Annotated in this window: 57 protein-coding genes (2 of these 57 running past the window's edge); 45 read left to right on the top strand and 12 right to left on the bottom strand. The window is 63.3% G+C overall.

What is annotated here, in order from left to right:
- The 16 genes from rpsE to AC4FWB_RS01605 form a co-directional block, all read left to right on the top strand.
- On the top strand, nucleotides 1–75 hold the final stretch of the coding sequence (gene rpsE, locus AC4FWB_RS01680; RefSeq protein WP_491024055.1) for a 30S ribosomal protein S5. 495 nt of this gene lie to the left of the window's left edge; 75 of the gene's 570 nt are visible here — the last part of the coding sequence; the start codon falls outside the window, past its left edge; it ends in the stop codon at nucleotides 73–75.
- Between the two features lie 25 nt (nucleotides 76–100).
- The gene (gene rpmD, locus AC4FWB_RS01675; RefSeq protein ID WP_292436369.1) at nucleotides 101–298 is read left to right on the top strand and encodes a 50S ribosomal protein L30; all 198 of its coding nucleotides are present in this window, start codon (nucleotides 101–103) and stop codon (nucleotides 296–298) included.
- A 22-nt stretch (nucleotides 299–320) separates the two neighbouring features.
- Entirely contained in the window at nucleotides 321–794 is a 474-nt protein-coding gene (gene rplO / locus AC4FWB_RS01670) for a 50S ribosomal protein L15 (RefSeq protein ID WP_491024054.1), read from the top strand.
- Nucleotides 795–985: 191 nt separating this feature from the next.
- Entirely contained in the window at nucleotides 986–2326 is a 1341-nt protein-coding gene (gene secY, locus AC4FWB_RS01665; RefSeq protein WP_491024053.1) for a preprotein translocase subunit SecY, read from the top strand.
- Entirely contained in the window at nucleotides 2323–2913 is a 591-nt protein-coding gene (locus AC4FWB_RS01660) for an adenylate kinase (protein ID WP_491024052.1), read from the top strand. The genes secY and AC4FWB_RS01660 overlap by 4 nt, the downstream gene beginning before the upstream one ends.
- A gap of 207 nt (nucleotides 2914–3120) precedes the next feature.
- Nucleotides 3121–3489, top strand: a complete 369-nt coding sequence (rpsM, locus tag AC4FWB_RS01655) for a 30S ribosomal protein S13 (protein ID WP_027170351.1) — start codon at nucleotides 3121–3123, stop codon at nucleotides 3487–3489.
- A 125-nt stretch (nucleotides 3490–3614) separates the two neighbouring features.
- Complete coding sequence (gene rpsK / locus AC4FWB_RS01650; protein WP_006205444.1) at nucleotides 3615–4004, top strand: 30S ribosomal protein S11; 390 nt, start codon at nucleotides 3615–3617, stop codon at nucleotides 4002–4004.
- 100 nt (nucleotides 4005–4104) lie between these two features.
- Complete coding sequence (locus AC4FWB_RS01645) at nucleotides 4105–5115, top strand: DNA-directed RNA polymerase subunit alpha (RefSeq protein WP_126094101.1); 1011 nt, start codon at nucleotides 4105–4107, stop codon at nucleotides 5113–5115.
- Between the two features lie 104 nt (nucleotides 5116–5219).
- Entirely contained in the window at nucleotides 5220–5651 is a 432-nt protein-coding gene (gene rplQ, locus AC4FWB_RS01640; protein WP_491024051.1) for a 50S ribosomal protein L17, read from the top strand.
- A 189-nt stretch (nucleotides 5652–5840) separates the two neighbouring features.
- Complete coding sequence (locus tag AC4FWB_RS01635; protein ID WP_491024050.1) at nucleotides 5841–7334, top strand: DegQ family serine endoprotease; 1494 nt, start codon at nucleotides 5841–5843, stop codon at nucleotides 7332–7334.
- A gap of 47 nt (nucleotides 7335–7381) precedes the next feature.
- Nucleotides 7382–8689 (top strand): replication-associated recombination protein A, encoded by a 1308-nt coding sequence (locus tag AC4FWB_RS01630; protein WP_491024049.1) that lies wholly within the window; start codon nucleotides 7382–7384, stop codon nucleotides 8687–8689.
- Nucleotides 8690–8843: 154 nt separating this feature from the next.
- Nucleotides 8844–9674: an aspartyl/asparaginyl beta-hydroxylase domain-containing protein gene (locus tag AC4FWB_RS01625; protein ID WP_491024048.1), complete on the top strand. Its 831-nt coding sequence runs from the start codon at nucleotides 8844–8846 to the stop codon at nucleotides 9672–9674.
- Between the two features lie 124 nt (nucleotides 9675–9798).
- Complete coding sequence (locus AC4FWB_RS01620; protein ID WP_491024047.1) at nucleotides 9799–10785, top strand: RluA family pseudouridine synthase; 987 nt, start codon at nucleotides 9799–9801, stop codon at nucleotides 10783–10785.
- A gap of 41 nt (nucleotides 10786–10826) precedes the next feature.
- The gene (locus AC4FWB_RS01615; protein WP_491024330.1) at nucleotides 10827–11702 is read left to right on the top strand and encodes a DMT family transporter; all 876 of its coding nucleotides are present in this window, start codon (nucleotides 10827–10829) and stop codon (nucleotides 11700–11702) included.
- 10 nt (nucleotides 11703–11712) lie between these two features.
- Nucleotides 11713–12504 carry an ATP12 family chaperone protein gene (locus AC4FWB_RS01610; protein WP_491024046.1) on the top strand — a complete coding sequence of 264 codons (792 nt, stop codon included), beginning with the start codon at nucleotides 11713–11715 and terminating at the stop codon, nucleotides 12502–12504.
- A 285-nt stretch (nucleotides 12505–12789) separates the two neighbouring features.
- Nucleotides 12790–14679 carry an MFS transporter gene (locus AC4FWB_RS01605; RefSeq protein ID WP_491024045.1) on the top strand — a complete coding sequence of 630 codons (1890 nt, stop codon included), beginning with the start codon at nucleotides 12790–12792 and terminating at the stop codon, nucleotides 14677–14679.
- A gap of 80 nt (nucleotides 14680–14759) precedes the next feature.
- Here AC4FWB_RS01605 and AC4FWB_RS01600 read toward each other — a convergent pair whose 3' ends face one another.
- On the bottom strand, nucleotides 14760–14954 hold the full coding sequence (locus AC4FWB_RS01600; RefSeq protein WP_491024044.1) for a DUF2735 domain-containing protein: 195 nt from the start codon (nucleotides 14952–14954) through the stop codon (nucleotides 14760–14762).
- 310 nt (nucleotides 14955–15264) lie between these two features.
- Here AC4FWB_RS01600 and AC4FWB_RS01595 point away from each other — a divergent pair, with 310 nt between their 5' ends.
- Entirely contained in the window at nucleotides 15265–16305 is a 1041-nt protein-coding gene (locus tag AC4FWB_RS01595) for a glutamine synthetase beta-grasp domain-containing protein (RefSeq protein ID WP_491024043.1), read from the top strand.
- Between the two features lie 262 nt (nucleotides 16306–16567).
- On the opposite strand, the gene glnA is transcribed toward AC4FWB_RS01595, so the two are convergent.
- Nucleotides 16568–17977 (bottom strand): type I glutamate--ammonia ligase, encoded by a 1410-nt coding sequence (gene glnA / locus AC4FWB_RS01590; RefSeq protein ID WP_491024042.1) that lies wholly within the window; start codon nucleotides 17975–17977, stop codon nucleotides 16568–16570.
- 60 nt (nucleotides 17978–18037) lie between these two features.
- A complete protein-coding gene (locus tag AC4FWB_RS01585) occupies nucleotides 18038–18376 on the bottom strand; it encodes a P-II family nitrogen regulator (RefSeq protein ID WP_203278201.1) in 339 nt (112 codons plus the stop codon).
- Between the two features lie 346 nt (nucleotides 18377–18722).
- Here AC4FWB_RS01585 and AC4FWB_RS01580 point away from each other — a divergent pair, with 346 nt between their 5' ends.
- The gene (locus AC4FWB_RS01580) at nucleotides 18723–20249 is read left to right on the top strand and encodes an NAD(P)H-hydrate dehydratase (RefSeq protein WP_491024041.1); all 1527 of its coding nucleotides are present in this window, start codon (nucleotides 18723–18725) and stop codon (nucleotides 20247–20249) included.
- Nucleotides 20246–22252 carry a hypothetical protein gene (locus AC4FWB_RS01575; RefSeq protein ID WP_491024040.1) on the top strand — a complete coding sequence of 669 codons (2007 nt, stop codon included), beginning with the start codon at nucleotides 20246–20248 and terminating at the stop codon, nucleotides 22250–22252. Before AC4FWB_RS01580 ends, AC4FWB_RS01575 begins: the two co-directional genes overlap by 4 nt.
- Nucleotides 22253–22257: 5 nt before the next feature.
- Here the strand turns inward: AC4FWB_RS01575 and waaF are convergent, their stop codons facing one another.
- The 3 genes from waaF to AC4FWB_RS01560 all read right to left on the bottom strand — a co-directional run bounded on the left by waaF (nucleotide 22258) and on the right by AC4FWB_RS01560 (nucleotide 25940).
- Nucleotides 22258–23322, bottom strand: a complete 1065-nt coding sequence (gene waaF / locus AC4FWB_RS01570) for a lipopolysaccharide heptosyltransferase II (protein ID WP_491024039.1) — start codon at nucleotides 23320–23322, stop codon at nucleotides 22258–22260.
- A 12-nt stretch (nucleotides 23323–23334) separates the two neighbouring features.
- Nucleotides 23335–24111, bottom strand: coding sequence for a glycosyltransferase (locus tag AC4FWB_RS01565; protein WP_491024038.1), 777 nt, complete (start codon nucleotides 24109–24111; stop codon nucleotides 23335–23337).
- 296 nt (nucleotides 24112–24407) lie between these two features.
- Complete coding sequence (locus tag AC4FWB_RS01560; RefSeq protein ID WP_491024037.1) at nucleotides 24408–25940, bottom strand: acyl-CoA carboxylase subunit beta; 1533 nt, start codon at nucleotides 25938–25940, stop codon at nucleotides 24408–24410.
- Between the two features lie 404 nt (nucleotides 25941–26344).
- Between AC4FWB_RS01560 and AC4FWB_RS01555 the strand changes: the two genes are divergently transcribed.
- A complete protein-coding gene (locus tag AC4FWB_RS01555; RefSeq protein ID WP_491024036.1) occupies nucleotides 26345–27787 on the top strand; it encodes a DEAD/DEAH box helicase in 1443 nt (480 codons plus the stop codon).
- A gap of 65 nt (nucleotides 27788–27852) precedes the next feature.
- On the opposite strand, the gene AC4FWB_RS01550 is transcribed toward AC4FWB_RS01555, so the two are convergent.
- Together AC4FWB_RS01550 and AC4FWB_RS01545 are read right to left on the bottom strand one after the other, a co-directional pair.
- On the bottom strand, nucleotides 27853–28842 hold the full coding sequence (locus tag AC4FWB_RS01550; RefSeq protein WP_491024035.1) for an alpha/beta hydrolase: 990 nt from the start codon (nucleotides 28840–28842) through the stop codon (nucleotides 27853–27855).
- A 69-nt stretch (nucleotides 28843–28911) separates the two neighbouring features.
- Nucleotides 28912–29760 (bottom strand): SDR family oxidoreductase, encoded by an 849-nt coding sequence (locus AC4FWB_RS01545; RefSeq protein ID WP_491024034.1) that lies wholly within the window; start codon nucleotides 29758–29760, stop codon nucleotides 28912–28914.
- Between the two features lie 192 nt (nucleotides 29761–29952).
- Between AC4FWB_RS01545 and AC4FWB_RS01540 the strand changes: the two genes are divergently transcribed.
- Genes AC4FWB_RS01540 through AC4FWB_RS01525 form a run of 4 tightly spaced genes read left to right on the top strand, consistent with a single transcriptional unit; the run spans nucleotide 29953 to nucleotide 33198 of the window.
- Nucleotides 29953–30987: a cysteine synthase A gene (locus AC4FWB_RS01540; protein WP_491024033.1), complete on the top strand. Its 1035-nt coding sequence runs from the start codon at nucleotides 29953–29955 to the stop codon at nucleotides 30985–30987.
- Complete coding sequence (locus AC4FWB_RS01535; RefSeq protein WP_491024032.1) at nucleotides 30987–31730, top strand: alanyl-tRNA editing protein; 744 nt, start codon at nucleotides 30987–30989, stop codon at nucleotides 31728–31730. The genes AC4FWB_RS01540 and AC4FWB_RS01535 overlap by 1 nt, the downstream gene beginning before the upstream one ends.
- Before the next feature lie 47 nt (nucleotides 31731–31777).
- The gene (gene sseA / locus AC4FWB_RS01530; protein ID WP_491024031.1) at nucleotides 31778–32629 is read left to right on the top strand and encodes a 3-mercaptopyruvate sulfurtransferase; all 852 of its coding nucleotides are present in this window, start codon (nucleotides 31778–31780) and stop codon (nucleotides 32627–32629) included.
- Between the two features lie 5 nt (nucleotides 32630–32634).
- Entirely contained in the window at nucleotides 32635–33198 is a 564-nt protein-coding gene (locus tag AC4FWB_RS01525; protein WP_491024030.1) for a GNAT family N-acetyltransferase, read from the top strand.
- A 55-nt stretch (nucleotides 33199–33253) separates the two neighbouring features.
- On the opposite strand, the gene AC4FWB_RS01520 is transcribed toward AC4FWB_RS01525, so the two are convergent.
- Entirely contained in the window at nucleotides 33254–33664 is a 411-nt protein-coding gene (locus tag AC4FWB_RS01520) for a GFA family protein (RefSeq protein ID WP_491024029.1), read from the bottom strand.
- A 267-nt stretch (nucleotides 33665–33931) separates the two neighbouring features.
- Here AC4FWB_RS01520 and AC4FWB_RS01515 point away from each other — a divergent pair, with 267 nt between their 5' ends.
- Nucleotides 33932–34489: an OmpA family protein gene (locus AC4FWB_RS01515; protein ID WP_491024028.1), complete on the top strand. Its 558-nt coding sequence runs from the start codon at nucleotides 33932–33934 to the stop codon at nucleotides 34487–34489.
- 155 nt (nucleotides 34490–34644) lie between these two features.
- A complete protein-coding gene (locus AC4FWB_RS01510) occupies nucleotides 34645–35112 on the top strand; it encodes a DUF1203 domain-containing protein (protein WP_491024027.1) in 468 nt (155 codons plus the stop codon).
- A gap of 479 nt (nucleotides 35113–35591) precedes the next feature.
- Here AC4FWB_RS01510 and ald read toward each other — a convergent pair whose 3' ends face one another.
- Nucleotides 35592–36707, bottom strand: a complete 1116-nt coding sequence (gene ald / locus AC4FWB_RS01505) for an alanine dehydrogenase (protein ID WP_491024026.1) — start codon at nucleotides 36705–36707, stop codon at nucleotides 35592–35594.
- 212 nt (nucleotides 36708–36919) lie between these two features.
- Between ald and AC4FWB_RS01500 the strand changes: the two genes are divergently transcribed.
- A complete protein-coding gene (locus tag AC4FWB_RS01500; protein ID WP_059188527.1) occupies nucleotides 36920–37393 on the top strand; it encodes an Lrp/AsnC family transcriptional regulator in 474 nt (157 codons plus the stop codon).
- 3 nt (nucleotides 37394–37396) lie between these two features.
- Here AC4FWB_RS01500 and AC4FWB_RS01495 read toward each other — a convergent pair whose 3' ends face one another.
- On the bottom strand, nucleotides 37397–38059 hold the full coding sequence (locus tag AC4FWB_RS01495; protein ID WP_491024025.1) for a 5-formyltetrahydrofolate cyclo-ligase: 663 nt from the start codon (nucleotides 38057–38059) through the stop codon (nucleotides 37397–37399).
- Between the two features lie 163 nt (nucleotides 38060–38222).
- Between AC4FWB_RS01495 and AC4FWB_RS01490 the strand changes: the two genes are divergently transcribed.
- From AC4FWB_RS01490 to kdsA, 6 genes are all read left to right on the top strand, one after another.
- On the top strand, nucleotides 38223–39488 hold the full coding sequence (locus AC4FWB_RS01490) for an NAD(P)/FAD-dependent oxidoreductase (protein ID WP_491024024.1): 1266 nt from the start codon (nucleotides 38223–38225) through the stop codon (nucleotides 39486–39488).
- Nucleotides 39489–39619: 131 nt separating this feature from the next.
- On the top strand, nucleotides 39620–41593 hold the full coding sequence (locus tag AC4FWB_RS01485) for a bifunctional 2',3'-cyclic-nucleotide 2'-phosphodiesterase/3'-nucleotidase (protein WP_491024023.1): 1974 nt from the start codon (nucleotides 39620–39622) through the stop codon (nucleotides 41591–41593).
- Between the two features lie 196 nt (nucleotides 41594–41789).
- Nucleotides 41790–41924, top strand: a complete 135-nt coding sequence (locus AC4FWB_RS01480; protein ID WP_292301437.1) for a hypothetical protein — start codon at nucleotides 41790–41792, stop codon at nucleotides 41922–41924.
- A 92-nt stretch (nucleotides 41925–42016) separates the two neighbouring features.
- Nucleotides 42017–42307, top strand: coding sequence for a Dabb family protein (locus tag AC4FWB_RS01475; protein WP_491024022.1), 291 nt, complete (start codon nucleotides 42017–42019; stop codon nucleotides 42305–42307).
- Nucleotides 42308–42381: 74 nt separating this feature from the next.
- Complete coding sequence (locus AC4FWB_RS01470; RefSeq protein WP_491024021.1) at nucleotides 42382–43257, top strand: VOC family protein; 876 nt, start codon at nucleotides 42382–42384, stop codon at nucleotides 43255–43257.
- Nucleotides 43254–44099, top strand: a complete 846-nt coding sequence (kdsA, locus tag AC4FWB_RS01465) for a 3-deoxy-8-phosphooctulonate synthase (protein WP_491024020.1) — start codon at nucleotides 43254–43256, stop codon at nucleotides 44097–44099. Before AC4FWB_RS01470 ends, kdsA begins: the two co-directional genes overlap by 4 nt.
- A 114-nt stretch (nucleotides 44100–44213) precedes the next feature.
- Here the strand turns inward: kdsA and AC4FWB_RS01460 are convergent, their stop codons facing one another.
- Nucleotides 44214–44960, bottom strand: a complete 747-nt coding sequence (locus AC4FWB_RS01460) for a hypothetical protein (RefSeq protein WP_491024019.1) — start codon at nucleotides 44958–44960, stop codon at nucleotides 44214–44216.
- 77 nt (nucleotides 44961–45037) lie between these two features.
- Between AC4FWB_RS01460 and AC4FWB_RS01455 the strand changes: the two genes are divergently transcribed.
- The 12 genes from AC4FWB_RS01455 to AC4FWB_RS01400 form a co-directional block, all read left to right on the top strand.
- Complete coding sequence (locus AC4FWB_RS01455; RefSeq protein ID WP_491024018.1) at nucleotides 45038–45241, top strand: dodecin family protein; 204 nt, start codon at nucleotides 45038–45040, stop codon at nucleotides 45239–45241.
- 492 nt (nucleotides 45242–45733) lie between these two features.
- A complete protein-coding gene (gene eno, locus AC4FWB_RS01450; RefSeq protein ID WP_491024017.1) occupies nucleotides 45734–47008 on the top strand; it encodes a phosphopyruvate hydratase in 1275 nt (424 codons plus the stop codon).
- Between the two features lie 156 nt (nucleotides 47009–47164).
- Nucleotides 47165–47488, top strand: coding sequence for an FtsB family cell division protein (locus AC4FWB_RS01445; RefSeq protein WP_491024016.1), 324 nt, complete (start codon nucleotides 47165–47167; stop codon nucleotides 47486–47488).
- Between the two features lie 175 nt (nucleotides 47489–47663).
- Nucleotides 47664–48710: a pyruvate dehydrogenase (acetyl-transferring) E1 component subunit alpha gene (gene pdhA / locus AC4FWB_RS01440; RefSeq protein WP_491024015.1), complete on the top strand. Its 1047-nt coding sequence runs from the start codon at nucleotides 47664–47666 to the stop codon at nucleotides 48708–48710.
- Nucleotides 48711–48724: 14 nt separating this feature from the next.
- Nucleotides 48725–50116 carry a pyruvate dehydrogenase complex E1 component subunit beta gene (locus tag AC4FWB_RS01435; RefSeq protein ID WP_491024014.1) on the top strand — a complete coding sequence of 464 codons (1392 nt, stop codon included), beginning with the start codon at nucleotides 48725–48727 and terminating at the stop codon, nucleotides 50114–50116.
- A gap of 18 nt (nucleotides 50117–50134) precedes the next feature.
- Nucleotides 50135–51502: a pyruvate dehydrogenase complex dihydrolipoamide acetyltransferase gene (locus AC4FWB_RS01430; RefSeq protein ID WP_491024013.1), complete on the top strand. Its 1368-nt coding sequence runs from the start codon at nucleotides 50135–50137 to the stop codon at nucleotides 51500–51502.
- A gap of 15 nt (nucleotides 51503–51517) precedes the next feature.
- Nucleotides 51518–51943 (top strand): hypothetical protein, encoded by a 426-nt coding sequence (locus AC4FWB_RS01425; RefSeq protein ID WP_491024012.1) that lies wholly within the window; start codon nucleotides 51518–51520, stop codon nucleotides 51941–51943.
- Nucleotides 51940–52578 (top strand): SGNH/GDSL hydrolase family protein, encoded by a 639-nt coding sequence (locus tag AC4FWB_RS01420; RefSeq protein WP_491024011.1) that lies wholly within the window; start codon nucleotides 51940–51942, stop codon nucleotides 52576–52578. The genes AC4FWB_RS01425 and AC4FWB_RS01420 overlap by 4 nt, the downstream gene beginning before the upstream one ends.
- Before the next feature lie 28 nt (nucleotides 52579–52606).
- Nucleotides 52607–54052 (top strand): dihydrolipoyl dehydrogenase, encoded by a 1446-nt coding sequence (lpdA, locus tag AC4FWB_RS01415; RefSeq protein ID WP_491024010.1) that lies wholly within the window; start codon nucleotides 52607–52609, stop codon nucleotides 54050–54052.
- Between the two features lie 120 nt (nucleotides 54053–54172).
- The gene (locus AC4FWB_RS01410) at nucleotides 54173–54430 is read left to right on the top strand and encodes a GlsB/YeaQ/YmgE family stress response membrane protein (RefSeq protein WP_059188542.1); all 258 of its coding nucleotides are present in this window, start codon (nucleotides 54173–54175) and stop codon (nucleotides 54428–54430) included.
- 130 nt (nucleotides 54431–54560) lie between these two features.
- Nucleotides 54561–55526, top strand: a complete 966-nt coding sequence (gene lipA, locus AC4FWB_RS01405) for a lipoyl synthase (RefSeq protein WP_491024329.1) — start codon at nucleotides 54561–54563, stop codon at nucleotides 55524–55526.
- An 8-nt stretch (nucleotides 55527–55534) separates the two neighbouring features.
- Nucleotides 55535–55632: the beginning of a type II toxin-antitoxin system RatA family toxin gene (locus tag AC4FWB_RS01400; RefSeq protein ID WP_491024009.1), read on the top strand. The gene runs 358 nt beyond the window's last position; 98 of the gene's 456 nt are visible here — the first part of the coding sequence; its start codon is at nucleotides 55535–55537; its stop codon lies beyond the right edge, outside the window.

Genomic DNA, 55632 nt, shown 5'->3' with positions numbered 1-55632 from the left:
GTGGCTGCCGCGCGCGGTATCAAGTACTCGACCCTTCAGGCTCGTCGCGGCACTGCCGTCACGGCTGAAGAATAGTCGACGCTGACCAGGGATTTTGACCATGGCCAAGAAAGCTACCAAGACCATCACCGTCGAGCAGGTCGGTTCGCCGATCCGCCGGCCGAAGGAGCAGCGCGCGACGCTGGTCGGCCTCGGCCTGAACAAGATGCACAAGCGGCGCACGCTGGAGGACACCCCTTCCGTGCGCGGCATGATCGCCGCCGTCCAGCACCTCGTCCGCGTCGTGGACGAGGCCTGAACGGAAGCGCAGGAGAAAGAAGATGAAACTCAACGATCTGCGTGACAAGGACGGCGCCACGCACTCCAGGAAGCGCCTCGGTCGCGGCATCGGCTCCGGCTCCGGCAAGACCGGCGGTCGCGGCGTCAAGGGCCAGAAGGCGCGCTCCGGCGTCGCCATCAACGGCTTCGAGGGCGGCCAGATGCCGCTCTATCGTCGCCTGCCGAAGCGCGGCTTCAACAACCTGTTTGGCAAGAGCTTCACCGTCGTGTCGCTCGCCCGCATCCAGGCCGCTGTCGACGCCAAGAAGCTCGACGCCAAGGCGACCGTGACGGCTGAGGCCCTGATCGCTGCCGGCGTCATCCGCCGCGCCAAGGATGGCGTGCGCGTGCTCTCCGATGGCGAGCTCAAGGCCAAGCTCACCTTCGAGGTCGCCGGCGCCTCCAAGGCGGCGATCGAGAAGATCGAAAAGGCCGGCGGTTCGGTGAAGCTGCCGGAAGCAGCCGCCACCGAGTAACGGCGATTTGAAGCGCGGCCGGCGGGAATGACTTCGTTTTTGCCGGCGAACCGCGTTTCGATCTGATCAATTGGGCGGCCGCGTCAACGCGGCCGCTTGCATGTTGACGGTCCGGAGCTTATCTCGTGGGCTTCGGTGACACGCGCCGCCTGAGCTGCGGGCATCGAGCGTGACCTAGCGGAGAATCAGGCATGGCTTCGGCTGCTGAACAACTAGCCTCCAATCTGAATTTCGCGGCCTTCGCCAAGGCCGAGGACCTGAAGAAGCGCATCTGGTTCACCATCGGCGCGCTGCTCGTCTACCGCCTCGGCACCTATATCCCGCTTCCCGGCATCAATCCCGACGCTTTCGCGCACGCCTTCTCCTCGCAGAGCAAGGGCGTGCTCGGCATGTTCAACATGTTTGCCGGCGGTGCCGTGCAGCGCATGGCGATCTTCGCGCTGGGCATCATGCCCTACATCTCCGCCTCCATCATCATGCAGCTGATGACATCGGTCATCCCGTCGCTGGAATCGCTGAAGAAGGAAGGCGAGCAGGGTCGCAAGATCATCAACCAGTACACGCGCTACGGCACCGTGCTGCTCGCTTTGGTGCAAGCCTACGGCATTTCGATCGGGCTCGAGGGCGGCAACGGCATCGTCAACGATCCCGGCATGTTCTTCCGCATCTCGACCGTCGTCACGCTGGTCGGCGGCACCATGTTCCTGATGTGGCTCGGCGAGCAGATCACTGCGCGCGGCATCGGCAACGGCATTTCGCTGATCATCTTCTCGGGCATCGTCGCCGGCCTGCCGCGCGCCATTTCCGGCACGCTGGAACTCGGCCGCACGGGCGCGCTGTCCACGGGCCTCATCCTGGCGATCATCGTGCTCGCCATCGTCGTCATCGGCGTCATTGTGTTCTTCGAGCGCGCGCAGCGTCGCCTGCTCATCCAGTATCCGAAGCGGCAAGTCGGCAACCGCATGTTCCAGGGCGATACCTCGCACCTGCCGCTGAAGCTCAACACCTCGGGCGTCATCCCGCCGATCTTCGCGTCTTCGCTTCTGCTCCTGCCGGCAACGGTCGCCGGCTTCTCGCAGACGACCAACCTGCCGGCCTGGGCAAGCACGGTGCTGGCCTCGCTCGGTCACGGCCAGCCGCTATACATGGCGTTCTACGCGGCGATGATCATCTTCTTCGCCTTCTTCTACACGGCGATCGTCTTCAATCCGAAGGACACGGCCGACCAGCTCAAGAAGCATTCCGGCTTCATCCCGGGCTATCGGCCGGGTGAGCGCACCGCCGAATATATCGACTATGTTTTGACGCGTGTCACGGTCATCGGCGCCATCTACCTGGTGCTGGTGTGTCTATTGCCTGAGTTCCTGATTTCAGCGACTGGCGTACCTTTCTACCTCGGTGGCACATCGCTTCTGATCGTGGTCAGTGTCACGCTCGACACGGTGGCGCAGATTCAGGGTCACCTGATCGCGCACCAGTATGAGGGCCTGATCAAGAAGTCGAAGTTGCGCGGGGGTAAGAGGAGCAGATGAGGCTGATATTGCTTGGGCCGCCAGGAGCGGGCAAGGGGACGCAAGCACAGAGACTGGTAGAAAAACACGGCATACCCCAGCTTTCGACGGGTGACATGCTGCGTGCCGCCGTCCAGGCCGGAACCGAAGTCGGCAAGCGCGCCAAAGCGGTGATGGATGCCGGCGAGCTGGTGTCGGACGCGATCGTCAACGCGATCGTCGCCGAGCGAATCGACCAGCCCGATTGCGCCAGGGGTTTCATCCTCGACGGATATCCGCGCACTCTGGTGCAGGCCGACGCTGTCGAAGCGATGCTTGCCGAGCGTGGCATTGCGCTCGACAGCGTCATCGAGCTCGTCGTGGACGACAAGGCGCTGGTCGGGCGCATCGTCAAGCGGGCCGAGGACGCCAAGGCGGCCGGCCAGCCGGTGCGCAAGGACGACAATCCGGCGGTGTTCGAGGAGCGCCTGCGCGAATATTACAAGAAGACGGCTCCGCTGACCGGCTACTATTACGCCAAAGGCAGGTTGAAAACCGTCGACGGCATGGCCAGCATCGACGCGGTGACCGCGGAGATCGAGGACGTGCTCGCGGCGACGGCGAAGTAGGCCGTTCCGACAAGTAACGATTGCGCTTGACTGGAGGGAGCCGTTGGGGTATGGCGGCCCGTCTTCCTGTCAGGCATGGACTTTGCTTGCCCGCAAGGGCAGGGCAGTCGTTTTGAACCAGGAAACTCCCGCAAGGGCCGGCCTCCACCGGACGCGGAGCAACTAGGATAGCGCCGGCTCGTCCGGCCCATATGGAGAAGAGAAGAAATGGCTCGTATAGCCGGCGTCAACATTCCGACCAACAAGCGCGTCGTCATCGCGCTTCAATATATTCACGGCATTGGCAAGAAGTTTGCCCAGGAGATCGTCGACAAGGTCGGCATCCCGGCAGACCGCCGCGTCAATCAGCTGACCGATGCGGAAGTGCTGCAGATCCGCGAGACGATCGACCGCGACTACCAGGTCGAAGGCGACCTGCGCCGCGAAGTCTCGATGAATATCAAGCGGCTCATGGACCTCGGCTGCTACCGCGGCCTGCGTCATCGCCGCTCGCTGCCGGTCCGCGGTCAGCGCACGCATACCAATGCGCGCACCCGCAAGGGCCCGGCCAAGGCGATCGCCGGCAAGAAGAAGTAAGTAAGCGAATAGCGAGTAGCCATTAGCGAGTAGGGCCCCTATTCGCTATTCCCTACTCACTGCTCGCTCTCAAAGGTGGAGCCGCTGGCACTACGGCGGTGTAGAGATCAACTGAAAGGACTACCATGGCCAAGGAAGCCGCTCGTGTTCGCCGTCGCGAACGCAAGAACATCTCGTCGGGCGTTGCCCACGTCAATTCGACCTTCAACAACACGATGATCACCATCACCGACGCGCAGGGCAATTCGATTGCCTGGTCGTCGGCCGGCGCCCAGGGCTTCAAGGGTTCGCGCAAGTCGACCCCGTTCGCCGCCCAGATGGCTGCCGAGGACGTCGCCAAGAAGGCGCAGGAACACGGCATGCGCATGCTCGAGGTCGAGGTCTGCGGACCCGGCTCCGGCCGCGAATCGGCGCTGCGCGCGCTGCAGGCCGCCGGCTTCACCATCACCTCGATCCGTGATGTGACGCCGATCCCGCACAATGGCTGCCGCCCGCGCAAGAAGCGCCGCGTCTAATTTAGAAAACGCCGCACGAGCGCCAAAAACGCTGCTCACGCGGTAATTCCAGGCTGCCCGCCACGATTGGATGGTGGCGGGTCAAAGGAAGGAAGACACCATGATCCAGAAAAACTGGCAGGAACTGATCAAGCCGAACAAGATCGAGTTCTCGTCGAAGAAGAAGACGCTGACCACGCTGGTGGCAGAGCCGCTCGAGCGCGGCTTCGGCCTCACCCTCGGCAACGCGCTGCGGCGCGTGCTTCTGTCTTCGCTGCGCGGCGCGGCCGTCACCGCCGTGCAGATCGACGGCGTGCTGCATGAATTCTCGTCCATCGCCGGCGTGCGCGAGGACGTGACCGACATCGTCCTCAACATCAAGGAAATCGCCATCCGCATGGAAGGCGATGGTCCCAAGCGCATGGTCGTGCGCAAGCAGGGCCCGGGCGCCGTGCTCGCCGGCGACATCCAGACCGTTGGCGACGTCGAGATCCTCAACCCCGACCACGTGATCTGCACGCTGGACGAGGGCGCCGAGATCCGCATGGAGTTCACCGTCGACACCGGCAAGGGCTATGTGCCGGCCGAGCGCAACCGCGCCGAGGACGCTCCGATCGGCCTGATCCCGGTCGACAGCCTCTACTCGCCGGTCAAGAAGGTCTCCTACAAGGTCGAGAACACCCGCGAGGGCCAGGTTCTCGACTATGACAAGCTGACCATGACGATTGAGACCGACGGTTCGATCTCGGGCGAGGACGCGGTGGCTTTCGCCGCCCGCATCCTGCAGGACCAGCTCGCGCTCTTCGTCAACTTCGACGAGCCGCAGAAGGAAGTCGCGGCCGAAGCCGTCACCGAGCTCGCCTTCAACCCGGCGCTGCTCAAGAAGGTCGACGAGCTCGAGCTTTCGGTGCGTTCGGCCAACTGCCTGAAGAATGACAACATCGTCTATATCGGCGACCTGATCCAGAAGACCGAAGCCGAGATGCTGCGCACCCCGAACTTCGGCCGCAAGTCGCTGAACGAGATCAAGGAAGTGCTGGCGGCGATGGGCCTCCATCTCGGCATGGAAGTGCCGGACTGGCCGCCGGAAAACATCGAAGACCTCGCCAAGCGTTACGAAGACCAGTATTGAGCATGAATTCCAAGGATCGGCGGCGAGAGCCGCTCGATCCGACGGTCATGCGGAAAACCATCAGAGGCCGTGGCCTCTTGAATAACTGAAGAAGGAAAAGAGCCATGCGCCACGGTTTCAAAGGCCGTCGCTTCGCCCGCAGCGTAAGCCACCGCAAGTCGATGTTCGCCAACCTCGCCGTGTCTCTGATCGAGCACGAGCAGATCGTCACCACCCTGCCGAAGGCGAAGGACCTGCGTCCGATCGTCGAGAAGCTGGTGACGCTCGGCAAGCGCGGCGACCTGCACGCCCGTCGCCAGGTCATCGCACAGATCGGCAACGAGCCGGTCGTCAAGCGCCTGTTCGACACGATTGCGCCGCGTTATGCGCAACGCAACGGTGGCTATCTGCGCATCATGAAGGCGGGCTTCCGCAAGGGCGACAACGCCGCCATGGCGGTCATCGAGTTCGTCGACCGCGACATCTCGGCCAAGGGCGCCGCCGATCGCGCCCGCCTCGAGGCCGAAGGCGGCAACGAGGAAGCCGCGGCCGCCTGAGGCCTCGGTTTCGGAAGTGGTTGCGAGGGGCCTGCGGGCCCCTTTTGCATTTCGGGGGTGAAGCCTCGGAGCGAGCGGATTTTCGCACGCAGGCTCATGCTTTTGCGCGACAAGTGCCTGATTTCCGTGCATTAGCCTTTCATTCTGCACAATCGTCGGGACAATGGCGCCTGATTTGGAGGATTCGGAATGCACCTCAAACGGCTGTTTCTCATTGCAGTTTGCGCGCTCGCCGCCTTCGCCGCGGCACCGAGCGTCAGGCAGGCATTGGCTGAGGACGCCGCCAAGCCGGCCGACCCCGGCCTCTCCGACGTGCTGACCGATCTCTTGCATGGCGTGGAAGGCGAGAACGCCACCTCGGGCCCGGACAAGCGCGTGCCCTTCGGCCGCGAGGAGGTGCAGCTTTCATTCGCCCCGCTGGTCAAGCAGACGGCGCCCGCCGTGGTCAACGTCTATGCCTCGCAGACCGCCAAGGTGACCTCGCCCTTCGAAGGCGATCCCTTCTTCGAGGAGTTTTTCGGCCGCGCCCAGCCGCGCGCGCAGTCCTCGCTGGGTTCCGGCGTGCTGGTCGATCCGAGCGGCGTCATCGTCACCAACTACCATGTCATCAAGGACGCCGACGAAGTGAAGGTCGCGACCGCCGACGGGCGCGAGTTCGCCAGCAAGGTGATGCTGAAGGACGAGACGCTCGATCTGGCCGTGCTCAAGATCTCGGCCGACAAGCCGTTCCCGGTGATCGCCATCGGCGATTCCGACGCGCTCGAGGTCGGCGACCTGGTGCTGGCGATCGGCAATCCGTTCGGCGTCGGCCAGACCACCACCAGCGGCATTGTTTCAGCACTTGCCCGCAGCCATATCGGCGTCTCGGATTCGGGCTATTTCATTCAGACCGACGCCGCCATCAATCCCGGCAATTCCGGCGGCGCGCTGATCAACATGGGCGGCCAGCTGGTCGGCATCAACACGGCGATCTACAGCCGCAGCGGCGGCTCGATCGGCATCGGCTTCGCCATCCCGTCGAACATGGTGCGCGCCTTCGCCGATGCGGCGAAGGCCGGCCTGGATTTCTTCGAGCGGCCCTATATCGGCGCCGAATTTGAAGCCGTGACGCCGCAGATCGCGGAATCGCTGGGTATGGAAAAGCCGACTGGCGCACTGGTCTCCTCGGTCGACGCAACCGGCCCGGCCGGCAAGGCCGGGCTCAAGCCCGGCGACGTCGTGCTGTCGCTCAACAACACGCCGGTCGAAAGCACCGAGGCGCTGGACTACCGCATGGCGACGCTGTCGATCGGCACCAAGGCGACCTTTGCCGTGCTGAGCAAGGGCCAGCAGGCGACGCTGGAGATCGCGTTGGAGCGCGCGCCTGAGGGCGCCAAGGCCGCGGAAGTCACTTTGCACGGCCGCAGCCCGTTCTCGGGTGCCAAGGTGGCGGAACTGTCTCCGCGTCTTGCCCAGCGGCTTGGCCTGCGCACCGATTTGAAGGGCGTCACCGTGGTTGACATCAACCGCGATTCACCGGCCGCCGATTTCGGCTTCCAGCCGGGCGACATCGTGCGCGAGGTGAACGGCACGAGCATCGATACGGCGACAACGCTGGCACAGGTCGCCCAGCAGGACACGCGCTGGTGGCGCTTTACCGTCGAGCGCGGCGGACAGACACTGCGCCAAGTGTTGCGTTACTGAGACGATCTCCCCATCTCTGAAGATCGCGCTCCAACCAGAAGACATGCATGGCCGATCTGTTCAGCTTAGACGAATCGGAGAAGGCGCCGCCCGGCCGGCCGCTGGCTGACCGGCTGCGCCCGAAAAACCTTGGCGAGGTTGTCGGTCAGGAGCATCTGACCGGGCCGGACGGCGCGCTGACGCGATTGATCGATTCAGGCTCGCTCGGCTCGATGATCTTCTGGGGGCCGCCCGGCACCGGCAAGACGACAGTAGCACGACTGCTTGCCGGCGAGACCAATCTTGCCTTTGAACAGATCTCGGCGGTGTTTTCCGGCGTCGCCGACCTGAAGAAAGTGTTCGAGGCGGCAAAATTGCGCCGCTCCAATGGACGCCAGACACTGCTTTTCGTCGACGAGATCCATCGCTTCAACCGCGCCCAGCAGGACGGCTTTTTGCCGGTCATGGAAGACGGCACGGTGGTGCTGGTCGGCGCCACGACGGAGAACCCGTCCTTCGAGCTGAATGCGGCGCTTTTGTCCCGCGCGCGTGTGCTGGTGTTCCGCTCGCTCGGCGAGGAGAGCATCGCCAAGCTGCTGGCGCGCGCGGAAGAAACCGAGGGCAGGGCGCTGCCGCTCGACGACGAGGCGCGCGCCATGCTGATCCGCATGAGTGACGGCGACGGCCGCGCCTCGCTGACGCTGGCAGAGGAAGTCTGGCGCGCCGCCAAGCCCGGCGAGGTGTTTGGGCCGGAGGGCCTGCAGCGCGTCATCCAGCGCCGCGCGCCGATCTACGACAAGGGCCAGGACGGTCATTACAATCTGATCTCGGCGCTGCATAAATCGGTGCGTGGCTCGGACCCCGATGCCGCCCTCTATTACCTCGCCCGCATGTTCGATGCCGGTGAGGACCCGCTCTATCTCGGGCGCCGGCTGGTTCGCATGGCGGTGGAGGACATCGGCCTTGCCGATCCGCAGGCGCTGGTCATCGCCAATGCCGCCAAGGACGCCTATGACTATCTCGGTTCTCCCGAGGGCGAGCTCGCTTTCGCCGAGGCCACCGTCTATCTCGCCACCGCGCCGAAATCGAACGCCGTCTACACCGCCTTCAAGGCGGCGACGCAAGCGGCCAAGGAGCATGGCTCGCTGCTGCCGCCGAAACACATCCTCAACGCGCCGACCAAGCTGATGAAGGAGGAGGACTACGGCGCCGGTTATCGCTACGACCATGACGAGCCGGATGCGTTTTCAGGTCAGGACTATTTCCCCGAGAAGATGGGCCGCCGCACTTTCTACGACCCGCCGGAGCGCGGCTTCGAGCGCGATATCCGCAAGCGGCTGGAATATTGGGCAAAGCTGCGTAAAGAGCGGGAGTAGCGGCTTGGCATGCGCAATGCTTGTGCAATCGTGAGCATACCTACTGTGACCCAGATTGTGCAGGGAAACAAAAAATCCTATCAAGGCGCACGGCCGACGGGGGTCGCCGTGATTTGGCTCATGCGAACAGGATCGCGCTCCCGCGCGAAAGACTATGACAAAGCAAACCCGTAAGACCCTTCGTCAGGCTGCGATCGCAGTCCCGCTTCTCGCGCTCGGCTTTTACTTCATCCCGATCCTGACGACGATCTGGATCGTCTGCGGTCTGATCGACGTGCTGCGCAATGCAAACAAGGACCTGTCGTTGTTCCGCGGCTATTTCCTTGGCAACGGCATCTTCACCTGGCTGCTGTCGCCCTTCAACCTGTTGGTTGACTTGCTTTGCTACCGGAATCCGGGCGTGTGGAAGCTGGAGCAGTTTCCCGCCGACTATCAGCGTGAGGTCAACGAGGTTCTCGACGTCTTCAAAGCTCGCAAGGACGAGATTATCGCCGATATCGACGCCAATTTCGGCACCGGCCGGCGCGGCATGTACGTCTATCAGTGGTATGGCAAGCACAAGATCGATAACGTCGCGGAATTCAACAAGGACTACAAATACATCAAGACCATCGCGGTCTCGGTCTTCAGGGGCAAGGAATCGACTTCCTGGCATTTCGGGCCGCTGCGACTCAGCCTGCGCATCCTCTACAACCTGTTGCCGGTGAAGGCCGAAATTTTCGTCGAGTGCAACAACGCCAGGAACTACTGGCACGACAATCCGCTCTACATTTTCGACGACACTCTGCTTCACCGTTCGGTCAACGAGTATGACGGGCGCCGCTACTGCGTGTTCATGGACATCATCCGTCCATCGCCATTCCCCGGCCTCATCGCCGGCCTTCTCGCCATCGTCTCGGTGAGCGTCGAGCGCATCAATTCCATGTTCTACAAGAACTGGAAGATGATCGGTTCGTCCAAGGCCAAGAAGGCAGCCGCCAACTGAAACATCCGGCGCCGGTCATACCGGACGTGCTCCCTGGCGCGATCTTTGCTGTTGTTTGGGTCTTTGGCTCGCAACCCGCCCTCCTTAATGCTATGGCGCCGCTTTCAAACGGAAAAGCGAAGTCATGGCAGGTGTTGAACAAATCACGGTGGAGGCCGGCGAAGCGGGCATGCGGCTCGACCGTTGGTTCAAGGTCCACTATCCGGGCCTCGGCTTCGGTCACCTGCAGAAGCTTTTGCGCTCCGGCCAGGTCCGTGTCGATGGTGGCCGTGTGAAAGCCGACACGCGCGTCGAGCCCGGCCAGACCGTTCGTATCCCACCTCTCGACGTCGACAAGAAGGGCGATGCCCCGCTCACCGGCCATTCGATCCGCAACCAGGGCGATGCGGATGTGCTGGCCAAGATGCTTCTGCACGAGGATCCGAAAGTCTTCGTCTTCAACAAGCCGGCCGGGCTTGCCGTGCAGGGCGGCTCCGGCGTCACGCGCAATGTCGACGACATGCTGGAGGCCTGGCGCAACCAGAAGGGCGAGAAGCCGCGCCTCGTCCACCGCCTCGACCGCGACACTTCCGGCGTGCTGGTGGTTGCCCGCACCCGCCTTGCGGCGATGAAGCTGTCGGAAGCGTTCCGGGCGCGCGAGACGAAGAAGACCTATTGGGCGCTGGTCAAGGGCGTGCCGCCGAAGCGCGAGGACAAGATCTCGACCTGGCTGGTCAAGGAGGCAACGCCGGATGGTGACCGCGTGCGCATCGCCAAGCATGGCGAGAAGGGCGCCGACCACGCCGTTTCCTATTACCGCGTCGTCGAGCAAGCGGCGCAGTCGCTGTCGTGGCTTGAGATGGAACCCTACACCGGCCGCACCCACCAGCTCCGCGTCCATGCCGCCCATATCGGCTGCCCGATCATCGGCGACCCCAAATATTTCGAAGCTGATACCAACTGGGAATTCCCGGGCGGCATCCAGAACCGCCTGCATCTGCATGCGCGGCGCATCGTCATTCCGCATCCGGACCAGGGTGTCATCGATGTCACCGCGCCGATGCCGCCGCATATGCGCCAGAGCTGGAACCTGCTCGGCTTCGACGAGCAGAGCGCGGAGGACGACAATTGAGCGGCGCCACCGATACGCTCGACCGTCGCGATGCGGTCGATATGACCGCGGCCGCCATGATGGTCGGGCTGACGCTGTCCTGGGGACTGAACTACGTCGCCGCCAAGGTCTCCTATGCCGGCTATGATCCTGTCTTCGTCTCGATCGCTCGCTCGATCCTCGGCGGTCTCTGCGTTTTCGGCTGGTGCTGGTTGCGTGGCATCAAGCTGTTTGAAGCGGACGGGACACTGATCGTCGGGGCCGCCGTCGGGGTGCTCTTCGGTGTCGAGTTCCTGTTCCTCTATATCGGGCTCGAATACACGACCGTCGCCCGCAACACGCTCCTGGTCAACACCATGCCTTTCTTGGTGCTGGTCGGCGGCCATTTCCTGCTCGGCGAGCGCATCAACGCACGCAAGCTTGGCGGTCTCGTGCTGGCCTTTTGCGGCCTGCTGGCGGTGTTCTCCGACGGCATCGTTGCCGGCAAGGACGCGACGCTGACAGGTGACCTGCTCAGTCTCGGCTCTGGCGTCCTCTGGGCGTTGACCAGCATCGTCATCAAGCGGTCGAAGCTGGTCGGGACCACCGCCGAGAAGCTCTTGCTTTATCAATTGGCGGGCGCCGCCGTCGTCGGCGCCCTGGTAATGCCGTTCGCCGGACCGCCGATCCGCGCGTTCGCTGCATTGCCGACACTGGCTTTGATGTTCCAGTCTTTCTATATCGTCGCCTTCACCTATGTGTTGTGGTTCTGGTTGCTGACGCGCTATCCCGCGGCAGGCTTGTCGAGCTTCGCTTTCCTGTCGCCGGTGTTCGGCGTTCTGTGCGGCGCGGTGCTGTTGGGCGAGCCGCTGACGATCAGGATTTTCCTGGCGCTGGCGCTGATCGCCGCCGGGCTGATCATCGTCAATCGCCCGGCGCGCAGGCAGCCCACGGTGTAAGGAGTTCGGCATGCGCGATATCCTCGAAGACCTTGAAGCAGGAAAGTTGCTTTCCGATCCGGATCCGGTGCGCCGCGCCCAGATCCAGATGAAGACGCCGCTGCCGAAGCGCTTCTACAAGGCCGTTTCGGTCGTGCCGGTCGAAAGTGGGTTTGCCGTCCATCTCGACGGCAGGCCGGTCCGCACGCCGGGAAAGGCGCTGCTGGTGCTGCCGACTGAAAGAGCGGCGACGCTGGTGGCTGACGAGTTTTCCGCGCAGAGCGAACTCATCGACCCCGTCACCATGCCGGTCATGCGGCTTGCCAACACCGCCATAGACGGCGTCGCCAGCGACCCGCAAGCGGTGCTGGAGGATGTCCTGCGCTTTGCCTCGTCGGACCTGCTCTGCTATCGCGCCGATGGCCCGCAAGGACTGGTCGATCGGCAAAACAAGCTCTGGGACCCGGTCCTCGATTGGGCGAGGAGCCGCCTTGGCGCGCGCTTCAACCTTGCCGAAGGCGTCATCCATGTCGAGCAGCCGCGCGAGACGATCGCCGTGCTTGGCGCTCATCTCGCCCAGCGCGCTGAGCCGCTGCGTCTGGCCGCCATCCATGTCATGACCTCGCTGACCGGCTCGGCTCTGCTCGCTTTAGCCGTCGATTTCGGAGAGCTCGACGGCGAGGAGGCTTGGGCGGCCGGCCATGTCGATGAGGAGTGGCAGATCGAGCATTGGGGCCAGGATGCCGAGGCGGTCGCGCGCCGCTTGGCGCGTAAACGCGACATGATGGCGGCGGTCAGTCTTCTCGAAGCATTGCAAGCCTAAAAGCAATTCCAGGAAAAGTGCGCAGCGGTTTTCCGTCCGGAATTGCGTAAGACAAACTTGGAGTGGACCGGCAATCTACCGGAGCTGAACCACTCCAAGCGCCGCGCTCCACTTCGCATTGCACCTAATACGAAAGTCATAATCCCATCGTCGCGGTGCCTTTCGCCGGCGCTTTCTGCCATTTTTCCTTCGTTGGTTGCGTTTTTTTGAGTCCGCGTTCGGAGGAATTGCGGACGCTGGCGCGCAGCCATCGAGGACAGACGGGATCCACGGGAGGATATATCAATGGTAATGGTATCGACCGCCGGCAGAACCAGCCGCGGCATGACGCGGGAGGAGAAGAAGGTCATCTTCGCCTCCTCGCTCGGCACCGTTTTCGAATGGTACGATTTCTATCTCTACGGCTCGCTGGCCGCCTTCATCGGCGCGACCTTCTTCAGCCCGACCATCCCCGAGGCGACGCGCAACATCTTCGCGCTGCTGGCCTTCGCCGCCGGCTTCCTCGTCCGCCCGTTCGGCGCGTTGGTGTTCGGCCGCATCGGCGATCTCGTCGGCCGCAAATACACCTTCCTCGTCACCATGACGATCATGGGCCTGTCGACCTTCCTGGTCGGCCTGCTGCCTGGCTACGCAAGCTGGGGCATAGCAGCACCCGTGATCCTGATCGGGCTGCGCATGCTGCAGGGCCTGGCGCTCGGCGGCGAATATGGCGGCGCCGCGACCTATGTCGCTGAGCATGCGCCCGATGACCGCCGCGGCTACTACACCTCCTGGATCCAGACGACCGCGACGCTCGGCCTGTTCCTGTCGCTGATCGTCATCCTGATCGTACAGGGGTCGCTCAGCAAGGAAGCCTACGCCAACTGGGGCTGGCGCATTCCCTTCGTCGTTTCCTTCCTGCTGCTCGCCGTTTCGGTCTGGATTCGGCTGTCGCTCTCGGAGTCGCCGACCTTCCAGCGCATGAAGGAGGAGGGCAAGGGCTCCAAGGCGCCGCTGTCGGAAGCCTTCGGCCAATGGAAGAACGCCAAGATCGCGCTTTTGGCGTTGCTCGGTCTGACCGCCGGCCAGGCCGTGATCTGGTACAACGGCCAGTTCTACGCGCTGTTCTTCCTCACCAACGTGCTGAAGGTCGACGCGCAGTCGGTCAACATCATGATCGCCATTGCGCTTGCCGTCGGCTCGATCTTCTTCGTCGTGTTCGGCTGGCTGTCCGACAAGATCGGCCGCAAGCCGATCATCATGGCCGGTCTCGCTTTGGGAATCGTCTGCACCTTCCCACTGTTCAAGGCGCTGACCTGGGCCGCCAACCCGGCGCTGGCCACCGCGCAGCAGACCACCCGCGCGACCGTGACGGCAGCGCCCGGCGACTGCAGGTTCCAGTTCAACCCGGTCGGCACCGCCAAGTTCACGACGTCCTGCGATATCGCGACCTCGTTCCTGACCAAGAACTCGGTGCCTTACGACGTCGTGACGACGGCAGCACCCGGCACGGCGGCAACGGTCAAGATCGGCAACGAGACGGTTGAGTCCTATGACGCCGTCGCCGCCGGCGATCAGGCCAAGGCCAAGGAGGCCGCCTTCCAGAAGGCCGTCAACATGTCCTTGCAGGACGGCGGCTACCCGCTGAAGCGCGCCGCCGCCAAGGTGCCGGACCAGAAGCTCGACGCCTTCGTCGCGGCCAATCCGGAGCTGAAGCTTGACGCCGCAGCTATCCGTGGCGGCGAGAAGACGACGATCCCGACCGACAAGGCGGTTGCCGACAAGCTGCTGACCAAGGACGAGGCAGCCGGCGCCGCCGAGATCACCGCCTATAACATTCCAGGCGGCGGTCCCTTCGCCATGGTTGCCGATCCGGCAGGCATCGACTGGCCGATGACCATCGGCATCCTGTTCATCCTGGTGGTGTTCGTGACCATGGTCTACGGGCCGATCGCCGCGATCCTGGTCGAGATGTTCCCGACCCGTATCCGCTACACCGGCATGTCGCTGCCATACCATATCGGCAATGGCTGGTTCGGCGGCCTGCTGCCGGCGACGGTGTTTGCGCTGAGCGCCTATAAGGGCGACATCTACTACGGCCTCTGGTACCCGGTGCTGATCGCGGCGATGTCGCTCATCATCGGCATGATCTTCGTCAAGGACACGCTCGGCACCGACCTGCACGCCAAGCAGTAAGACGATCGATCCCCTCAAATGAAAAGCCCGGCGCGAGCGATCGCGCCGGGCCTTTTTGATGCAGAATTGGAAAGAGCTGGTCAGCTCTTGCGCTGCTGGTTCTCTTCCTCGATCGCCGCCTCATGGTACCAGCCGTCGAAATCGGCGTGCGTATTGCGCAGTGAAGCAAGCTCTGCCGCGAATTTGGCCTTCGCGCCTAAATTTGAGGCAGGCGTCCGGCCTGCAAGCGGGAACATCAGAATCTTTGCCGACGGACGGGACGTGGTGACTTCCATTGGCGGCCTCCCTTCTTCTTCAGGAGCTTGTCGATTCAGCTTTCCCCCAAGATAGGTTCTGCGATTCATTTAGGCAATATGCCTACATAAAGATCAGTATTTGCCTATTTTTAAAGCAGAATTCATGCCTGGGCGATTGCCGCGCATTGCCGAGCCGGCTCAGCAGATTCAACGCTTTGCGATGATCATTTTGCCGCACCCCGGGAAGGGAGAGTGGCACACGAATTGCTTTTTAACGACCGGCAGGCCGGCTCGACCCGGCCGTGCGTCGCTACCGTTTGGCGGTGATCAAGCAACGAGAGGCTCTAGAATGACCAAATACAAGCTCGAGTATATCTGGCTCGACGGCTACACCCCGGTCCCCAATCTGCGCGGCAAGACCCAGATCAAGGAGTTTGCCGAGTTCCCGACGCTCGAGCAGCTGCCGCTGTGGGGCTTCGACGGTTCCTCGACGAACCAGGCCGAAGGCCGCAGCTCCGACTGCGTGCTGAAGCCGGTTGCGGTTTACCCGGATCCCGCTCGCACCAACGGCGTGCTCGTCATGTGCGAGGTCATGATGCCCGATGGCGTCACCCCGCATGCATCGAACAGCCGCGCCACCATCCTCGACGACGAGGACGCCTGGTTTGGCTTCGAGCAGGAGTATTTCTTCTACAAGGACGGCCGTCCACTTGGCTTCCCCGAGAGCGGCTATCCGGCGCCGCAGGGCCCGTACTACACCGGCGTCGGCTACAAGAACGTCGGCGATGTCGCGCGCCAGATCGTCGAGGAGCATCTCGACCTCTGCCTCGCCGCCGGCATCAACCACGAAGGCATCAATGCCGAGGTGGCCAAGGGCCAGTGGGAATTCCAGATTTTCGGCAAGGGCTCCAAAAAGGCCGCCGACCAGATCTGGATGGCGCGCTACCTGCTGCTGCGCCTGACCGAAAAGTACGGCATCGACATCGAGTTCCACTGCAAGCCGCTCGGCGACACCGACTGGAATGGCTCGGGCATGCACTGCAACTTCTCGACCAAGTACATGCGCGAAGTCGGCGGCAAGGCCTATTTCGAGGCGCTGATGGCGCAGTTCGAGAAGAACCTGATGGATCACATCGCCGTCTACGGTCCGGACAACGACAAGCGCCTGACCGGCAAGCACGAGACCGCGCCGTGGAACAAGTTCTCCTACGGCGTCGCCGACCGTGGCGCCTCGATCCGTGTCCCGCATTCCTTCGTCAAGAACGACTACAAGGGCTATCTGGAAGACCGCCGTCCGAACTCGCAGGGCGACCCCTACCAGATCGCCTCGCAGGTGCTGAAGACGATCTCGCAGGTCTCGACCGACGCGAAGGTCTCGGCGGCCGCCTGATCCCTTTCTCGGCGCGGGCTGCAGGCCCGCGGCGTGACGTGAATGACAAAAAGCCCCGGCGGGAAAAACGCCGGGGCTTTTTGCGTGGAGATCGGCGAGAAGTTCCGCCGCGCAGTCGTCAGCCGGCGATGACGCCACTACGATCTCGTGTGGCATGCCAGGAGTGCGGTTGCCGCCATGGGGCAGCGGAATAGATCCGAGCAAATGAAAAGCCCTTGGAAGGTTTCCCTTCCAAGGGCTGAATTTCTATTCGATCAAAGCGTTAGACCGAATAGTACATGTCGTACTCGACCGGGTGCGGGGTCATTTCGAAGCGCATGACTTCCGCCATCTTCAGCTCGATGTAAGAGTCGATCTGGTCGTCGTCGAAGACGCCGCCGGCTTTCAGGAAGCCGCGGTCCTTGTCGAGGCTCTGCAGCGCTTCGCGCAGCGAGCCGCAGACGGTCGGGATCTTCTTCAATTCCTTCGGCGGCAGGTCGTAAAGGTCCTTGTCCATCGGCTGCCCCGGATGGATCTTGTTCTTGATGCCGTCGAGGCCGGCCATCAGCATGGCGGCGAAGCCGAGATAGGGGTTCGCGCCCGGATCGGGGAAGCGGACCTCGACGCGCTTCGACTTCGGCGACGAGCCGAACGGAATGCGGCAGGAGGCCGAGCGGTTGCGCGCCGAATAGGCGAGCAGCACCGGCGCTTCATAACCCGGCACCAGACGCTTGTAGGAGTTGGTCAGCGGGTTGGTAAATGCGTTGATCGCCTTGGCATGCTTGATGATGCCGCCGATATAGAACAGGCAGGTCTCCGACAGGCCAGCATATTCGTTGCCGGCGAAGGTCGGCTTGCCGCTCTTCCAGATCGACTGGTGAACGTGCATGCCTGAGCCGTTGTCGCCGAACACCGGCTTCGGCATGAAGGTGGCCGTCTTGCCGTAGGCGTTGGCGACCTGGTGCACGACATACTTGTAGATCAGCATCTTGTCGGCGTTGCGCACCAGCGTGTCGAACTTGATGCCAAGCTCGTGCTGCGCGGCCGCCACCTCGTGGTGATGCTTTTCGACGCGCACGCCCATCTCGGCAAGCACGGTCAGCATTTCGGAGCGCATGTCCTGGCAGGAATCGACCGGCGGCACAGGGAAATAGCCGCCCTTGATGCGCGGACGATGGCCAAGGTTGCCGGTCTCGTAGTCGGTGTCGTCGTTGGACGGCAGTTCTGTCGAGTCCAGGCGGAAGCCGGTGTTGTAGGGATCAACCTTGTACTTGACGTCGTCGAACACGAAGAACTCGGCTTCCGGGCCGACATAGATGGTGTCGCCGATGCCTTCCGACTTCATGTAGGCCTCGGCCTTCTTGGCGGTGCCGCGCGGGTCGCGGTTATAGGCCTCGCCCGAGACCGGATCGAGGATGTCGCACAGGATGACCATGGTCGACTGGGCGAAGAACGGGTCCATATGGACGGTGTCCGTGTCCGGCATCAGCACCATGTCGGACTCGTTGATCGCCTTCCAGCCGGCGATGGATGAGCCGTCGAACATCACGCCGTCGGCGAACATGTCTTCCTCGACCTCGACGACATCCATCGTCACATGCTGCAGCTTGCCCCGCGGATCGGTGAAGCGCAGGTCGACGAACTTCACGTCGTTGTCCTTGATCTGCTTCATGATGTCTTTGGCTGTCGTCATGTCATGTATCCCTGTGTGATGACGTTTTTTGATGATGACGGTTCAGAAAGGTGGGTGGCGTCAGACGGCGTCCATGCCGGTCTCGCCGGTGCGGATGCGGATGACTTCCTCGATGTTGGAGACGAAGATCTTGCCGTCGCCGATGCGGCCGGTCTGCGCCGCCTTGCGGATGGCTTCGATGGCGCCTTCGACGGCGTCGTCGCCGAGCACCACCTCGATCTTCACCTTGGGCAGGAAGTCGACGACATATTCGGCACCCCGATAGAGTTCGGTGTGGCCTTTCTGCCGGCCAAAGCCCTTGGCCTCGGTGACGGTGATGCCCTGCAGTCCGGCCTCCTGAAGCGCTTCCTTCACTTCGTCCAGCTTGAATGGCTTGATGATCGCTTCGATCTTTTTCATGTAGAAAGTGGCCTCCACTGCCAAAGAGACGGGTTGTGTACCCCGCTTGCGCCTCCATCAAGCACGAAGCGTGCCAAATCCGGGAGGTTGGAGGCGGTATCGGGCGATTCAGATGCCATGCCGCACCTGGATGCAATTTCGCGTCATCGGCTGCATTGGATGCGTCATCGACGCCCAAAGCCTATACATCGCTCCTCCATCCGTCTGCGCAAAATTTGGGCAGATAGCGCAATTTGCAGGCAGATTCCCCTCCAGGCGCCGCCACTTTGGACTGGCATTCGGCCGCCGCCGTTTGCTTCGAACCGCAAATCGGACAATGCTTGATCGGATGGAGATCGGCAATCCCATGCACAATGAACTTCTTTCACCGGCCGAAATGGCCGAGGCTGACCGGCTGGCGATCGCCGAAGGTCCGCTCGACGGTTACGGGTTGATGAAGCGCGCCGGCGAGGCGGTCGCGGCCGTGGTGCTGGCGCGCTACCCGGGAGCGACCCGGGTGCACGTGCTGTGCGGTCCCGGCAACAATGGCGGCGACGGCTATGTCGTGGCGCGCCTGCTCCAGGAGAGCGGCGTCGACGTCGCGATGTGGGTGTCGGGCGAGCCGCGGGCAGGCAGCGATGCCGCGCTTGCCGCGGCCGACTGCCCGCTCGAGCGTAGACCGCTGCCCGCCTTCGCCGCCGAGCCCGGCTCGCTCGTGGTCGACGCGCTGTATGGCGCAGGACTCTCAAAGCCGCTTTCGGGCGACGCCGCCAAGGCGGTGCAGATCGTGACGGATCTAGGCTTACCGGTCGTCGCCATAGACCTGCCTTCCGGCGTCTCCGGCGAAAGCGGCGACATCCTCGGCAGCGCGTTCCGCGCGGCCACGACCGTGACCTTCGCGCGAAAGAAGCCCGGGCATGTGCTGCTGCCGGGGCGCGAAATGTGCGGCGAGGTCGTGCTTGCCGACATCGGCATCGGTGACGAAGTCATCGCCCGGATCGCGCCGCGAACCTTCGAGAACGAGCCGGCACTCTGGCTGCCTGCTTTTCCGGTCCCGGCTGTGGATGCGCATAAATACAGGCGGGGCCATACGAGTGTCTTTTCCGGTGGACCTTCGGCGACCGGCGCCGCGCGGCTGTCGGCGCTGGCGGCCGCGAGAAGCGGGGCAGGGGCGGTGACGGTGCTGTCGCCGGCGAATGCCATGCAGGTGAATGCCGCGCATCTCACCTCGATCATGCTGCGCAAGGCCGAAACGGTTGCCGACCTCGGCGCATTCCTCGCCGATCGCCGTCCCTCGTCCTTTGTGCTCGGTCCGGGGTTCGGCATCGGCGAAAGGGCGCGCGATTTTGCCCTTGCGCTGCTCGGCGCAGGGCAAGGGCGGAGCGCGGGCGTCGAAGGGCTGGTGCTCGACGCCGACGGCATCACCTCGTTTCGCGACGAGCCCGAGACACTGTTTCAGGCGGCCCGCAGGTCCGGCGCGCCGGCGCTGGTGATGACGCCGCATGAGGGCGAATTCGGCAGGCTGTTCCCCGACGTTGCGGACGACAAGGCGCTTTCCAAATTGGCCAAGGCCCGCGCGGCGGCGGCGCGTGCCAATGCCATCATCGTCTACAAAGGCGCCGACACGGTGATCGCGGCGCCAGATAGCCGAGCCGCCATCAACGGCAACGGCGCGCCCTGGCTTGCCACCGCGGGTTCCGGCGATGTGCTGGCCGGGATCATCGCCGGGCTGCTGGCGCAGGGCATGCCTGCCTTTGAAGCGGCCTGCGCTGGTGTCTGGATTCATGCCGAAGCCGGCAGCCGGTTCGGACCCGGCCTGATCGCCGAGGATCTGCCTTTAGCCATGGCGCCGGTGCTGCGCGAGTTGATGGAAAAAGCGATGGCTGTCCGATGATGCGGCTGGCGATTCTCATCGCGGTCGCCGCCATTGCCCTCTTCGGCGCGCAGACGGCGCATGCCACTGATCATCCGGTTACAATCGTCGACGATCCACGCTTGCTCGCCGCGCTCGATGCCAAGGGCTTCGGCTTCGCCGGCATCTTCGGCGTCAGCGGCAAGGACGACCTGAAAACGCTTTATGACGCGGCGCCGGTCTACCACGCCATCGTCGAGACGGTGTCCGCCGACGTAGCGGCACTCCGCGCCGAGATGAAGGCCGGCGGCCGGCAGCTCTATGAAATGACCGACGGCAATGTCGGCCGCATCATCGACATGCGCTGGCTGAAGACCAATGCCGCGCGCTTCCGCCTGGTCGGCGTCGTCAACCGGCTCGACCGGTGCGATTTCGCGGAACTCGGCAACGAGCCTGGCTGCGGCGAGGTACGCTTCATCTATCGCCTGGCCTACAGCTTCAAGAAGAACGGCAAGGTTTTGGCCTCGCGGCTGCCGTTCAATTTCAATGCCGTCTACCGCGTTGCTCCGGACGCCGATGGCGGCTGTACCGGTGCTGCCGGACGCTGGACGCCCCAGCTCGACGGTGCGGTCGATGCCGGCTGGCTGGCCGGCGGACCGCTGGAAAAAGCGAGCCTCTCCTTCAAGCAGCTCGAGCTCAATGCCCAGGTGGTGCGCTTTCCCTCCGGCCAGGAAACCGAGTTTGGCGGGCAGGCCGCCTACCTCATGCGGATTTTTGGCATCGACGGCATAGCCGTCAGCGAGAAGCCGCTGGAGAACGCGCCCGACACGATTCGCCTTGCCGAGGACGCCGCGCTGAAGACGAGGCTGGCCGACTATGTCCGCGCCAACGCCGCCGCCATCGATCTCGGCGTTTACGAAATCCCGGATGAATTCCTGGCGAAGAAGGTCATCTCCTGGTCGACCTTCGGCAGCGCCAGGCAGGCCAACCATCCGTTCACTCCGCTCATCGACCCGAAAGAGTTTGCTGACCTCGACTATTCGAAGTTTTCACTGGCGCGCAGCCCGGAAGCCCTTGTCGAACGGCTCGACAACGGCGCTTGCCAGGGCTGCCATCAGACGGGCTCGACCGCCGGGTTCCATTTCATCGGCCTCGACGACGGCACAACCTCGCCGCTCAACCGCATCGAGGTCGGTGTCTCGCCGCATCTCCATGCCGAGATTCCGCGCCGTGAGGCGTGGCTGCGGGCGATTGTGGAAGGCAGGGAGCCCAACCGGTTTCGTCCGTTGTCCTTCGCGCCGCCGGCCGCCTGGAAGGATACCGGCGAGGTCGCCTATACGCCGGCCGAGACGGCGATGCCGTGCCTGATGCCGGAAGATGCCGCCCGGTTCGGCAGCAACTGGCAATGCGGAGGCGGCACGACCTGCACGCCGATCGCGACCGCTTCAGGGGTCAGGACGAAACTCGCGCAATGCCTGCTGCCCAAGGATAGTCCCGCGATGTTTTCCGGCCATCCCTGCCTCACCGGCACGATTGCCAGCAACGCGACGCAGCCCTTCAACGATCGCTACAAGATCACCGGCCAGTTCGCGGCCTTCGCGCCGGCCATTTCACGCACCGCCTATACCTGCCGTCCACCCAAGATCGGCGTTCCAGGCGGCTTCGCCTATCGCGGTTGCGACGCCAAGGATCTGGCCTTCTCCGCCTTCAAGGCCGGCAGGCCGATGCCAAGCGAAATCTGCGGCCTGGTCGGCGGCAAGAAGTTCGACATCTGCGTGGCGACCAACAATTTCGACCAGTGTCTCGGCGGCGCCGTCAATCGTGGCAACCGCCCGGCCTGCTCGGCCGAGCATTTCTGCCGCGAGGACTATATGTGCCAGTCGCTGCCGTCCGACACGCCGGGCGCGGCCAAGGTCAAAGGCATCGGCTTCTGCTCGCCGACCTACTTTCTGTTCCAGATGCGCATCGACAACCATGCGACGCCATGGGCAAACACCGCCCGCGCGGGCATGAGCGCGGGCTTCGGCGCGTCGGAAGAGGAGTAGACCGGTCAGACGCCTTGCAGGCGGTGCGCCACAGCGTCCGCCAAGGCTGCAAGCACCCGTTCCTCGCTGACGCCGCGCGTATGGCGGATCCAACTCGGCGTCGAAATCGGCGGCTCCAAGAACCGGACATGGTCGTTCACTGGCCCGGTTTCATAAGACCGATTCGATCCGAAGATGAGCACACACGGTCCCCCCAAAGCCGCTGCGGTGTGGCAGATTCCGCCATCGACGCCGAGAAAGACGGTCGAGGCGGCGATCTGGCACATGGCGTCGGTGATGTCGGGGGTCGACGTGAAATCCACTGCCTCCGGAAGCGCTGCTCTAATCTGGGCCGCGGCTTCGCGCTCGCGAGGACCACCGACGATCCATACCGACCAGCCACGCTCGGCATGATCCTTGGCGATCGAGATGAAGCGCTCCGCCGGCCATGAGCGGAAGTTGCTGAATTCCGACGTGTAGAGCGCCAGTGCCGGTCTTGCAGCGTCGATCCCATGCCGGACTTGCCAAGCCGAGAGATCCTCGGGTGGAACCACCATTCGCGGCTGCGGCAACTGCATATCGCCGCCGGGCTGCTCACCCAGCATGGCGACGGCGCAGGCCTGTTCGAACAACCTGGTCTTGCGCGGTCCGAAGGCCACCATGGCTCGCAACCAGCCGGCCGGCAGCCGGTTGACGATGCCGAACTGGAACTCGCGCGGGTAGCCGATACGCTCGGGAATGCCCGCCAGCCATGGCACCAGGGCCGCCTTGGTGCTGCTGGTGAGCAGATAGGCTGCCTGATAGTTCTCTTGGCGCAGTTTGTTTGCCAGATGCGCGCGCTCCCTGAGGCCGGGATTCCATTGTTTCTCGACGGTCCAGGCCTTCCGGACGTGTGGCATCAATCGCGCCAGCGGCGCGGCGAGCGGCGAGGTGACGACATCGATCGGGTGCCCGGGAAACCTCGCTGCTATGATCTGGATTGCCGAATGGCAACGGATGAAGTCGCCGATTGCCGGCAAGCAGAAGACGAGAATGGGGCGCAATGCGCGATACCTTTTCGATCCGACACGGTCGCCGCCGACGGCGAGCACGGCGGTTCCTTGTCACGGAAGCGCTTCGCCATCAAGGATACGGGCGTAGAGTTCCAGATAGGCCTTCGCGGTTTTCGCGATCGGAAATCTATCGGCGGCCGATTCACGGCATTTCCCCGCGCACAGGTCTGCAATCTCGGCAAGACCGTGGGCAAACTCCTCGTCGCTCTCGAAGAATCGGCCCGTGTCCGGGTCCACCGTTTCCGGCAAGGCGCCGCGCCGGGTGGTCAAAACGGGCGTGCCGCACAGCATGGCCTCGACCGGCGCGTTGCCGAAAGGCTCTTCCCAGGCAATCGGATTGAGGAAGGCCCTCGATTCGCTGAGAAGGCGCAGCTTGTCCTCGCCGTCAACGACGCCGTTGAAGCGATAGCGGCGAGGAAGACTTTTGAAAAAGACGCCCTCGCGGCGGGTTTGGCTTCGGCCCAGCAGCTTCCACCGCGAGCCGCCGGCGATATCGAGGGGGAAGTCGAATTTCCTGGCAAGGTCGACTGCCCGGCTCAGGCCCTTTCCAGCACGCGCGATGGCCGCCATGAAGAGGAGACGGTCGTTTCTCGATTTGGCGGGCCGATAGTCGTCCACCGGAAATCCGTTGTAGACGAAGGTCTTGCGGCCGTGCAGCTGCGCATGCCGGGCGCTGATGAAGCTCCAGTTCGGTTGCTGCCGCGGATAGTCCGGCAAATGGCCGCGCTCGGTGTTGAGGGTCGGGAAGGGGACTTCGACCTTCCACGCATGAAAGTGGACAATCTGCGTGTCCTGCGGGATCGCTGCGCGGCATTCGGCGTCGCTCACCGCATGCCGCACCTCGCACAGTGGATGCGAAGATCCCGGTCCGGCGACGAGAACGACACGGTGCCCCTGCCTGACCAGTTCAGTGGCCAGCCAGTCGACCTGACGTTCTATCCCGCCATAGCCTTTGCACGGAATAACGCCCTTTGTTGCAAGGGTTATTAGCATTCCCGCACCAATGGCGTTAGGAGATGCTAATTGTCAACCTTCGAAAGCCGGCGATGATTTTGGAAAGCACAGATCTCTGATGGAAGTGCTGGTGGCTGGCCGACTTGATGCGAGACTTGGGCGGAACGCCCTCACAGCGGAATGTTGTCGTGCTTCTTCCAGGGGTTCTGCATGTCCTTGTTGCGCAGCATGCGCAATGCCCGCGCGATACGGCGGCGGGTCGAGTGGGGCATGATCACCTCGTCGATATAGCCGCGTTCGGCCGCGACGAAGGGCGACAGGAAGCGATCCTCGTAAGCTTTGGTGTGGGCTGCGATCTTTTCCGCATTGCCGATGTCCTTGCGGTAGATGATCTCGACCGCGCCTCTTGCGCCCATCACCGCGATCTGCGCCGTCGGCCAGGCATAGTTCATGTCGCCGCGCAGGTGCTTTGACGCCATGACGTCGTAGGCGCCGCCATAGGCCTTGCGGGTGATCACGGTGATCTTCGGCACGGTTGCCTCGGCATAGGCAAAGAGCAGCTTGGCGCCATGCTTGATCAACCCGCCATATTCCTGCGCGGTGCCCGGCAGGAAGCCTGGAACGTCGACGAAGGTGACGATCGGGATCGAGAAACAGTCGCAGAAGCGCACGAAGCGCGCCGCCTTGCGGCTGGCGTCGGAATCCAGCACGCCCGCCAGCACCATCGGCTGGTTGGCGACGAAGCCGACGGTTCGGCCGTCAACTCGGCCGAAGCCGGTGACGATGTTCTTGGCGAAGCTCGCCTGGATCTCGAAGAAGTCGCCTTCGTCGGCGACTTTGAGGATCAGTTCCTTGATGTCGTAAGGCTTGTTGGCGTTGTCCGGAATCAGCCGGTCGAGCGACAGGTCGTGATCCATCACCGACTGGTAGCATTCGATCTCAGGAATCTCTGCCGTGTTGGACGCCGGCAAAAGGTCGATCAGCCGGCGCATCTGCTGCAGCGCCTCGACGTCGTTGTCATAAGCGCCGTCGGCAATGGAGGATCTGGTCGTGTGCACCGTGGCGCCGCCCAGGCTCTCGGCCGTCACCGTCTCGTTGGTCACCGTCTTCACCACATCCGGCCCGGTGACGAACATGTAGGAGGTGTCGCGCACCATGAAGATGAAGTCGGTCATGGCGGGCGAATAGACGTCGCCGCCGGCGCACGGACCCATGATCAGCGAAATCTGCGGGATGACGCCGGAGGCGAGCACATTGCGCTGGAAAATCTCGGCATAGCCGCCGAGCGCGGCCACCCCCTCCTGGATGCGGGCGCCGCCGGCATCGTAGAGGCCGATGATCGGCGCGCGGTTGCGCAGCGCCATCTCCTGGATCTTGACCACCTTCTCGGCATGGGCCTCCGACAGCGAGCCGCCGAAGACGGTGAAATCCTTGGCGAACAGATAGATGGGGCGCCCATTGACCGTGCCCCAACCGGTGACGACGCCGTCGCCCGCGATCTTGGTCTTTTCCATGCCGAAATCGGTGGAGCGGTGCTCGACATACATGTCGAACTCCTCGAACGAACCCTCGTCGAGGAACACCTCGATGCGCTCACGAGCGGTGAGCTTGCCTTTCTTGTGCTGGGCCTCGATCCGTTCCTTGCCGCCGCCCATACGGGCGATCTCGCGGCGGCGCTCGAGTTCCTTCAGCACGTCCTTCATCGCCGGTCCCCACAACGGATGGATGGTTTGTGGTAATGGTGCGGGCAGGGGAGCGCAAGCGCTGCAATCATCCTGATTTTGCTGCGCCGCAACATAGCCTCTTGCATTTCAGGCCGGACTCGGCCATATGCGGCGGCATAGGCGCTTGGGCCGGGACGTCCGGCTTTCTCCACGCATGAGACTGGTTGCGTCTGTTTTCCCTCTTTCCGGCAAGTCGGTCCCTGTCCGGCAGCCCGACAAGGTGGCGAAAAAGCCCCGGGGCATGACGCTCGCGGGCACGACAGCGCAGCCGCGCGGACGCTCCCGTCCGCCGCCTTGTCGTTTCCTGACAATTTTTCGACGGCAGGTTGCGCCCTGCCGTGATTTGATATTTGCGGCCTCGCGCCGCATGAAAGAAGAGTATTTTGACCAACGAAAACCAAGCGGAACCGAACGGTTTCGCAGCCCTTGGAATAACCGGCGCGCTGCTCAAGGCCGCCAATGCGGCCGGTTTTACCGATCCGAAGCCGATTCAGACGCAGGCGATCCCGCCGCAGCTTGAAGGCCGCGACATATTCGGCATCGCCCAGACCGGCTCGGGCAAGACCGCGGCCTTCGCGCTGCCGATCCTGTCGAAGATCATCGGGCTCGGCACCAAGCGCCGGCCGAAGACGGCGCGCGCGCTGATCCTGGCGCCGACCCGTGAGCTCGCCGTGCAGATCGAGGATACGATCAAGCTGCTTGCCAAGGGCGCGCATATTTCGACCGCGCTCGTGCTGGGCGGTGTCTCCCGCTACAGCCAGGTGAAGAAGATCGGCCCCGGCGTCGACGTCCTTATCGCCACGCCCGGCCGGCTGACCGACCTTGTGCGCGAGGGCGACCTCATCCTTGCCGACACCAAATGGCTGGTGCTCGACGAAGGCGACCGCATGCTCGACATGGGCTTCATCAACGACGTCAAGCGCATCGCCAAGGCGACGGCGCCGGACCGCCAGACCGCGCTGTTCTCGGCCACCATGCCGAACGAGATCGCAGAGCTTGCCAAAGGTCTGCTGAAGGACCCGGTTCGCATCGAGGTTTCGCCGCAGAGCACGACGGCGGCCGAGATCGTGCAGAGCGTGGTGCTCGCCCGCACCAAGCAGAAGCGCCAGGTGCTGTCCAAGATGCTGGTCGATGAGACGATGCGCTCGGTGATCGTGTTTTCGCGCACCAAGCATGGCGCCGACCGCGTCACCAAGGATCTTGCCCGCGACGGTTTCAACGCCGCCGTCATCCACGGCAACAAGTCGCAGAACGCGCGCCAGAAAGCGCTCAACGATTTCCGCGACGGCTCGGTGCGCATCCTGGTGGCGACCGACATCGCCGCGCGCGGCATCGACGTGCCCGGCATCAGCCATGTCGTGAACTTCGACCTGCCGGACGAGGCGGAGAGCTATGTCCATCGCATCGGCCGCACCGGCCGCAACGGCATGGATGGCATAGCGATCACGCTTTGCGATCCCTCGGAGAACGGCAAGCTGAGGCAGGTCGAACGCATAATCCGCATGAAGCTTCCGGTCATCGCCGACCATCTCGGCAGCCCTGATCCGCAGCGCGATCCGAAGGAAAAGACCGAGCGTCATTTCGAGCCCGCCAACGACCGCGAGCATCATGGCGGCCGTCGTGACGGACGTCGTCCCGGCAATAGCAACAACGGCAAGAAACGCTTTGGCGGCAACCCCAATGGCGAGCGCCAATTCGCGCCGCAAGCCGAACGTCCGGCAGGCGCGAAGCCGAACGGCGAGCGCAAGCCTGACGGCTTCAAGCGCTTCAAGGGCAACAACAAGCGCCGCTTCGGCGGTAAGCGGCCGGCGAACCGGGCGGATTAAGACCCTACCTGTATTCATATAAAAAAAAACCACGGCCGGAGCCTTTGCTCCGGCCGTTTTTCATTTCACTGGCTAGATTGCTGCTGCATCAGCGCGTTCACCCACACAACGATCCGTTGAGTGAGAAAACCTGTGGTCTGCGGCGACAGCACATCGCCGGCAATGACGTGGTTGTCCGGGTCGCCGGTGTCGTCGACCGGCACCAGCTCGTGCGGGCCGCCCCAGCGGCCGGCGATCTCGCGCGTGCGATCCGGCCGCACCACCTTGTCGGCATCCGAGAAGATGAACAGGGCAGGGACGGTCGCCTTCCCGACCGGCGCGCCATAGGCGAGATCGGTGAGCGCTGCCATCGGCAGCGTCGCCGATATCGGATACTTGGTGGTCCAGAATTTTTCGTGCAGCGCGTTGCGCGCGGGAAAGCTGCGTTCCCTGCCGCCGACGAGCTCGGCGATCTGCTTGCCCCATGGCATGGTAAGCACCTCGGCGCCGGACGCCTTGACGCCGAAATTCGGCGAGATGAACGCGATCGCCGCGACGCCGTCGGAGGCGCCTGGCTGTGTTGCGGCCCAAGTCGCCAGCGAGCCGCCGGTCGAGGTGGCAATCACGATCACCTTGTCGCCGATCGCGCGGCCGATGGCGAGAGCCTCCTCATAATCGTTGATCCAGGCGTTGACGCTGCCTTCCGCCATCGCCGCACCGTCCCGTCCGTGGCCGGTCAGGCGGGTGTAGAAGAGGTTGGCGTCGAGCGCGTCGGCGACATCGTCGGGCAGCGGGCGGACCTCGCCTTTGGAGGCCGAAAAGCCGTGGATGTAGACGATCGAAAGCTTGGTCCTGGCGTGAATCATCGGGTTCGCCCAGATGATTTCCTTATCCAGCCCGTCGCGGATATTGGGCACGGCGGCTTCTTCGCGCGCCAGATAGGCCTGCGGATCGTCGCCGATCACCGAAGGATCGAAGCGGATCGTCGTGTCGACCGCAATGCGTGGCCCGAGTACGAAACCGGCGACCAGAAGGAGGGCGAGACCCAGTACCCCAAGCACGATCCGTCGCCCCATCGCCGACTCCAAGCAACAATCCTCAACCTATGGCCGCATCCGCCGGCAAGCAATCGCGGTTTCGTCGGCTTACTTCGCCCTGTCCGACGATGGGCCCGTTTCGCCCGGTGTCTTGCGATCGAAAAACAGCGGCCGTGCCTTCCAACTGGTCGTCAGGCTGATGACCAGGCGGCCGATCGGCCGCGGCAACAGACTAAGCAGCTTCAACGGCCAGCTTATGTGGTAGGGGAAGGTGACTTCGAAGCCGCCCTTTCTGATGCCGCGCGCCATGCGGCGCGACGCGCGTTGCACAGGCATCAGGCTTGGCATCGGCAGCGTGTTCTTTTCCGTCAGCGGCGTGTCGACGAAGCCCGGGTTGATCACCTGGATGCGGATGTTCATCTTGTCGAAGTCGTATTTCAGCGACTCCGCCAGGATGTTGATCGCCGCCTTGGTGCCGCCATAGGCCGCGGTTGTCGGCCAGCCGGAATAGGCGGTGACCGATCCGACAAGGACGACATGCCCGCGCCCGCGCGCGCGCATATAGTCGACCACCGGTACCAGCCCATTGACGATGCCGAAATAATTGACGGCGAAGGAGCGATGGAAATCGCGCACCACGAGGTGCTCGCCGGGGGTGGCGATGTAGTTGCCGGCGTTGAAGACGGCAAGCACGATCGGCCCCATCTCCGTCTCGATCGCGGCGGCCGTCCGTGCCATCCCTTCTTCGTCGGTCACGTCGCAGGGAAAGGATTTCACATGGCCGCTCATCTGCGCCGTCTCGACCAGCAGCGTGTCGACCGGATCGCCCGGCAGCGCCGTGACGGCGACGGCATAGCCCTGCCTTGCGAGATCCTTGGCCAGCGCACGGCCGAGGCCGCTGCTGCCGCCCGTGATCCAGGCGACACCGTCTTTCGGGTTGGCCCGGTAGAGTGTCATTGAAAGTCCTGCGAATTGTCTGGGCTAGTGCTCTAGCGGCGAAGAAATCGGATGAAAAGAGCGCTTTTGGCTCATCGTAGAAATGATGGAGAGCATTGCAGCGTCCGGAATGCGACTGGACCAGGCAAAATCTTGCCTTGAAACCGCGGCTTCCGGTTTCTAGGGTCTCGCCGCACGCATAAAGGAATTCTCATGCCCCGTAATGTGATCGAAGCGATCGGCAACACACCCTTGATCCGGCTCAACAAGGCTTCGGACGCGACCGGCTGCGAGATCCTGGGCAAGGCCGAATTCATGAATCCGGGACAATCGGTCAAGGACCGTGCCGGCCTCTTCATCATCAGGGACGCCGAGCAGCGCGGATTGCTGCGGCCGGGCGGCGTCATCGTCGAAGGAACCGCCGGCAACACCGGCATCGGCCTGACGCTGGTCGCCAAGGCGCTCGGCTACCGGACCGTCATCGTCATCCCCGATACGCAGAGCCAGGAGAAGAAGGACACGATCAAGGTCCTGGGCGCCGAGCTGATCGAAGTGCCGGCCGTACCGTACAAGAACCCCAACAACTATGTGAAGCTGTCGGGACGGCTCGCCGAGCAACTGGCGCGGTCGGAGCCGAACGGCGCGATCTGGGCGAACCAGTTCGACAATGTCGCCAACCGCGACGGCCATATCCGCACGACGGCGGAGGAAATCTGGAGCCAGACCGGCGGCAAGGTCGACGGCTTCGTGTCGGCCGTCGGCACTGGCGGCACGCTCGCCGGCGTCGCGATCGGGCTGAAGGGCAAGAGCAACGACGTCAAGATCGCGCTTGCCGATCCGCTGGGCGCCGCCCTTTTCAGCTTCTACACCAGCGGCGAGCTGAAGGCGGATGGCAGCTCGATCACCGAAGGCATCGGCCAGGGTCGCATCACCGCCAATCTCGACGGGTTTACGCCGGACTTCTCCTACCAGATCCCGGATGAGGAGGCGTTGCCGATCATCTTCGACCTGATCCAGGAGGAGGGGCTCTGCGTCGGCGGCTCGACCGGCATCAACATCGCCGGCGCGATCCGGCTGGCGCGCGAGCTTGGCCCTGGCCATACCATCGTGACGATCCTCGCCGATTACGGCACGCGCTACCAGTCGAAGCTCTTCAATCCCGAATTCCTGCGCGGCAAGAACCTGCCGGTGCCCGGCTGGATGGAAGAGAAAGCCGATATCTCGGTGCCGTTCGAAAAGGTGGCGTGATGGCGCAAAGGACCGAAGCGCTGTTTCGCGACGACGCTTATCTGAGGACCGCGGATGCGCAAGTCGTTGCCATCAACGACCGCGGCGGCATTCTTCTTGACCGGACTATCTTCTACGCCACCTCCGGCGGGCAGCCCGGCGACACCGGCCTGTTCGAACGCGCCGACGGGAGCCGCATCCCGATCGCAGCCGCGATCACCGGCGAGACCAAGGACGAGATCATCCATGTGCCGGCGCCTGAGCAGGCTTTGCCGGCGGTCGGCGAAAAGCTGAGGCTCGCCATCGACTGGGAGCGGCGGCATCTTCTGATGCGCATGCATTCCGCCTGCCACCTGCTCACTGTTGTCTGCCCGTTTCCGATCACCGGGGCGGCGGTTGCCGAGGACGACAGCCGCGTCGACTTCGACATTCCCGATGCCGGCTTTACCAAGGACGACGTGACGGCGAGGCTGATGGAGCTGGTGCGGGCCGACCATCCGATTTTTACCCGGTTGATCACCGACGAGGAACTTGCGGCCAATCCAGGGCTTGTAAAATCGAAGAACGTGCGGCCGCCGGTCGGCACCGGCAGGATCCGTCTGGTCTGCATCGGCGAGAACGCATCGATCGACAGCCAGCCTTGCGGCGGCACCCATGTGAAGAGCACCGGTGAGGTCGGTGAGATCCACATCGGCAAGATCGAGAAGAAGGGCCGCGAGAACCGACGCTTCCGCATCCGCTTCGGGCCGATGCCGGCGAACTGACGGGCCAAGACGGATAAAGTCGCGAGAGGCGGGGCAGGAGCAGGAAAATGGACGAAGACAGCCCTTTTATCGTCGACGCGGACTGGCTCGAGAAGCGGCTCGGCACACCCGGGCTGACCATCATAGACGCCTCCTGGTACCTGCCGGCGCAGAAGCGTGATGCCCACGCCGAGTATACTGCGTCGCATATTCCGGGAGCGCTCTTCCTCGATCAGGATGAGGTTTCCGATCCGGATTCCAAGCTGCCGCATACATTGGCGTCGCCCCAATACTTCGCGCAATATGCCGGCTCCATGGGCGTTTCTGCCGACGACACCATCGTCGTCTATGATGGTCCGGGACTGTTTTCTGCGCCGCGCGCTTGGTGGATGTTCCGCGTCATGGGTGTCTTCCAGGTCTACATCTTGAACGGCGGCCTCGATCGCTGGAAGGCGGAAGGGCGGCCGGTGACGGCCGAGCAGACCAAGATTGCGCCTTGCGTCTTTTACGCCGATTTCGATGCAGGCCGGGTCGTCAGCCTCGACGAGATGCGCCGGATCGTTGGAAGCGGAGAAAGCCAGATCGCCGATGCGCGCTCTCCGGGGCGCTTCGCGGGAACCGATCCGGAACCGCGTCCTGGTGTCCGTTCCGGCCATATGCCGGGCGCTCACAATGTTCCGGTCGCCGCGCTTGCCGACAATGGCGAATTGCTGCCTAAAGACCGCTTGCGCAAGGTCATCGAGGATGCCGGCATCGATCTTTCCAAGCCAGTCGTCACCTCATGCGGATCGGGCATCACGGCGGCGGCGATCACATTGGCGCTGGAGACGCTTGGCCATACCGACAACAGGCTGTACGACGGCTCATGGACCGAATGGGGCGGGCTCTCCGATACGCCTGTCGTGACGGGCAAGGAATGACGGCGATGGAAAACGGTGTGCCCAAGGATATCGAGGTCACGGTCACGTTCCTCGAAATGCATGCGCCGCCGGCCTCGTCGCCGCCGCTGCCCTACAACCGGCAGATCGCGCTGCTGAAGACCAAGGACATCCCGCTGCATTTCTACCGCTACCTGATCGACCGGGTTGGGCGCAAATGGCACTGGGTCAATGTGCTGAGGCTGAGCGACGAGGAACTGGCCGCCGGCCTGCACCGCGAGGACCGCGACATCAGGGTGCTTTACCTCGACGGCTCCCCCGCCGGCTTTTTCGATCTCAAGCCGCACCTGCCGGATGAAGTGGAGCTCGCCTATTTCGGCATGATGGAGCATGCGCACGGCCAGGGCATCGGCCGCTGGTTCCTCGGCGCTGCGATTTCGGCTGCCTGGGCGCACGAGCCGAAGCGCGTCACGGTCCAGACTTGCACGCTCGACCATCCAGCGGCACTTCCGCTTTACCAGAAGCTCGGCTTTACGCCGGTGGCGCAGAAGAAGGAAGTCGTGCATCCGCTCACATTCGCCGAACGCTCGGCAAGCGTCATGCGGCCGTAGTTGGAGTTCTAGCACGCGATAACAAGCCGTTGGTCGGTCGACCGGTTGACGCCGCCTACGCCACCGGCGGCGGCTGGCCCTCGAAGGTCGGCAGCGAGGTATCGATGCAGGCCCACGGGGGTGCCTTGCTCGTCCAGATCGTCGCCGCGGGCCTGATCACGTTCGGATCGTCGAGCGTGCCGGCGCGCACGAAGATCAGATGCGGGCGCGCCTCCGCTTCGCTGAAGAGATGCACGCCGCAGGCTGGACAGAAGCGCCGGTGCATCCTGTTGCCGCTGTCGGCCACGCTTTCGTAATCGCGCGTCTCGCCGGCAATCTTGATGTGCGCCGTCAGGAAGCAGACGCTCACCGCCGCGTTGCCGGCAGCTATGTACTGGCAGAAGCGGCACCAACACATACGCGCTGTGATCGGCTCCGCGCGGCTCTCGTAGCGGACTGCGCCGCACAGGCATCCCCCGGTGATCATGCTCGGATCCATCGCCAAACCTCAGCCACCCGCGGCCCATCGCGTTCTGCTGCGATCATCATCATGGCGCAGAGCGATTTGTCTGGCGAGTGGGAACTCCAGCGCCTGGATTTCCAACTTCGCAATATCTCGACATCGCTCGACGCGAATTTTGAGATCGAAGCGAAATAGAACCAATGCGTTACCAGCCGTTCATCGGCGCTTCAGATTGTCTTTGCCATGGTTCGGCCAGTGACAACGGCCGAGGCCTGAAGGAGAGAGATAGACATGCTGACCCGACGTACATTTGCCGTGGCGATGGTAGCGGCGCTTGCCATGCCGAGCCTTGGCTTTGCGCAGGCCACCACGCCCTCGGCCGCGACCATCGAACGCCAGCTCGAAGCGGCACCCCGGGTCAAGCTGCGCCCCAACCAGCGCGTCACCATCCGCGAGTTCAAGAAGCAGCCGGACCTGAGGCGCATGGCGCGTTCGATCGACATCCAGTCGATCAATTTCGAATTCGGCTCGGCCGCCATCGCCCCTTCGCAATATGGCAAGGTCGAGATCATCGCCGATGCGCTCCACCGCATCTTGCGGCGCGACCGCGGCGCCCGCATCCTGATTGAAGGCCATACCGACGCGGTGGGCTCGTTCCAATCGAACCAGATCCTGTCGGAGCAGCGCGCCGCATCGCTGAAGCGCACTCTGGTCCGCGAATTCGGCGTGCCGGCCTATGCGATGGAGACCGTCGGCTACGGCGAGGAATTCCTACTGGTGCCGACCCAGCAGGAAAACTGGCGCAACCGCCGCGTCACGCTGCGCCGCTTCGACGATTTCGTGCGCTAACGCCAGCGCAAGCCGCTCGATGATTGAGGAGCCCGGCTTCAGCAAAGCCGGGCTTCTTTCCATATAGCGATATGCGCACGAGTCGCTTGGCAGGAATCGGGTGGGAGACGCCGCCGCCCAGGCATATCTCGGGGCAACGACACCGGAGATTTGCCATGAGCATCCAGTTCAAAGCCTTGCCGACCGAAGCCGTGCGCGCTTTGCAGCGCGGAGGGCCCGACGCCTACGGCCACACGCCCGAACGAAGGATTTCCGATGGCGACGGCGTGCCGTGCCGGCATTGCATGAAGAACGTTGCCGCCGGTGATGGTTATCTGATCCTCGCGTATCGGCCGTTCCCGGAGCTTCAGCCATACGCCGAGACCGGCCCTATCTTCCTGCATGCGCAGGAATGCGAACGCGGCGCGGAGGTTGATGCGCTGCCCGAGATGCTCGAAAGCAGCGACTACATCGTGCGCGGTTACAGCAGGGACGATCGCATCGTCTACGGCAGCGGCGCCGTCATCCCTACCGGCGATATCGCGGCCCGCGCCGAGACTTTGTTCGAACGCGACGACATCGCCTACATCCACGTCCGCTCGGCGCGGAACAATTGCTACCAGTGCCGCATCGAGCGGGCATGAGAGGGGCAAAAAAATGCCCGCCGATGGTCTGGCGGGCTGTTGGAAGTCTGACAGAAGCCTTCGGCAGAGCCGCTGGCGGGCCGTGTTCACCGGCGACGCGAAGCGGCCGCAGCCATCAGGTAACGACGCCTGTCTAGGCATGTTTCTCAAGGGCCGAATGTGAAGTATTTCACACAAAGATATCGATTGGCCGGCGTGGCCGAGCCCCACATGCGCTCGCAAGACAAGAACTGTCGTACTCCCGTCGTATAAACGCGCTAAAAGGCAATTGTTGATCGATTGCCGACCGCGGATGGACCGGCGGCACGTCGCAACTTCGAGGAAGCGGGGCCCTGGCTCCGCTTTTTTGTTGCCCGGATTTTCCAAACAAGAAAAAAGCCCGCCGGAAGGACCGGCGGGCGCGACAGGAGGAAACTCTTTGTCTATCTCTTTGTTTTACGCTTTTCCGGACGGAAAACGGTTACACACTTTTCCTGGCATCAGGCGGCAAGCACCGCCTTCGGCTCGACCATTTCGTAGCCGAGCGCTTCGGCGACGGCACGGTTGGTGATCTTGCCCTTGTGCACATTGAGGCCGTTGCGCAGGTGATGGTCGTCGACCAGCGCCTTCAGTCCCTTGTCGGCGAGCTGCAGGCCATGATGCAGGGTGGCATTGTTGAGCGCATGCGCCGAGGTGACCGGCACGGCGCCTGGCATGTTGGCGACGCAATAGTGGATCACGCCATCGACCTCATAGGTCGGATCGGCATGGGTCGTGGCATGCGAGGTCTCGAAGCAGCCGCCCTGGTCGATGGCGACGTCGACGAGCACCGAGCCCTTCTTCATGCCCGACAGCATCTCGCGGGTGACGAGCTTGGGCGCGGCGGCGCCCGGGATCAGCACTGCGCCGACGACGATGTCAGCCGAGAAGCACTCTTCCTCCAGCGCCTCGACGGTCGAGTAACGCGTATGGACGCGGCCGCCAAAAATGTCGTCGAGCTGGCGCAGGCGCGGGATCGAGCGATCGATGATGGTGACGTCGGCGCCGAGGCCCGCAGCCATCTTGGCGGCATGCAGGCCGACGACGCCGCCGCCCAGCACCGTGACCTTGCCCGGCAGCACGCCGGGGACGCCGCCGAGCAGCACGCCGCGGCCGCCATTGGCCTTCTGCAACGCCGTCGCACCGGCCTGGATCGACAGGCGACCGGCGACTTCCGACATCGGAGCCAGCAGCGGCAGCCCGCCGCGGTCGTCGGTCACCGTCTCATAGGCGACAGCGGTGACGCCCGAAGCGAGCAGGCCCTTGGTCTGTTCCGGATCCGGAGCGAGGTGGAGATAGGTGTAGAGGATCTGGCCGTCGCGCAACTGCACCCATTCGTTGGGCTGCGGCTCCTTGACCTTGACGATCATGTCCGACTTGGCGAACACGTCGGCCGCCGTCTTGGCGATCGTCGCGCCGGCGGCGCGATAGGCGTTGTCGTCGGCGCCGATGCCGGCACCGGCGCCGGTCTCGACCAGCACTTCATGGCCGTGCGCGACATATTCGCGGACCGAGCCGGGCGTCAGGCCGACGCGGTATTCATGGTTCTTGATTTCCTTGGGGCAGCCGACGCGCATTTTCTTCTCCTGTCCGGCCCTTGAAAGGGCGCTCTCCCTGTCATTTCGTGCATGCAGCTAGCACCAAAAACGCCGCGCGATTTCGGGCGACATGCAGTAGACGCAGTCAATCACGAATCGTTCCGTATGTGTTTGCGAATGCACTTGCGGCGAGGGGCTATCTTCGATAATCGTTGCGAGAAACGCTCGTATCTTCGCAGGATTCACGAAAAATGCCGCTCGACAGGATTGATATCGCCATTCTGGAGACTTTGCAGAAGGATGGCCGGATACCCAACGCGGCACTTGCCGAGAAGGTAGGGCTGTCGCAATCGGCCTGCTCCAGGCGCCTCGACAATCTGGAGAAATCCGGAACCATCCGGGGCTATCACGCCAGGCTCTCCAACGCCGCGCTCGGCCACCAGATGACGGCGATCGTGCATATATCGCTGTCGGGGCAGTTCGAGAAGACGCTGTCGGATTTCGAGGCGGCGATCAAACGCTGCCCGAACGTGCTCTCCTGCCACCTGATGTCGGGCGAATACGATTACATCCTGCGCATCGCGGCGAAGGACCTCGCCGACTATGAGCGCATCCACAAGGAATGGCTGTCGGCTATGCCGCATGTGACGAAGATCAACTCGTCCTTCGCCCTGCGCGAAATCGTCGATCGCACGGCGGTCGGCTTGCGGCCTGAGATGGCCTAGCCGTCAGTTACCCCCAGCGGCTTCGGTCACCACCGTCGTCATCGGAATATCGTGTGGCTGCGGATAGATGGTGGGAATGCGCTGCAATTCGTAGCCGACGCCGATCACCAGCGGTCTGAACGGTATCGCGGCGAGCGTGCGGTCATAGAAACCGCCACCATAGCCCAGCCGGTAGTTGCCGGGATCTATGCCAACGACCGGTGAAATGACGATGTCCGGCAGCACCGGATCGCCCTCGGCCGGGATCGGAATATTCCAGACACCTTTCTCCAGCCGGTCTCCCGGTTTGTAGGCGCGGAATACAAGCGGCCGCGCCTTCTCGATGACGACGGGCAGCGCCGTGCGGCCGCCGCGCGCATTGATCGACGCCATCCAGGAACGCAAGTCCGGCTCGCCGCGGAACGGCCAGTAGAGGCTGACCATGCGGCCGGCAATGTCGCCGATCAGCGCGTCGAGGCCCTCTGCAATGCGCGTCGACATCGCCGCACGTGCATCTGCCGAGACGGTAAGTCGGGCGCCGATCAGCCTTTCGCGCTCCGCCTTGCGCCAGCGCCTGACATCGGTCCAATCGGTGAGCGGCATCTGATAGGACGAGTCGAGCTCGTGCATGAAACAAGGCGGCGACGCGTATTGGGCCGGGCCTTCGTCATCGCGATTGTCAGTCATGCGTCACTCCTATCCTTTTGCCCCACGCTATACCTGGCGCTCCGGGAGCGACATGCGCGTTCACGACACCGGGCGACGACTCCGGGGCAGGCCGGCAGCAGTGTTGTTGCAGTGCACAAAAATGCTTACATCTAGTCAGGTTGGTTTGGCGAGGTGATTGAAAATGGACGAAGCCAAGCATCATGTCGTGGTCGTCGGCGCAGGGTTCGGCGGCCTCGAACTCACCCGCGCGCTGGCTGGCGCACCAGTTCGCATCACCATGATCGACAAGCGCAATCATCATCTTTTCCAGCCGCTGCTTTACCAGGTGGCGACCACCTCGCTGGCGACATCGGAGATTGCCTGGCCGATCCGTCATCTCTTACGCAGGCGCAAGGACGTGACGACGCTTCTCGGCAACGTCATCGGCGTCGACCGGCAGGCCAAGCGCGTTCTGCTCGATGACGGCAGCGCGGTTCCCTACGACACGCTGGTGCTCGCCACCGGCGCGCGCCACGCCTATTTCGGCCACGACGAATGGGAGCCTTTCGCGCCTGGGCTTAAGACGCTCGAGGATGCCACCACGATCCGGCGCCGCATCTTGCTCGCGTTCGAAGAGGCCGAGCGCGAGACCGATCCCGCCAAGCGCCAGGCCCTGCTGACGCTGGTCATCGTCGGCGGCGGGCCAACCGGTGTGGAGCTGGCCGGCACCATCGTCGAGCTCGCGCATGACACGCTGCGCGGCGAATTCCGCAACATCGATACGCGCCAGGCGCGCGTGGTGCTGATCGAAGCCGGCGACCGGATCCTTGCCAATTTTGCGCCTGAACTCTCGGCCTATGCGCAGAAAGCGCTGAAGCGACTTGGCGTGACGGTCGAACTCGGCCGTCCCGTAACGCATCTGGACGCCGAAGGCGTCGTCTTTGGCGATACCCATCTGCCTGCAAGGACGATCCTGTGGGCAGCAGGCGTCGCCGCTTCTCCAGCGGCGGAATGGCTGGGAGCGACAGCCGACCGTGCGGGCAGGGTGCTGGTCGAGCCGGATCTCACCGTGTCGGGCAGCCCCGAGATCTTCGTCATTGGCGACACGGCGCATCTGTTGCGGCCGGATGGAAAGCCGGTGCCGGGCGTGGCACCCGCCGCCAAGCAGCAGGGCAAGCATGTTGCCGCGACCATTAAGGCGCGGCTGGCCGGCGATACGGCGCCGCGTCCGTTCCGCTACCGGCATGACGGCGATCTCGCGACGATCGGCAAGCGCGCCGCCGCGATCGATTTCGGCTGGATCAAGCTCACCGGCTGGCTCGCCTGGTGGCTTTGGGGGATTGCACACATCTATTTCCTGATCGACTTCCGCAACCGGCTCGCGGTTACGCTTAGCTGGCTATGGATTTATTTCACCGGCCAGCGCAGCGCCCGGCTGATCACCCAGGGCGACGGCGACAAGGGCTGATTGCTCGCCGCGCCTGTTTCATCGACGCGTCACCTTGTCGTGATCAACAGGCTTCCAACGGACGTGGACTCGCAGCGCCTTGGACGCCATGCTCGGCGCTCGGGGCAGGGGTTGTCGAGGAGGAGGAAGCAATGTCACAACCGTTCGTTTCTCGCCGTGAGTTCCTGGCCGGCGCCGCCGCCGGCGGAGCGCTGATCATGCTGCATCCGTTCTCCGCCCGAGCGCAGGCCAATCAGGCGCATCTCAGGATCATGGAGACGACCGACATCCATGTGAATCTGCTGCCCTATGATTACTACGCCGACAAAGCGAACGACACGTTGGGCCTGTCGCGCACAGCCTCGCTGATCGACGCGGTGCGCAAGCAAGCTACCAACGCGATGCTGATCGACAATGGCGACCTTCTGCAAGGCAATCCGATGGGCGACTACATCGCCTATGAGAAGGGCATGAAGGATGGCGATCTGCATCCGATCATGAAGGGCATGAACCTGCTCGGCTACGAATGCTCGACGCTCGGCAACCACGAATTCAACTACGGCCTGTCCTTCCTGGACAAGGTGCTGGCCGGCGCCAATTTTCCGTTCGTATGCGCGAACCTGATCCGCGGCACCACGCTTGCCACCAACCCGCGCGACGACAAGCTCTACCTCAAGCCCTATGTGATCCTCGACAAGAAGATCAAGGACGGGTCAGGCGCCGAGCAGCCGATCCGGATCGGCGTCATCGGCTTCGTGCCGCCGCAGATCATGGTCTGGGATCTGAAGAACCTCGAAGGCAATGTGCAGACGCGCGACATCGTCGAGGCGGCCAAGGCCTGGGTGCCGCAGATCAAGGAAGAGGGCGCCGACATCGTCATCGCGCTCTCGCACTCGGGCATCGACGTCAAGCAGGGCGACAAGATGGAGAACGCCTCGTTCTTCGTCGCAGGCGTGGAAGGCATCGATGCGGTGTTCACCGGTCACCAGCATCTTGTCTTTCCCGGCAAGAAGGACTTCCAGGCGCTCGAAGGTGTCGACACCGGGAAGGGCACGCTGCAGGGCAAGCCCGCTGTGATGGGCGGCTTCTGGGGCTCGCATATGGGCCTGATCGACCTTTTGCTGGAGCGCGACGGCCCGAAATGGCGGGTCGTCTCGGCGACCTCCGAGGCGCGGCCGATCTACGAACGGGTCGACAACAAGAACAAGGCGACGGTCGGCGACGACAAGCGCATCATCGCGGCGCTCGAGCAGGACCATGAGGCGACGCTCGCCTATGTCCGGCGCCCGGTCGGCAAGACGTCCGCGCCGCTCTATTCCTACTTCGCTCTCGTCGCCGACGATCCATCGGTGCAGATCGTCAACCAGGCGCAGAGCTGGTATCTCAAGGACATACTGAAGAGCACCCAGTGGAAGGATGTGCCCCTCTTGTCGGCGGCAGCGCCCTTCAAGGCCGGCGGCCGCAATGGCGCCGACTACTACACCGACGTTCCGGTCGGCGACATCGCCATCAAGAATGTCGCCGACCTCTACCTCTACCCGAACACGGTGCGGGCGGTGGAAATTAGCGGCGCGCAGGTGAAGGAATGGCTGGAGATGTCGGCCGGCATCTTCAACAGGATCGAGCCGGGCAAGGCGGATCAGCCGCTGATCAACACCGATTTCCCGTCCTATAATTTCGACGTCATCGACGGCGTCAGCTACAGGATCGACTTGTCGCAACCGCCGAAATACGATTCGAAGGGCGGCGTAGCGAACGCCGGCTCCAACCGCATAGTCGACCTGAAGTTCGACGGCAAACCAATTGATCCGGCGGCGAAATTCGTTGTCGCAACCAACAATTACCGCGCCGGCGGCGGCGGCAATTTCCCCGACATCAACGCCTCGAAGATCATCTACGAGGCGCCGGACACCAACCGCGACGTGATCGTGCGCTACGTCATCAGCGAGGGCACGATCAATCCGTCGGCTGACGACAACTGGTCGTTCGCGCCGTTGCCTGGAACCAGCGTCGTTTTCGAGACTGGACCCAAGGCGAAGGACTTCTTCGATCAAGTGAAATCGCTGAAAATCGAGGCCGCGGGTGAGGGTGAGGCGGGTTTCGCCAAATACCGCATCATGCTGTGAAGCCGAATCCTCTCCGCTACGCGGTTACCTCCGCGGCCAGGGCGGAATCGTCAAGGGCCGAGGTCCGCCGGCATCGCCTGCTCGGCTGACGCATCATGACCGCTTGGAATGCGTGAAAGAACAAAAAGCGGTGACCTCGGACAATTGCCGCGGAGGCGGCTCTAGTTCCAGCTAGGGACATGCGTTAGCTTTAGCCATGCGTTATGTGATCGTCATCGTCGCCATCACCTTCTTCCTGATCTGGGACGGCCTCTACAACCAGGGCCACTACCTCGATGCGACCGTCAGGGAGATATCGCGCATCGTGCGCTACGTCACCGGCGCGGCGTGAGGCCTCGACGGCAGGGCGCGACATCGTTGCGGGTTGACGCGACCGCCTTGCTCCCACAAAAACGCGCTCATCCGTCGATCAAGGAGGCTGGATTGATCCGGCACATCGTTTTCTTCAGCGTGCGGCGCAAGGAGGATGTCGAGGCCGTGCGGTCGGGCCTGCAGGCACTGGGCAAGATCCCGCATTCGAAACATTTCGAGGTGACGCTCAACACCAAGGTCGATCTGTTCTCCAACGCGATCGACGTGGTCGTCTACGCCGAGTTCGAGGACGAGGCAGCGCTCGCCGCTTATAAAGCACATCCTGTCTATGCGGAGACGACCAGCAAGGTGAAGCCTTTGCGCGAGCTGCGCTATTCGGCGGACGTCGTGGCCGCCGCCTGAGCCAGAGGCAATCCACCTCGCTTCGCCAATACCGGGCTTGAACCGGTTTCCGGAATGAGGCACATCGCGCCTGTATGATCAAAATTTCGCCCCATCCGCTCGATCATCTCGTCCTGCCCACGCAGGGCCTGGAGATCGCGAGGCAGCGCCTTTCGTCGCTCGGCTTTGTCGTCGCGCCGACCGGCATCCATCCTTTCGGAACCGAGAACGCTTGCGTCTTTTTCGCCGACGGCACCTATCTGGAGCCGCTGGCCATCGGCGATGAAAAAACAGCCGGGCAGGCGATAGGCGAGGGCAACGTCTTTGTCGCGCGCGACCGCCTCTACCGCAATAAGCTTGGCGACGAGGGTTTTTCCGCCGTTGTGTTCGGGACCACCGATGCCGATGCCGACCATGCGCGCTTTGTCGAGGCTGGATTGTCGGCGGGAGACATGCTGAGCTTTTCGCGCGCCTTCACCGACGCCGCGGGCAAAAGCGACACGGCATCGTTCAAACTGGCGTTCGTGGCCGATAGAAAAGCAACGGACGCTTTTCTTTTCGCCTGCCAGAGCATCAATGCGCCGAAGATCGACCGCACGGCGCTGCAGGCTCATGCCAACGGGGTGACCGGCATCGCCGAGATCGTCGCGGTCAGCGACAGGCCGTCGGGCCAGGCCGGACTGGTGTCGACCGCTGCCGGCCAGGACGCACACGACGGTGACAAGATTCAATTGCCCAACGCTACCCTGACCGTTCTGACGCCCGACGCTTTCGCCTCGCGCTTCGATATTTCGGCAGGGGCCTCCTCGGACCTGCGTTTTACGGCCATCATTTTTGCGGTTCACAGCATTGCCGCCGCCACGCATCTGCTTGCAGCCAACGCAATCGAACACAACATGAGCGGCAACGATATCGTCGTGCCGCCGGCGCCCGGTCAGGGCGCGGCCTTCATTCTTCGGGAGATCCCATGAGCGAGCCCCTGGCGCCAAATGCTTCGGTAACCGTCGGCAAGATCGTCTTCGCCAACAATGCGCCGCTGTCGCTGATCGCCGGCCCCTGCCAGCTCGAATCGCGCCAGCATGCCTTCGACATGGCTGGTGCGCTGAAGGAGTTAACCGCCAAGCTTGGCATCGGCCTTGTCTACAAGACCAGTTACGACAAGGCCAACCGTACCTCGCTGTCGGCGACGCGCGGCGCCGGGCTGGACGCGGCGATGCCGATCTTCGACGATCTGCGCAAGACGTTTTCGCTGCCCGTGCTGACCGACGTCCACACCGAGGAGCAGTGCGCGATCGTCGCGCCGCATGTCGACGTCCTGCAGATCCCGGCTTTCCTTTCGCGCCAGACCGACATGCTTGTCGCCGCGGCGCGAACCGGCAAGGTCGTCAATGTGAAGAAGGGGCAGTTCCTTGCGCCGTGGGACATGAAGAATGTCGTCGCCAAGATCACCGGTTCCGGCAACGCCAATGTGCTGGTCACCGAACGTGGCGCCTCCTTCGGCTACAACACGCTGGTGTCGGACATGCGCGCGCTGCCGATCATGGCCGAGATCGGCGCTCCAGTGATTTTCGATGCCACCCATTCCGTGCAGCAGCCAGGCGGGCAGGGTGGGTCCTCCGGAGGCGAACGCCGTTTCGTCGCGACGCTGGCCTGCGCGGCCGTCGCCGTTAGTGTTGCTGGCGTCTTCATCGAGACCCACCATGATCCTGACAACTCGACCTCTTCCGACGGTCCCAACATGGTGCCTCTCAAGGACATGCCGGCCCTGCTGGAAAAGCTGATGGCGTTCGACCGCGTCGCCAAGGGGCGCTGAAGCAATTCCAGGAAAAGTGTGAAACGGTTTTCCGTCCGGAATTGCGCCAAAACAAGGAGATAGAGCGGCTCGCCGTTTCAGTGAAACGGTGAAGCGCTCTAAGTCTCGTCCCCGTCATTCGCTACGGCCGGCGCCACGCATGTCGATTGCGAAGACAGCGTAGTAATCCAGCCCTCGCATGGGAGCGCTGACGGTCAGGATCCATCGCACATTGTCATGCACCCGCTCATATACGGACGGCCCTTTGGACGGCAGCGCGTCGGGCGGGATCTGGAAGGCGAAGGGAATGCCTGCGCTCGACCGGACCGACGCGCATGGCACGACGACCGTTTCCTGCCACCTCAGCTCATCCTTGTAGGTCGATTTTTGCGTCCCGCTGGTGCTCACAATCGGTCCGCCGACCCGGTAGGTACGGATGCACCGCAGTTGCACCCTGTAGTCGCCGTCCGGAGCCAGATCGCGGCCTGATCGCAGCGAACCTTCGAAGCGCTTGCCAGGCGTCGCCGCTCCGGCGACCAGTGTCGTCGCGCCGAACTTGCGAACCCGCAACGTGTCGCGGATCGCCTTCAGCAGTGCGTAAAGCGCGATGAGGACGAACAGAACCGGGATGAAGATCAGCGGGTTGAATTCACGATCTGTGACGTCGAAGTTGAGCGGAAGCTCGAAGTACCAGACGATCAAGATGCCGATCAGGCCCATGGCGCCGGCAAAGAAATATCCGCTGGACGCATTGGCGGCGTTGGCGTCAGCCGTTGGCGCTTGCCCCGTAGCCTGCTGCCGATTGCGCTTTTGGCTCATCCCAGCCCCCTGATGCAACAATGCCATGCAGTGCGACCGGGTGACAATGGCGACGAGCCTCAACTTCTCCTGGCTTGTCGCAGGCAACCGCCGGCTGTAGGCTCGCCTGCGCAACTGAGCGCCTTGGCAGGAGGAAGCCAATGTCTGTCGCCCGCGTCACCGAAATCACGTCGTCGTCCTCGAAGAGCTTTCAGGACGCAATCGAGAAGGGCATTGCGCGCGCCGCAAAGACCCTGAAGAACGTCGAGGGCGCCTGGATCCAGGACCAGAAGATCGACGTCCAGGGCGGCAAGATTGCCGCCTATCGAGTCAACATGAAGGTCACCTTCATCCTCACCGATTAGAACGTGTCTCCCGAAAGTGGGAACCGGTTTCGGGACAAAGACATGCGAAGCGGCACGCGATGCGTCCTTCGAATACTACCACGTAGCGCCTTACTGGCACTGATTGCCTAGTCGGCAGATCGGAATCGAGAGGCCCCCGGAAAGCAGGGGGCCTCTGTGTTTCTGGGCCTCTACTCCGCCGCGTGGAGAGTAGAAAGCTCCATGGAGCTTTGCTGGGGTTTCTGGCTGTCGCATGACGTCAGGAACGCCGCCGCGATCAGAAACAAACTCACGATACCGCTTAACTGGGACATGGCGAAACTCCTCCTGTTTCGCCCCGCGCAGACTCGAACATAAATCAGAACCCCGCCTGGCGGGCATGACTTATGATGACAGAAATTTGCGCTTCGTGAATCCAGCCGCCGGCAATATTTGCGGGCGGCCCGATTGCCTTTTGCGGTGCTTTGGCTAAGAGGGGCGCGACGCTTCAATCGATCAATCGGGGACATCGCAATGACCGCCATCGTCGACATAGTCGGGCGTGAAATCCTGGACAGCCGTGGAAATCCGACCGTCGAGGTCGATGTGGTGCTGGAAGACGGCTCGATGGGCCGGGCCGCGGTGCCGTCGGGCGCCTCGACCGGTGCGCATGAGGCGGTCGAACTGCGCGACGGCGGGCCGCGCTATCTCGGCAAGGGCGTCGAGCGCGCCGTCGAGGCCGTGAACGGCGAGCTGTTCGAGGCGATCGGCGGCATGGAGGCCGAGAACCAGATCCACATCGATCAGACGATGATCGAGCTCGACGGCACGCCGAACAAGAGCCGGCTCGGCGCCAATGCCATCCTCGGCGTGTCGCTGGCGGTCGCCAAGGCTGCCGCGGAGGCTGCCGGCCTGCCGCTCTACCGCTATGTCGGCGGCACCAAGGCGCACGTCCTGCCGGTGCCGATGATGAACATCATCAATGGCGGCGCCCATGCCGACAATCCGATCGACTTCCAGGAATTCATGATCCTGCCGGTCGGCGCGCCGACGCTGCGCGACGGCGTGCGCTGGGGCTCGGAAATCTTCCACACGCTGCGCAAGAAGCTGAAGGATGCCGGCCACAACACCAATGTCGGCGACGAGGGCGGCTTCGCCCCCAACTTGAAGAGCGCGCCATCGGCGCTCGATTTCATCATGGAATCGATCGAGAAGGCCGGCTTCAAGCCTGGCGAGGACGTGGCGCTTGGCCTCGACTGCGCCGCGACCGAGTTCTTCAAGGACGGCAATTACGTCTACGAAGGCGAGAAGAAGACGCGCGATCCGAAGGCGCAGGCCAAGTACCTCGCCAAGCTCGCTTCCGACTATCCGATCATCACCATCGAGGACGGCCTTGCCGAGGACGACTGGGAGGGCTGGAAGATCCTGACCGACCTCATCGGCACGAAGACCCAGCTCGTCGGCGACGACCTCTTCGTCACCAACACGGCGCGGCTGCGCGACGGCATCCGCATGGGCGTCGCCAACTCGATCTTGGTCAAGGTCAACCAGATCGGCTCGCTGACCGAGACGCTCGACGCGGTCGAGACCGCGCACAAGGCAGGCTACACCGCCGTCATGTCGCACCGCTCGGGCGAGACCGAGGATTCGACCATCGCCGACCTCGCGGTCGCCACCAATTGCGGACAGATCAAGACCGGCTCGCTGTCGCGCTCGGACCGCATGGCCAAGTACAACCAGCTCATCCGCATCGAGGAAGAGCTCGGCAAGCAGGCGTGCTACGCCGGCAAGTCGGTGGTCAAAGGCTGATCCGGGCCCATTCCGAACCATCAGAAAGGGCGGGCCTTCCCGCCCTTTTTTGATTCCTGCCGTCTCGGATTGGGCGGCTCGTAACCGTCCATTAAGCACAATTGGGCGAAAAGATTCGAACAGCCGCTTGCGTTCGCGGCCGCGAGGGTTCGGGTCATGTGGACACGTCAGCACAAGCAGAGAAACACCGGCAGACTGATCATTCCGTCGCTCTGCGTGCTGTTCCTGACCTATTTCGGCTTCCATGCCTATCACGGTGAATTCGGCATCTATTCCAAGTACCGGCTGCAGGCCCGGGCGGCCGAACTGCAGGCCCAGCTTGACGCCGTCAAGGCGCGCCGGGTCGATTTCGAGCGCCGCGTCCAGCTCATGCATGAAGGCACGCTGGAGAAGGACATGCTTGACGAGCAGGCCCGAAAGGCGCTCAATCTGTCTCAGCCCGACGAAATCACCATCATGCTGCCCGCCTCCACGAAATAACCGAATTTCGGTTAATCGTATTTATTTGCAATGATTCTAATCGCTTAGATGCATGCCAGCCATGCATTTTTCAGCATGGCGCAATGCATTCTTGCGTGTTAGCCTCGCTCAAATCGGTGGGGAGGCGATCGCTCTCCCTGAATGTCCGCGAAGAGACGCCAACAGGGAGTGATGCATGGCCACCGCCGCCAGAAAAGCGCCTGCCAAATCCAAATCCAAATCCGACGGCAAATCGCCGAACCTTTCCGCCCCCAAACCAGTCGAATTCACCAAGGAAGAAGAGCTTGCTGCCTATAGGCACATGCTGCTCATCCGCCGCTTCGAGGAGAAGGCCGGCCAGCTCTACGGCATGGGCTTCATCGGCGGCTTCTGCCACCTCTATATCGGCCAGGAGGCCGTCGTCACCGGGATGAAGATGGCGCTGGTCGAGGGCGACCAGATGATCACCGCCTACCGCGACCACGGCCACATGCTGGCGATGGAGCTTTCGCCGCGCGGCGTCATGGCCGAGCTCACGGGACGGCGCGGCGGCCTGTCGAAGGGCAAAGGCGGCTCCATGCACATGTTCTCCAAGGAGAAGCATTTCTATGGCGGCCATGGCATCGTCGGCGCGCAGGTGTCGCTCGGCACCGGGCTTGCCTTCGCCAACCGCTACCGCGACAACAAGAACGTGTCGCTGACCTATTTCGGTGACGGCGCCGCCAACCAGGGTCAGGTCTACGAAAGCTTCAACATGGCTTCGCTGTGGAAGCTGCCGGTGATCTACATCATCGAGAACAACCGCTACGCCATGGGCACGTCCGTCTCGCGCTCGTCCGCCGAGACCGACTTCTCCAACCGCGGCGCTTCCTTCAAGATCCCCGGCATGCAGGTCGACGGTATGGACGTCCGCGCGGTCAAGGCAGCCGGCGATGTCGCCGCCGAATGGTGTCGCGCCGGCAATGGTCCGCTGATCCTCGAGATGCAGACCTATCGCTATCGCGGCCACTCGATGTCCGACCCGGCGAAATACCGCTCCAAGGAGGAAGTGCAGAAGATGCGCTCCGAGCACGACCCGATCGAGCAGGTCAAAGCGCGGCTGATGGACAAGAAGTGGGCGAGCGAGGACGAGCTCAAGGCCATCGACAAGGAGGTCCGCGACGTCGTCGCCGACGCCGCCGAATTTGCCCAGAACGACGCCGAGCCGGATCCGTCCGAGCTCTGGACCGACATCGTACTCTAAGGGAGGGCAAGGACATGCCGATCGAAATTCTCATGCCCGCGCTCTCGCCGACGATGGAAGAGGGCAATCTGTCCAAATGGCTGAAGAACGAAGGCGACAAGGTCGTCGCCGGTGACGTCATCGCCGAGATCGAGACCGACAAGGCGACGATGGAAGTCGAAGCCGTCGACGAAGGCACACTTGCCAAGATCGTGGTTCCTGCCGGCACTGAAGGCGTCAAGGTCAACGCCGTGATCGCCGTGCTTGCGGTCGACGGTGAAGACGTCGATATGGCCAGCGAAGGCATCGGCGAAGAGCCTGCCAAGGCTGAATCAGCAGCGGCGGCGGCGGCGCCTGCCGCGGCCAAGAGCGAAGCTGCGGCGCCCGTCGCGGCTGCGCCGAAGACGGAAGTTGCCGCCGATCCGGATATCCCGGCCGGCACCGAGATGGTCTCGACCACGGTGCGGGAGGCGCTCCGCGACGCGATGGCCGAGGAAATGCGCCGCGACGGCGACGTCTTCGTCATGGGCGAGGAAGTTGCGGAGTACCAAGGCGCCTACAAGATCACGCAAGGGTTGCTGCAGGAGTTCGGGCCGCGTCGCGTCGTCGACACGCCGATCACCGAGCACGGCTTCGCCGGCGTCGGCGTCGGCGCGGCGATGGCCGGCCTGAAGCCGATCGTCGAGTTCATGACCTTCAACTTCGCCATGCAGGCGATCGACCAGATCATCAACTCGGCCGCCAAGACGCTCTATATGTCCGGCGGCCAGATGGGCGCCCCGATCGTGTTCCGCGGGCCGAACGGCGCTGCTGCTCGCGTCGCCGCGCAGCACTCGCAATGCTATGCCGCCTGGTACAGCCATATCCCGGGCCTGAAGGTAGTGATGCCCTACACCGCGGCCGACGCCAAGGGCCTGCTCAAGGCCGCGATCCGCGATCCCAACCCGGTCATCTTCCTCGAGAACGAGATCCTCTACGGCCATTCCTTCGACGTGCCGAAGCTTGACGATTTCGTGCTGCCGATCGGCAAGGCCCGCATCCACAAGCAGGGCAAGGACGTCACCATCGTCTCCTTCGGCATCGGCATGACCTACGCGGTCAAGGCGGAAGCCGAGCTGCGCGGCATGGGCATCGATGCCGAAATCATCGATTTGAGAACCATCCGGCCGCTCGATTTCGACACCATCATCGCCTCGGTGAAGAAGACCAACCGTCTCGTGGTGGCGGAAGAAGGCTTCCCGCAGAGCTCGGTCGGCGACCACATCGCCAGCCAAGTGTCGCAGCGTGCCTTCGACTTCCTCGATGCGCCGGTGATCACCATCGCCGGCAAGGACGTGCCTATGCCCTATGCGGCAAATCTCGAGAAGCTGGCATTGCCCAATGTCGGCGAGGTCGTCGAGGCGGTCAAAGCCGTCACCTATCGCTGAGCCGGTCGGGAGGACAACATGCCAATCAACATCACCATGCCGGCTCTTTCACCCACGATGGAGGAGGGCAATCTCGCCAAGTGGCTGGTCAAGGAGGGCGACAAGGTTTCGCCCGGCGACGTGATCGCCGAGATCGAAACCGACAAGGCGACGATGGAGGTCGAAGCCGTCGATGAAGGCACCGTCGCCAAGCTGGTCGTTCCTGCCGGCACCGAAGGCGTCAAGGTCAACGCGGTGATCGCCATCCTGGCTGGCGAAGGCGAGGATGCCAGCGCCGCCGCAAAAGCCGACGGCGGCGCGGCGCCCAAGGCGGAAGTCCCGAAAGTGGAAGCGCCGAAGGCCGAAGCGCCCAAGGAGGCGCCGAAGCCGGCAGCCGCAGCGCCCGCACCGGCGAAGGCCGAGCCCGCTCCGGTCGCCAACGGCCACGCCGGCGGCGAGCGCGTGTTCGCCTCGCCGCTTGCCCGCCGCATCGCCAAGGATGCCGGCGTCGACGTGGCGGCGCTGACCGGCTCCGGCCCGCATGGCCGCGTGGTGAAGGTCGACGTCGAGGCGGCGATTGCCTCCGGCGGCGCCAAGGCGGCGCCCGCCGCCAAGGCGCCTGCGGGTGCACCGGCAGCAGCCCCGGCAGCAAAGCCGATGTCGGACGATCAGGTGCTGAAACTGTTCGCGGAGGGTTCCTACGAGCTCGTCCCACATGACAATATGCGCAAGACCATCGCGCGCCGCCTGGTCGAGGCCAAGAGCACCATCCCGCATTTCTACCTGACGCTCGACTGCGAGCTCGACGCGCTGCTGGCGCTGCGCACGCAGCTCAATGCGGCAGCACCGATGAAGAAGACCGAGAAGGGCGAAGTGCCAGCCTACAAGCTCTCGGTCAACGACATGGTGATCAAGGCGATGGCGATGGCGCTGATGGCGGTGCCGGACGCCAATGCTTCCTGGACCGACAGCGCCATGGTCAAGCACAAGCACGCCGATGTCGGCGTCGCCGTCTCGATCCCCGGCGGCCTGATCACGCCGATCATCCGCCATGCCGACGAAAAGACGCTGTCGGTCATCTCCAACGAGATGAAGGATCTGGCGAGCCGCGCCCGCAGCCGCAAGCTGAAGCCCGAGGAGTACCAGGGCGGCACGACGGCCGTTTCCAATCTCGGCATGTTCGGCGTCAAGGATTTCGCCGCCGTCATCAACCCGCCGCATGCGACCATTCTTGCGGTCGGCGCGGGTGAAGAGCGCGCGGTGGTGAAGAAAGGCGAGATCAAAATCGCCACCGTGATGTCGGTGACGCTGTCGACCGATCATCGTGCCGTCGACGGCGCGCTGGGCGCCGAGCTGCTCGGCGCCTTCAAGCGCATGATCGAAAACCCGATGGGCATGCTGGTCTAGGAAGGAAAAGAGGCGGTGCGGACATTCTTCACCAGCCTTTTCGCCTTCATCCTCTCCAGTCTGGCTGGCGGACTGGTCGTTCAAGAACTGGCCGTGCTTACCGGCGCGACCGAAGAATACATTCTGGTCTTTGCCGCGACGGTGATGATCATCATCGTCGTGACGATCGCCTTCTTCCTGGTCCAGTTCCGGGCTGAGCCGATCCGCGCGGTCGACCGGATGTTGTGGTGGCTGCTTGCGATCTTCGCGATCGTTCTGGTTGCGCTCGCCGGTTGGACGTTTTCGGTGCCGGCCGAGAACCGGGCGGCCGCAAGTGACCTTTCGATCGTTGCCGGGCTGATCCTGCCCGGCGTCGTGGCGATCATCGTGCAATGGCTGTTCGTGCGCTGGCGGCTCAAGCGCTCGTTGGCAGGGTTTGGCAGGGATGGGGCAAGCGCATGAAGACAATTCTCTGCTATGGCGACTCGCTGACCTGGGGCTACGACGCCGCCAGCCTTGGCCGCCATGCGCTCGATGACCGCTGGCCGAGCGTGCTCAGGGCGGCGCTGGGCGACGGCATCGAGGTCATCGCGGAGGGGCTGAACGGCCGCACTACCGCCTTCGACGATCATCTCGCCGGAGCCGACCGCAACGGCGCGCGAATGCTGCCCACGATCCTCACGAGCCACGCGCCGCTCGACCTGATCGTCTTCATGCTCGGCGCCAACGACATGAAGCCGTGGATCCACGGCAATCCCGTCGCAGCCAAGCAGGGCATGCAGCGCCTGATCGACATCGTGCGCGGCCATGACTATCCGTTCGACTGGCCGGCGCCGCAGATCCTCATCGTCGCGCCGCCGGCGGTCACGCGCACCGACAATGCCGAGTTCAAGGAAATGTTCGCCGGCGGCGACGACGCCTCGAAGCGGCTGGCGCCGCAATATTCGGCACTTGCCGACGAGGCCGGCTGCGGCTTCTTCGACGCCGGCACTGTTGCCGTCACCACGCCGCTCGATGGCGTCCATCTCGATGCCGAAAACACGCGACGGATTGGCCAGGCGCTGGCCCCGCTCGTGCGTGTGATGCTCTCACTCTAACCCCGAGAAAGATCAGGGAGAAAAACCCGTGGCTGAGAACTACGACGTCATCATTATCGGCTCTGGCCCCGGCGGCTACGTCACCGCCGTGCGCTCCGCCCAGCTCGGCTTCAAGACGGCGATCGTCGAGCGCGAGCATCTCGGCGGCATCTGCCTGAACTGGGGCTGCATCCCGACCAAAGCTTTACTGCGCTCGGCCGAAATCATGCACTACTCGGATCATCTCAAGGACTACGGCCTAAAGCTCGACGGCAAGGTCAGCCCCGATACGGCCGCCGTCGTCGATCGCTCGCGAAAAGTGTCGCTGCGGTTGAACGGCGGCGTCGGCTTCCTGATGAAGAAGAACAAGGTCGACGTCATCTGGGGCGAGGCGAAACTTACCAAGCCCGGCGAGATCGTCGTCTCCAAGACCGCCAAGAAGCCGATGGAGCCGCAGCCACCGGTGCCGAAGGGCGTCAAGGGCGACGGCACCTATACGGCCAAACACATTATCCTCGCGACCGGCGCCAAGCCGCGCGCGCTGCCCGGCATCGAGCCGGACGGCAAGCTGATCTGGACCTATTTCGAGGCGATGGTGCCGAAGGAAATGCCGAAGTCGCTGCTGGTGATGGGCTCGGGCGCCATCGGCATCGAGTTCGCTTCCTTCTATCGCACCATGGGCGCCGATGTGACCGTGGTCGAATTGCTGCCGGCGGTGATGCCGGTCGAGGATGCCGAGGTCTCCAAATTCGCGCAAAAACAGTTCGAGAAGCAGGGGATGAAGATCCTGCTCGAGGCCAAGGTGACGAAGGTCGAGAAATCAGCCAATTCGGTCACCGCGCATGTCGAGATGAAGGACGGCAAGGTCGAAAAGATCACCGCCGACCGCATGATCTCGGCCGTCGGCGTGCAGGGCAATATCGAGGGACTCGGCCTCGAGGCGCTTGGCGTGAAGACGGATCGCGGCTGCATCGTCGTCGACGGCTATGGCAAGACCAATGTGCCCGGCATCTACGCCATTGGTGACGTTGCCGGGCCGCCCATGCTTGCCCACAAGGCCGAGCACGAAGGCGTGGTCTGCATCGAAAAGATCGCCAATTTCCCCGGCGTGCATGCCACCGACAAGCTGAAGATCCCGGGCTGCACCTATTGCAGCCCGCAGGTTGCGTCGGTCGGCCTGACCGAAGCCAAGGCCAAGGCCGAAGGCAAGGACATCCGCGTCGGCCGCTTCCAGTTCGGCGCCAACGGCAAGGCCATCGCGCTTGGCGAGGACCAGGGCTTCATCAAGACCATCTTCGACAAGAAGACCGGCCAGCTTCTCGGCGCGCACATGATCGGCGCCGAGGTGACCGAGCTCATCCAGGGCTTCGTCGTGGCGATGAACCTGGAGACCACCGAGGAAGAGCTTATGCACACCATCTTCCCGCATCCGACGCTCTCGGAGATGATGAAGGAAAGCGTGCTCGACGCCTATGGCCGCGCTTTGAACGCATGATAAATCGCCAATCGGTGATAGATTGGCTGCGCGAGACTCACATTCGGCAGCCGGAGAATCCTGACGGCAAGGTCGCTCATATCCGGATGCTTGTTCACCTGACACAGGAGGAGTTGGCATATGCACTTGAATGGCGTCGGCTGGATCGCAGCCATCATCATCGGAGGTCTGGCGGGCTGGCTCGCCGAGATGGTCATGAAGAGCAACACCGGCATCTTCATGAACATTATCATGGGCATCGTCGGTGCGGTGGTGCTGAACGCCATCTTGCAGGCTCTCAACATCCAGTCTTTCGGCGTCGGCTGGGTCGCCTATCTGATCACCGGCTTCATCGGCGCCTGCCTGCTGATCTTCGTGGGCCGGCTGGTGCGGCGCTGAACCCTAGCGAACGCCGTTATGCGAAAATGGCCGTGGCGACATGCACCGGCGCGGCCTTTTTCTTTACTCCGAAAAGTCCTAGATGACGCAGACAGGCGGCCGCGATGCCAGCGGCCGCGAAGGGTTTGAGATGGTTACTGTTCTCGACACGACCGCCAATGCACCGCGCCCTCGGCATCCCGAAAAGGCGCACAGGCCGGACCAGGAAGTGCTGCGCAAGCCGGACTGGATCCGCGTCAAGGCGCCGGTTTCGAAGGGCTATGCGGAGACGCGCGAGATCGTGAAGTCGCACAAGCTGGTGACGGTGTGCGAGGAGGCCGGCTGCCCGAATATCGGCGAATGCTGGGACAAGAAGCACGCCACCTTCATGATCATGGGCGAGATCTGCACGCGCGCCTGCGCGTTCTGCAACGTCGCCACCGGCATCCCGACCGCGCTCGATCCGGACGAACCGGCGCGCGTTGCCCACGCCGTCAAGCAGATGGGCCTCAGTCACGTCGTCATCACCTCGGTCGACCGCGACGACCTTGCCGACGGCGGGGCGCAGCATTTCGCCGAGGTCATCCACGCCATCCGCGCGGCGGCGCCTTTGACGACGATCGAGATCCTGACGCCCGACTTCCTGCGCAAGGACGGCGCGCTCGAGATCGTCGTGGCGGCCAAGCCCGACGTCTTCAACCACAACCTCGAGACGGTGCCGTCGAACTACCTGACGGTTCGGCCGGGTGCCCGCTACTTCCACTCGATCCGGCTGCTGCAGCGCGTGAAAGAACTCGATCCGTCGATCTTCACCAAATCCGGCATCATGGTCGGCCTCGGCGAGGAGCGGAACGAGGTGCTGCAGCTCATGGACGACCTGCGCTCGGCCAATGTCGACTTCATGACCATCGGCCAGTATCTGCAGCCTTCGAAGAAGCACCACCCGGTGATCCGCTTCGTCACGCCGGACGAGTTCAAGTCCTTCGAGACGGTTGGCAAGACCAAGGGCTTCCTTTTGATGGCGTCGAGCCCGCTGACGCGCTCCTCGCACCACGCCGGCGAGGATTTCGCCAGGCTGCGCGCGGCGCGCGAGGCGCAGCTCAAGAAAGCCATCTGACCGGTTAGATGCCGAAATTCGAAGCCACCCGCCGCGTCGCCCACACGCCGGAGAAGATGTTCGCGCTGGTGGCGGATATCGAGGCCTACCCGCAGTTCCTGCCGCT

The sequence above is a fragment of the Mesorhizobium sp. LEGMi-168a genome (genome assembly GCF_058312955.1).
This window is presented reverse-complemented; position numbering and strand designations above follow the sequence as displayed.

What these genes read in the sequence shown, in the direction of transcription:
- rpmD (WP_292436369.1), top strand. Translation starts at nt 101, where the DNA reads ATGGCCAAGAAAGCTACCAAGACCATCACCGTCGAGCAGGTCGGTTCG.
- rplO (WP_491024054.1), top strand. Translation starts at nt 321, where the DNA reads ATGAAACTCAACGATCTGCGTGACAAGGACGGCGCCACGCACTCCAGG.
- secY (WP_491024053.1), top strand. Translation starts at nt 986, where the DNA reads ATGGCTTCGGCTGCTGAACAACTAGCCTCCAATCTGAATTTCGCGGCC.
- AC4FWB_RS01660 (WP_491024052.1), top strand. Translation starts at nt 2,323, where the DNA reads ATGAGGCTGATATTGCTTGGGCCGCCAGGAGCGGGCAAGGGGACGCAA.
- rpsM (WP_027170351.1), top strand. Translation starts at nt 3,121, where the DNA reads ATGGCTCGTATAGCCGGCGTCAACATTCCGACCAACAAGCGCGTCGTC.
- rpsK (WP_006205444.1), top strand. Translation starts at nt 3,615, where the DNA reads ATGGCCAAGGAAGCCGCTCGTGTTCGCCGTCGCGAACGCAAGAACATC.
- AC4FWB_RS01645 (WP_126094101.1), top strand. Translation starts at nt 4,105, where the DNA reads ATGATCCAGAAAAACTGGCAGGAACTGATCAAGCCGAACAAGATCGAG.
- rplQ (WP_491024051.1), top strand. Translation starts at nt 5,220, where the DNA reads ATGCGCCACGGTTTCAAAGGCCGTCGCTTCGCCCGCAGCGTAAGCCAC.
- AC4FWB_RS01635 (WP_491024050.1), top strand. Translation starts at nt 5,841, where the DNA reads ATGCACCTCAAACGGCTGTTTCTCATTGCAGTTTGCGCGCTCGCCGCC.
- AC4FWB_RS01630 (WP_491024049.1), top strand. Translation starts at nt 7,382, where the DNA reads ATGGCCGATCTGTTCAGCTTAGACGAATCGGAGAAGGCGCCGCCCGGC.
- AC4FWB_RS01625 (WP_491024048.1), top strand. Translation starts at nt 8,844, where the DNA reads ATGACAAAGCAAACCCGTAAGACCCTTCGTCAGGCTGCGATCGCAGTC.
- AC4FWB_RS01620 (WP_491024047.1), top strand. Translation starts at nt 9,799, where the DNA reads ATGGCAGGTGTTGAACAAATCACGGTGGAGGCCGGCGAAGCGGGCATG.
- AC4FWB_RS01615 (WP_491024330.1), top strand. Translation starts at nt 10,827, where the DNA reads ATGACCGCGGCCGCCATGATGGTCGGGCTGACGCTGTCCTGGGGACTG.
- AC4FWB_RS01610 (WP_491024046.1), top strand. Translation starts at nt 11,713, where the DNA reads ATGCGCGATATCCTCGAAGACCTTGAAGCAGGAAAGTTGCTTTCCGAT.
- AC4FWB_RS01605 (WP_491024045.1), top strand. Translation starts at nt 12,790, where the DNA reads ATGGTAATGGTATCGACCGCCGGCAGAACCAGCCGCGGCATGACGCGG.
- AC4FWB_RS01600 (WP_491024044.1), bottom strand. Translation starts at nt 14,954, where the DNA reads ATGGAAGTCACCACGTCCCGTCCGTCGGCAAAGATTCTGATGTTCCCG.
- AC4FWB_RS01595 (WP_491024043.1), top strand. Translation starts at nt 15,265, where the DNA reads ATGACCAAATACAAGCTCGAGTATATCTGGCTCGACGGCTACACCCCG.
- glnA (WP_491024042.1), bottom strand. Translation starts at nt 17,977, where the DNA reads ATGACGACAGCCAAAGACATCATGAAGCAGATCAAGGACAACGACGTG.
- AC4FWB_RS01585 (WP_203278201.1), bottom strand. Translation starts at nt 18,376, where the DNA reads ATGAAAAAGATCGAAGCGATCATCAAGCCATTCAAGCTGGACGAAGTG.
- AC4FWB_RS01580 (WP_491024041.1), top strand. Translation starts at nt 18,723, where the DNA reads ATGCACAATGAACTTCTTTCACCGGCCGAAATGGCCGAGGCTGACCGG.
- AC4FWB_RS01575 (WP_491024040.1), top strand. Translation starts at nt 20,246, where the DNA reads ATGATGCGGCTGGCGATTCTCATCGCGGTCGCCGCCATTGCCCTCTTC.
- AC4FWB_RS01560 (WP_491024037.1), bottom strand. Translation starts at nt 25,940, where the DNA reads ATGAAGGACGTGCTGAAGGAACTCGAGCGCCGCCGCGAGATCGCCCGT.
- AC4FWB_RS01550 (WP_491024035.1), bottom strand. Translation starts at nt 28,842, where the DNA reads ATGGGGCGACGGATCGTGCTTGGGGTACTGGGTCTCGCCCTCCTTCTG.
- AC4FWB_RS01545 (WP_491024034.1), bottom strand. Translation starts at nt 29,760, where the DNA reads ATGACACTCTACCGGGCCAACCCGAAAGACGGTGTCGCCTGGATCACG.
- AC4FWB_RS01540 (WP_491024033.1), top strand. Translation starts at nt 29,953, where the DNA reads ATGCCCCGTAATGTGATCGAAGCGATCGGCAACACACCCTTGATCCGG.
- AC4FWB_RS01535 (WP_491024032.1), top strand. Translation starts at nt 30,987, where the DNA reads ATGGCGCAAAGGACCGAAGCGCTGTTTCGCGACGACGCTTATCTGAGG.
- sseA (WP_491024031.1), top strand. Translation starts at nt 31,778, where the DNA reads ATGGACGAAGACAGCCCTTTTATCGTCGACGCGGACTGGCTCGAGAAG.
- AC4FWB_RS01525 (WP_491024030.1), top strand. Translation starts at nt 32,635, where the DNA reads ATGGAAAACGGTGTGCCCAAGGATATCGAGGTCACGGTCACGTTCCTC.
- AC4FWB_RS01520 (WP_491024029.1), bottom strand. Translation starts at nt 33,664, where the DNA reads ATGATCACCGGGGGATGCCTGTGCGGCGCAGTCCGCTACGAGAGCCGC.
- AC4FWB_RS01515 (WP_491024028.1), top strand. Translation starts at nt 33,932, where the DNA reads ATGCTGACCCGACGTACATTTGCCGTGGCGATGGTAGCGGCGCTTGCC.
- AC4FWB_RS01510 (WP_491024027.1), top strand. Translation starts at nt 34,645, where the DNA reads ATGAGCATCCAGTTCAAAGCCTTGCCGACCGAAGCCGTGCGCGCTTTG.
- ald (WP_491024026.1), bottom strand. Translation starts at nt 36,707, where the DNA reads ATGCGCGTCGGCTGCCCCAAGGAAATCAAGAACCATGAATACCGCGTC.
- AC4FWB_RS01500 (WP_059188527.1), top strand. Translation starts at nt 36,920, where the DNA reads ATGCCGCTCGACAGGATTGATATCGCCATTCTGGAGACTTTGCAGAAG.
- AC4FWB_RS01495 (WP_491024025.1), bottom strand. Translation starts at nt 38,059, where the DNA reads ATGACTGACAATCGCGATGACGAAGGCCCGGCCCAATACGCGTCGCCG.
- AC4FWB_RS01490 (WP_491024024.1), top strand. Translation starts at nt 38,223, where the DNA reads ATGGACGAAGCCAAGCATCATGTCGTGGTCGTCGGCGCAGGGTTCGGC.
- AC4FWB_RS01485 (WP_491024023.1), top strand. Translation starts at nt 39,620, where the DNA reads ATGTCACAACCGTTCGTTTCTCGCCGTGAGTTCCTGGCCGGCGCCGCC.
- AC4FWB_RS01480 (WP_292301437.1), top strand. Translation starts at nt 41,790, where the DNA reads ATGCGTTATGTGATCGTCATCGTCGCCATCACCTTCTTCCTGATCTGG.
- AC4FWB_RS01470 (WP_491024021.1), top strand. Translation starts at nt 42,382, where the DNA reads ATGATCAAAATTTCGCCCCATCCGCTCGATCATCTCGTCCTGCCCACG.
- kdsA (WP_491024020.1), top strand. Translation starts at nt 43,254, where the DNA reads ATGAGCGAGCCCCTGGCGCCAAATGCTTCGGTAACCGTCGGCAAGATC.
- AC4FWB_RS01455 (WP_491024018.1), top strand. Translation starts at nt 45,038, where the DNA reads ATGTCTGTCGCCCGCGTCACCGAAATCACGTCGTCGTCCTCGAAGAGC.
- eno (WP_491024017.1), top strand. Translation starts at nt 45,734, where the DNA reads ATGACCGCCATCGTCGACATAGTCGGGCGTGAAATCCTGGACAGCCGT.
- AC4FWB_RS01445 (WP_491024016.1), top strand. Translation starts at nt 47,165, where the DNA reads ATGTGGACACGTCAGCACAAGCAGAGAAACACCGGCAGACTGATCATT.
- pdhA (WP_491024015.1), top strand. Translation starts at nt 47,664, where the DNA reads ATGGCCACCGCCGCCAGAAAAGCGCCTGCCAAATCCAAATCCAAATCC.
- AC4FWB_RS01435 (WP_491024014.1), top strand. Translation starts at nt 48,725, where the DNA reads ATGCCGATCGAAATTCTCATGCCCGCGCTCTCGCCGACGATGGAAGAG.
- AC4FWB_RS01430 (WP_491024013.1), top strand. Translation starts at nt 50,135, where the DNA reads ATGCCAATCAACATCACCATGCCGGCTCTTTCACCCACGATGGAGGAG.
- AC4FWB_RS01420 (WP_491024011.1), top strand. Translation starts at nt 51,940, where the DNA reads ATGAAGACAATTCTCTGCTATGGCGACTCGCTGACCTGGGGCTACGAC.
- AC4FWB_RS01410 (WP_059188542.1), top strand. Translation starts at nt 54,173, where the DNA reads ATGCACTTGAATGGCGTCGGCTGGATCGCAGCCATCATCATCGGAGGT.
- lipA (WP_491024329.1), top strand. Translation starts at nt 54,561, where the DNA reads ATGGTTACTGTTCTCGACACGACCGCCAATGCACCGCGCCCTCGGCAT.